Genomic DNA, 54,833 nt, shown 5'->3' on the forward strand with positions numbered 1-54,833 from the left:
ACGTCGTCAGCCAGCTCGAGGTTCCCGCCCTCGCGATCTCTTCGACCGACTGCCGCTCGCGCGTAGCCCGCGGTCATCCGGTCTGGTACCTCGTGCCGGATGGCGTTGTCCAGTACATCAACAAGCATCACCTCTATCGGAGCACCGAATGAGCACACCCGATCAGCCGCTGACCCGCAAGCAGATGCGCGAGCTCGGTCGCACCGGCTCCGTGCCCGTGCAGACCGATACGAGCGATGAGCCCGAGCAGAGTGGACCCGCTCCGGCGGCACCGCTGCCGCGTGCAGCCGTGCCTGCCGTGGTCGCCCCCCTGCCCACACCCGACGCGCAGGTCGACCTGGGCGTCGCTCCGCTGACCCGCAGGCAGGCGCGGGAGCAGGAGCGCATTCGCACCGCCTCGGTTCCTGTGATCACGCCCGACGTCGCGGCCGAGCACCGGGCGGATCAGACGCCCGACGAGGATCAGACGCCCGACGAGCAGTCGCGTGACGAGGATCAGACGTCCGACGAGCAGTCGCGTGACGCGGAGGAGTCTCCTTTCCTGGAGACAGCCAGCCCCGACGCGGAGGATGCGACGGACGCGCCGGACGACATGGCTGAGGCGGCCGACGATCCTGAGCGGGGCGACCAGACCGATCGTGATGATGCCGACGCGGATGGTGCAGACGGTGCCGATGCGGTGCCGGCCCACGACGACGAACCCACGGATGCCGCAGACGATCAGCCATCCGAGGTCGATCTCACCGATGACGAATCGCCCTCCGAGCCTGCCGCAGAGGTGCTGCCCGAGCCCGTACCGGTGTCCGCGGCGACGGTGAGTCCTCAGTTCGGAGCCGAGCTGCTCAGTGGCGACGAGGTCGCCGCCACCCTGCCGCCCTCGTTCGACGAGCTCATCGCCCGGGGCGGTACCTCGACGGGAACGCTCGCGACACCGAGCGCGCTGATCCTCTCGCAGACGCCGTCCGCGCCGCCGCTGTCGGGCCCCGTCAACGCCACCGGCGAAGTCATCATCACCGGCTCCTACCACTTGCCCGAGGGGCTCGGCTCGCGCGGAAGCGTGCCGAGTTCCACCGACGGAAAGGATGTCGACGCTGTGCTCATCGACGGCGAGCTGCCGCCGGCATCCTCTCCCACGCCCATCGCGGCCAGTGCCGCGATCAGCACCGTGCGCGGCACGGGTGAGATCATCCGACCTCCCGCACCCGAGAAGGGCAGCAGACTGCTGTTCACGCTCGCCATCACGGCGGGTGTGCTGGCACTGGCGCTCGTGGGTGTGCTCATCATCGCCGTCGTGAACGGGGCTTTCTGATGACCGCAACGGACGACGCACGACGACTCGTGCAGATCGCCGCCGCCGCGGCCGACGCCAAGGGCGGTGAAGACCTCGTCGCCCTCGACGTCTCGGGTCCGCTGCCGCTCGTCGACGCCTTCCTTCTCGTGACGGGGCGCAACGAGCGCAACGTGGGCGCGATCTCCGACGAGGTCGAGGAGAAGCTTCTCGAGGCCGGCGTCAAGCGACTGCGGCGTGAGGGACGCGAGGAGGGCCGATGGGTGCTCATGGACTTCGGCGACCTCGTCGTGCACGTCTTCCACGAGCAGGAACGGGTCTACTACGGGCTCGAGCGCCTGTGGAAGGACTGCCCCGTGATCCCGGTCGAGATTCCCACGCCGGCGCGTACCGACCGGGTCTGAGTCCGGCGCGCCCGGGGTGTGCTCACGATTCGAGTGCGCCCGCGGAATGTAGTAATCTTTTCGAGTTGCCCCGAGAAATTCGCGGTGATGCAAGGGCCTGTGGCGCAGCTGGTAGCGCACCTGCATGGCATGCAGGGGGTCGCGAGTTCGAGTCTCGCCAGGTCCACATTGAAAACCCCCGCTCCGGCGGGGGTTTTCGTGTTCCCAGGGCACGCCTCCGGCAGCGTTATCCGGTCACTATCGGCCATTTGGTGACCGCATTACGTTTTCAGGTCACCGGCCTCCGGGCCTCGGCGTGCTTCGACACGCCCGGGGTGCGCCGGGAGCGACTACTCCAAAAACGGCCGGCCAGGGATCACTACTGCTCCGATGTGTCATCGCGGGATACTCACACCGCGCATGTACACCTCATGACACAGACACTCGCTCTGCTCCCGCCCACCGACGCCGCCACCCTCCCGCTGCTGCTGACCACCGCCGAAGCGGCCGCCGTCCTCCGCCTCGCGCCGAAGACGCTCCGAAACTGGCTATGCGACTGGGAAACGCTGCAGCGTGGACCCGAACCGGTCAAGCTCGGCGGCCGCCGCGTGTACCGCCGCTCCGACGTGCTCGCCTACGCCGGCATTGAGGTGGCAGCATGACCCGCGCCGGCCTCGGTCCCGGAGACATCGGCAACGTTGCGTTCATCGAGAAGCCGGACGGGTTCCTCGCCCGTGTGCGCTACCGCCGACAGGACGGCACCGAAGGCCGCATCGCCCGCAAGGGCTCGAACAAGCAAGCGGCCCGTCGCGCAGTGATGGAAGCCGCACGCGAACGCATAGCGGACTTCGAGCTGGATGCCGGCCTCGCCCTCACCCGGGACAGCACGGTCGCCGAACTCGCCGAGGCATACCTCGCCATCCAGGATGAACGCAACGGGGGCAACACGCCCCAGTACCTCAACGACGAAGCGTCGGTCGTGCGCAAGTACATCATCGAGAAGCCGTTCGGCAAGACCACCCTCCGGGGACTCCGCCCGTCCGTCATCACCGCCGAGCACCGCGCCATCCTCGTGACACACAAGAAGCCCGGGCGTGCGCGCCAGTGGGCCACGGTCATCCAGAAGCTCACCGCCTACGCGTACGAGCTGGACCTGATGAACTCGAACCCGTGCGTCGGTCTCAAGTTCAAGCGGCCGAAGGTGGTCAAGCAGCATGCGGCCACGGACGTCGAGGTCGAGGTGCTCCAGCAGGTGGCGCACGCGTACGCGACCCGGCCGAACCGTCGTGGCCCGAAGCCGACCCCGCTCCTGCTCGACGTCGCCGACATCATCGCTGGCACCGGCATGCGTATCGGTGAGGCGCTCGCACTCCGGTGGGCTGAGGATGTGGACCTGGATGGGGAAGTGCCCGTCGTCTACGTGCGGGGCACCGTCGTCGAAGGTCACAGGGTGAAGAAGCACCGCCAGCCCTACCCGAAGACGGAGGACTCCGAGCGCGGCATCCCTATCCCGGACTACGCCGTCGACATGCTCCGCCGGCGGAAGGTCGAATCCCTTGGCCAGCACGCTCACGTCTTCGAGACGGCCACCGGCCTCCCCGTCGGGCAGCACCAGGTGCGCCTCCAGATGTGGAAGGCGCGGGACTGGGCGCTCACCCAGGATGACCAGCCGAACATCGACGTGAACTTGACGATGCACGCACTGCGCCGCGGAGTCGCTACCGAAGTGAGTGCCTCGCACGACATCGTCGTGGCAGCGAAGGTGCTCGGCAACAAGCAGTCCGCCATCACCGAGAAGCACTACGCCAAAGCACAGATGATGGTGCCCGACGTGCGCGCGACGCTGCAGAAGTACGGCCGGCGGTCGGTGGTGAGGAAGAGCGAGTAGATGAAATGAGGCCCCGGGACTTCCCAATCCCGGGGCCTCTGCGACGGGCTCCCCAGCCAGTCAGCGATGCGGCCAGCCCGACCGCACTACCTACATTCGCGGTGGCTGCCTGATCGTGTGCCATGCACCGATCACCGTGATCGCTGGGCACGACAAATCGCCCCCGCCCTTGGTTCCAAGGGCGGGGGCGTTCGTTCGTTACAGGCCTGAGGCTTCGCGGTACTGGTCACGCGTCATGTCAGCCGTGACCTCGACCGCCGCGGGCGCCGGGGTGTACACCGGCTGCGAGGGGTTGCCGAGGAGCCAGCCTGCGGAGGGCCAGCGCTTCGCGAGCCAGGTGACCGTAGCCCAGTAGAGAGCGGCGGCCAGTGCGGTGCCCGCGGACGCGAGCTCGAGCTCGGTACCCGGGGGCAGCGTCACACCGAGCAGGGCGAGCTGTGTCATGAGCCAGCCGACGGCGAGGGGGACGGAGGTACGGATGAGACCGATGAGGGTGTTGGACAACATGGAATAACTTCTTCCTACTTGGTGATGGTGGGAGGGTTGGTGCGGCCGGTACCGATCCACCCCGAGGCGATCCGGTAGGGGCCGGAGCCTTCGAGGATGAGGTGGTCACCGCGGGCGACGGTGGGTCCGGTGTGACCGCGCTTCGCTGCACGTGCGGCTGCAGCGGAGGGGAAGACGAACCAGGAGGTCGCCAGGCGGACGTAGCGACGGGCCGCGGGCGCCGGCGCCGGGGCGGGTGCGGGTGCTGCGGCGGTGCCGAGGTCAGCGAGCCCGTCGGTGGACTGCGACGTGAAGCCCGCGGCGGCGAAGAAGTTGCCGTTGAACGCGCCCCGATACCACACATTCGAGGTGACGCCGTCCACGGTGACCTGCTGCCCGCGGATGAACCCGTCGAACGTGCCCGTGACGTTGCCGCTCAGCTTCTGCGCGATCTTCGAGCCGGTGTTCGGCTGCGTGCGGCCGTTCAGGTAGCCGCCGGAGCCGACGCCCTGACGCACCACACGGTCCGCGCGGCCGGTCGAGGCCGGGGCTGCGGCGGGTGCACCGAGGCCTGGGAGATCGCGGGTGAAGTACGGCGCAGGGTCCACGCGGAAGCTCTCTCCCGAGCCGCCGATCCGGAGCTCGAAGTGAAGGTGCTTGGCGCTCACCTTCCCGGTGGCGCCCATGGTCCCGAGACGCTGCCCGGTTGCGACGTGCTGCCCGACCTTGACGGCGATGGTGCCGGAGGCGAGGTGGGCGTAGCCGGTGTAGACGCCGGCGCCGTGGTCGATGAGCGCGAAGTTTCCCCAGCCGCCGTTGTACCCGCCGCCGCCATAGACGGAGACGACAGTGCCGGAGAGGGCTGCGGTCACGGCGTCCCCGGCGCCCCAGCCGTAGTCGAGGCCGAGGTGACGGGGGTTCGTGCGGGAGAAGCCGGAGTGGTGGTCTTTGGGCGCGGGACGGGTCAGACGTGGCATGCCAGTGTTCCTTCTGTAGGAGCGGGTGGGGGTTTCGGGACGCGACGAGACACCGCATACCCGAGGTGCGGGTGACGGTGCGTCGCGCGGGCTGCGAGGCTTACGCCGGCGGCGCGGTGTGCACGGGCCAGATCGGTGGGGCGAGGTCCGGCGGCCAGGTGGGTCGCTCGGGCAGGGCGTCGATGGGCCAGAGGTGGTGCAGCTCGGAGCCGTGGCGGTGCGCGAGCCCGTACTGAGCGTGGCGGGCATCGCTTTCGCTGCGGACGGCGCCGAGCTCGGCCTTGACCGTCACGACCTCAGCGCGAGCTTCCTTCGCGATCTCTAGGGCGAGCTCGCCGGAGGTGACATCACGTGTCGCGGTCTGAGCCTTGCGTGCGGTGCGTGCTGCGACGAGATGCCCCACGACGACACCGATGAGGGTGAGGAGGGCGGCAGTGACGATGCCGGCGGTGGTGATGAGCTCGCCGGGGAGCTCTGTGAGGACGATGGTGGTGAGGATGTGGGGCATGGGCAGGTCCAGGGGTGGCAAGTGATGGATGGAAAAAAGGGGAGACTGCGCGGGCATGACGATGAGCGCGAGCCGGGGTGCGGGCGCGCGTGAAACTGGTGCGCCCCGGGCCGCAGAGTGAGCGGCCCGGGGCGGGATGGGGTGTGGCTTACCGACCGGCGAGGAATGCGCTGGCGATGGTGCTGTAGCCCTGCCCGTTCGATGTACTTTGACCCGCGAGCGTCGAAAGCCCGTGGATCGCACCGCTCGGCATGATTCGAAGGCCGCTGTGAGTGACAACTTCGAAGGATGGCCGGAACCCCGCAGGGAGGGTAGCGATGGACTGATTCGTGATTCCACCGCCGCCGTTTAGCCCGCGCAGCATGACGATTCCACTCGGTGTCTTTGTATACTCGAGCGGCTCCGTTGCGTGGTGCGTGTACCCGTTGCGGAGCGTGAGTTGCTGGAACTCATATGTTGCTTCACCGACCTTCGGCCACATGGCATAGCCGCGGTAGTAGGTCCGCTGCGTGCCTGTGCCTCCAGCCCAGGAGGATGTCGGTGTCACGGTGGCTGTGAGAAGAGAACTGCTCCGCTGTCCGGCGTAGGTGTGATTGCGCGACGGCCCAAGTCCCTGCGGGAATGTCACGGTGTCTTGCCGCAGAGAGTTGCCCAGAAGGAATACGGTCCCGTCTCGGTCAACGCCACCCGTAGTGACGTTGCTGACGTTCCACAGGTCATGGGTGGCGACGGTCCACACCGCGCTGCCCATCGCCACTGTCGCCGGCATACTGGCGGGATTGGTGGCGTAGTACGGGGCGAAGCTGAGCGCGCCACTCTCCTGGTCCATCGTGAGTGGCCAGTGGGAAGTTCCGCCTGCTTCGGTGGCTGCGAGGATGTAGACCATGGGCCGGTCAGGACGGTAAGCGCCGGGGACATACGCCACGACATGTGCGTCGTCGCCCGTGTAATTGGGATCCCGTTCGAGCATGCCCGAGAGGATTACCCAGTCGCTGGCCGTCTTCGTGACGCGCAGGTCGCCGTAGCGAGCGCTGTCGAAGTTCCGCCAGCCGGGGCCGGGTTCGAGGATCTCGACGGAGCCGGTGACCTCGCCGGGTTCTGCGGTGACGCGGCCGGCGACGGTGGAGTCCACGACCATGACGCGGTCGCCGCCGGCAGGGGAGTAGGAGGCGAGGAAGTCGAAAGGACCCTCCATCGAAGAAGCGCCGAAGTCGACGTACACAGGGTTGCCGGAGCCGCGGAGGTAGGTAGGGTCCACGGTGCCGTAGCGGGCACTCGCCCCGCCTCCGCCCCCGCCACTCTTGAACTTCCCGTTGCCGCCGACGTTGCCCAGCGACTTGGCCCGCTTCGCCAACTTCGATGCCGTGTCTGCCAGCCGATCCATGAGTCCGATGTCCACGGTGAGCACCATGTCGGTCCCACGCCGCAGCTGAACGGACGCAACGCGCACCTCTTCGATGGCCCCGGATCGTCGCACGAGCACCCAGTCGCCCAGGTCGTAGTGCACGAGCGGAACTCGGTCAAGGGTCGCAGCGGTCTCGGAGACCGTGAGCTCCGTCTTCGGTGCTGCACCGGCGAGCTCTGCGGCTGCGAGGAGGTCGAGGGTGCCCTGGTGGGTGACACCGGACGCGCTGATGGAGCGTTCTAGGACGCCCAGGCCCAGCCCGGCGTTGCCGGACTTGCGGATCGACTGCCCGGAGTCGAGGCGGAGGATCACGTCGGTGGCGACGCCGGCGAGCGACGTGCGCACCGGCCGTTCGAGGGCACGCTTGCCGATGGTGAAGCCGCGCTTCACTCCGGCGCTCTCGCGTGCGTAGACGACGAGCTCGCGGCCGCGGGTGGTCCAGTCGATGAAGCCGCCGGCGACGAGGACGGCAAGCGTCTCGGTGGCCGGCTGGTCAGCGGGGAGGTCCATGGTGAGGGTGCTCGCCCAGGGCTTGCCGGTGCTGTCGTGTGTGGCGGTGAAGGTCCAGGTGACGCCTTCGGCTGCCCCGCGGGCCTGCGCCTCGTCGAGGATGCCGTCGAGCATCCACCCCGGGGTCACGTCGGTGTACGTGCGGTCCCCGCCCTGTGTGGCGAGGAGGGCGCCGGCGAGGCGGAAGGACACGTACTCGACGACGTCGGTGGCGGTGGCCCGTGTCGGGTCCAGCTCGTCGAGCGAGCGGCCGAGCACAGAGAAGCGTGCGGCTTCGGGTTCGGTCCAGCGGCTGCCGTCCCAGATCTCGAGAGCGAGCTCCTCACCGTCGTGCACCTGGCCGTTGACCGCTTCGGCCTGGGAGAGCTGCAGCCGAAGGGCGGCCGTCTCGTTGAGCGCGGCGCTGTAGTCGATGCTGTCGCACCGCAGGTGCTCGGGCCGGAAGGCGGACGTGCCAGAGAGGCGGCGGACGCGGACGTCGAGGGTCATGGCTCTCCTCAGAGGATGTAGGCGGGGCGGGCGCGCACAGTCAGCGCGGATGTGGCGGATCGGCCGGTAGAGGTGACGCGGAGCTTCGGCTGCGCCAGCGTGGGGTCTGCACCGTCGATGACGGGTGTGATGCGGAGGTAGTAGATCTCCGGGCCGGTCTCGATGTCGGCTGTCGCCTCGTAGAGCGGAGACTCATACGGGTTGGAGGCGTTGTGCACCCACGCGCGCCCGGTGGCCATGTCGTAGCGGAGAGTCGCGCCCGCCCAGAGGCCCTTCGTGTAGCGGATCCACGAGAGCCCGGCCATGTCATGCACCTCGACGCCAGGCGCGAAGGGGCCGTCGATGAGCAGGGTGCCGTCAGACACCTTGCCGTCTGAGCCGGTGAGAACGTCGATGACCTGTGTGTCCTGGTCAAGCGGCGTGGTCGCAGTGACCTCAGCGCCGCGCGTCCAGACGCCGGGGATTACGAGCTCGGCGGTCACGGTGTACTCCGGGTCGCTGCCGATGCCGATCTTCTCGGGGGTGAAGGAGCGGAGGTTCACCTCGGCCTCACCTGCGCCCTTGCCCAGCGTGAGGGTCGGCGAGCGGAGGACGTTGCGAAGCCCGGGCAGCTCGGACTCCCGCACCGACCAGACGAGCGTGACGCCCGGGACGTCTTCCACGCCGTCCATCTCGACCGCACCGTCGAAGCCGGGGATGCGGACCTCGGGGCGGGTGATGGTCGTGGAGTAGATGAAGGTCGTGTCGTAGGTGAGGATCCAGCCCAAGGATGGGCTGTGGGCCGGGAGGCCGTTGAGTGTGTACATGGTGCGGAGTCCTTGCATCGAGGCACGGGAAGAAGGTGGTGCCCGGGGACGTGCGGGTAAGGCACGCCCCCGGGGCTTGTGTCACGCGAGGGCGATGTCAGCGCCGATGTCGCGGCGGTAACGCGACAGGGACTGAGAGGACTTCTCGGCGACAGGGTTGACGATGGTGACCTGTGTGCCACGGCCGCCGGAGCCGGCGCCGTTGGCGAGATCCATCGACACGTCGTTCGGGATGATGGTGGCGCCGGGGCTGAAGTGCATCAGCTCGGGGCCTTCCTCACCGACCCAGGAGAGGCCGGATCCGGTGACCTTGCCACCGTCTTTCATGCCGGGGATCTTGCCAGCCGCCGGGATCTTGGGGGCCTTGAGGCCGCCCTTACCGCCCATGGCCTTGTTCACCTCGTTGCTCGCCCACATGGCGAGCTCGACGATGTACTGCAGCGCGTTCTGGATGCCAGTGGTGAGGCCAGTCCAGGTGTCCGCGCCCCAGGCACCGATGCTTGAGAAGACGCCGCCGAACCATCCGCCGATCTGGGAGGCGCCGTTCTGCGCTGCACCGATGAAGGTGTCGAGGCCGAACTTGGTGTTCTCGAGAGCGGGGAGGAGCGCAGCCTGGATCTGGTTCGCGCCGTTCTGGAAGCCAGCGACGACGCCATCCCAGTTCTGCACGAGCCAGACGAAGCCTGCGACAAGCAGGCCGATGACGACGAGCGCGGCGGTCACCCACAGCACGATGGGGTTGGCGAGCATGGCGATGTTGAACGCCCACTGCGCGGCTGCCATGACGGCGATGGCCGCACCGATGGCGAGCAGGATCGTCGTGACGACGGGGTTGTCACGCAGCCAGCCGAAGACACCGGTCACGATCTGGAGAAACTCGCGAAGCTGCGGGAGGATCGGCCGGAGGGTGTCTGCGATGGCCCCGGAGAGGGTACGGCTGAGACCAGCGAGCATGTCGTCGAGCGACATGGAGGCGTCGGCCATCTCCTGCGCCGTTCCGGCGAACTCTCCGAAACCCTCGGCCGCGGTGCGCGGGTTCATGGATTCGAGCGCCGCGCCGAGATCTTCGGCTTTCGTCCCGAACAGGGCGACGGCGATCTGCTCCCTGGTCGCAGCGTCTCCGACTCCGTTGATGGCGTCGAATACTTCCTGCATTCCGAGTGCTGCGTCCGGTCCACCTTCGGCGAGGCGCCGGGTCATTTCTTCGCCTGACAGCCCGAGGGCTTCGTAGGCGGCGATGGAGGCCTTCGATCCGTCCACGGACCGAATCGAGAACTCCTTGAGTGCGTCGGCGACGAAGTCCGTGTTGCGCGCGCCGGCGTCCATGGCCTGCTTGACCATGCCCATGGCGGTCTCAGCGTCGATGCCGAGCTTCTGGAATTGGCCGGAGTACTCGGTGATGGTGTCGAGGATGTCCTCGCCGCTGGACTCACCGAACGACTGGTACGCCTTGGCGATGATGTCGGCGGCTTCGGTGACGCTGCCGGCGAGACCGGTGACCGTGAGCTTGTTCGTCGCGTCTGCCAGCCGTGCCATGTCGGCGCCGGTTTGCTCCGCGATGCCCATGAGGAGCGGGGCAAGCTCTTCGAGCTCGGATCGTGAGAGGTGACCGACTTCGGAGAGCATCGACTGGACGGAGGCGCCGACCTCTTCGAGGGACTCGCCCCAGCCCTGCGCGTACAGGTCAGCGGCGACGTCGGCGTACTCGGCGGCCACCTGCGGGGTGACCCCGAGGTTGGCGGAGAGGGTGCGTTCGAGATCGAGTTGGGCGGTGGCAGTGTCCCAGCCGTCCTTGAAGAGACCGCCGACGAGGCTGCCGATGGCAGCGAAACCGCCCCAGGCGAGAAGACGCTGACCGAGGCCCTTCGTCTTCTCCTTCGAGCCTTTCGCAAGGCCTTCGCCGATCTCCTCGCCGGCCTTCTGGGCTGGTTCCGCAGCGGTCCCGAGGGCGTTGTTGATGTCCTCGGAGACGCCCTGGGTGTCGGCGTACAGCGAGATGTATGCCGCTGCGACCTCGTAGCCTTCAGTTCGAGTCTTCTTGGCCATCGTCGTTCTCGCTTTCGGTCATCCACGCGAGGACGTCCTCGAGGGGGAGTGCTTCACCACGGGTGTTGGTGTCGGGGCCTTCGCCGCGGAGGGGCTTGGGCCGGGGGAAGGGCTGAACGTGTCCGCCGCGCCACTTCGCGCCGTTGCTCTTGGCGGTGACTTCACCGAGCCAGCCGAGGCGGTCGAAGAGGTGCGCGAGCATGGACTCGGTCATGCCCCACGAGTGCCCGTGGGTGACGCGGTAGACCGCGGAGGTGGGTAGCCACGCGAGGTGGCGGAGGTAGGCGTAGGCGTCGTCGTAGGAGAGCTCAGGCCCGATGCGGTCGAAGCGGAGGCCCGCGGCCACGAGGTCAGCGCGGAGCGCATCCTCACGGTCTGGGCCATCCACTAGCCACGCAATCAGGCCTTGGATTTTCCCGACGCGGCCTCGCCCTGCCGGCGCCACAGCTTGAGCAGGCGCTGCAGCTCGACGATGCCGAGGGATTCGAGGCCCTTGCGACCCTCGGCGTCGTCGGCGAGGTCGTAGAGCAGGTGGAGGTGGTCGATGATCTCGTCGCCTTCGAGCCCGTCGAATGCGCGGAGCGCCATGAGGACGGGCAGGGGCGTGAAGCCCTGCGAGGGGATGTCGATGATCCGGCCGCGGACGGTGCGGAACGTGAAACGATCCTGGTCCTTGCTGCGTTTGTCCTGCGGGAGGCGGTCGATGGTGGTGGCGTCAGCCATGGGGTGGTACTCCTTGCCGTGAGTGATGATGGGTGCCGTGAGGTGCCTGCGGGGTGCAGGCGAGGTGGTGCGCGGAGCCCCGGCTCACGGCAAAGCCGAGGCCCCGCGGGTCAGGGGGTCAGGCCTCTTCGGGCTCGGGGGCGATGACGGTCACGCCGGGCACGCCCTGGCGGTACTCGTACGCGTAGCCGCCGTCGGCGTCGGGGCGGCACTCGATGGTGATCTCGTAGTTCGTCGGCGTGGTGACGTTGTACGCGATGTCGCTGGTCTCGACGATCTGCGCCTCGGGGAGGTAGAGGCGGATCTTCCGGCCGGCGTCCACGAAGTGCACGGCCCAGGACTGCACGGGCAGCTCGGCCTTCGCGAACTTGGTGACGATGTCGCCCTCGGGCGAAACGGTCACGTTCTCCGCGCCGCGCATGAGCTGGAAGGACTTGAGCGTCGGGGCGAGCAGCGAGAGCGTGACGCGCACGCCGTACTCGGTCGTAATGACGCGGACGATGGCGCCCGATGCGTCCTTGACCGGCTCGGTGGACTTCGTCTCCGCGAGCGTGACGCCGTCCGGGGTGATGAGGCCCGCGTTGACGTAGCCGGTGCCGAGGGCGGTCGTGGCGTCGGTCGGGGCGGTTGCGGTGATCTCGCCGACCTGGAAGTAGCCGCCGGCGACGCTGGCGTCCGTTCCGGCGACGAGGATGTCGTGTGCGTTGGACATGAGTGTTCCGTTCTGCGGTTAGAGGCCGCGGGTGGTGATGGCGTGCGACTGGGAGTAGGAAGGCGCGCCGGTGACGGGGTGAGTGCGGGGTACGGGCCGGCCGACCTCGCGCACCTGGCGGACGGCCGGGGTGTGACGGGGCATGGCAGCCATGAGCCCTCGGATGAGAGAGGCGGCGCGGGAGGCGACGGTCGAGTCGTCGTCGATGCCGTAATGGACCTCGATGACGATGAGGGACTCGTCGGTGACCGGGGACGTGGTGCTGCCGCCGGTGAGCAGGACACGGACGTACTGCGACGCCGGCTTGCCTTCGGGCGTGCGAGGGACAGCGGTGCCGACGGGGAGGGTGATGCCGTAGCCGGGGAGCACGTCTCGCAGGTAGGCGACGACGAGGGCCTCGGGGTCGTCGAAGAGAATGATGTCGGTCATCAGATGCCCTGCGCTTTCAGCGCGGCGATGGCCGCTTCGAGGAGGTGGTCGTCGTGCTGGTGGTACACGGCCGCTTTCGTGTACGTGCGGGCGGTGGTGCGGTAGGACGCTTTGCGATTGCCTTCACGTCCACGCGCGCCGTCCACCAGGAAGTGGTGCTCGGCGACGCTCGACGTTTCGATGTGCTCGTTCGCATGCTGAGCGATCCGTTCCGCCGCCTGCCACAGGAGCAACGCCACCCCTTCGGAGTGCCGTAGAGCGCGGTAGGAGCCCTTCGTCACGGCTACACCGACTGCGGCTCCGCCGGTCATCGAACCGCCTCGTCGTGTCTTCCCGGCTCGGGCTCGTTTGAGAGCCCGTGCCTTCGTCGCGGGCGCTTCACGGCGGAGCTGGGCGGCATCCTCGGCTGCTTTACTGCGAGCAAGGGATTGCGGTGACTGGTCGCTCATACGTCCCCCTCGACGAGCTGCACGACGAGGTGGGCGACGGCCCCGGAGATGCCGCGGTGTGCGACGGGGATGCCGTGCACGTCGGCGATGTGCTCGACGCCACGGACGTCGGTCCAGCGGACACGGTCACTGGCGCGGATGTCGAGAGTGACGGCGCCACGGAGCGTGTGGGTGGCTTCCGTGAGCCCGTCGAGCTCGGTGCCGGCGACGGCGGTGATGCGGAGGCCGGTGAGTGCGGATTCGGTCCAGGTGTCGCGCGCCTGCCCGTGGGCGTTGCTCACGACCTCCGGCCGGAGCCGGGTGGCGGTGTCGCGGTAGAAGCTGCGCATCAGGCCACCAGGTGGATGACGCGGATGCCGCGACGGCGGCGCTTCTGCGCGTCGATGACTCGCTCTTCACCGCGGGTGAGGCCGGAGACACCTGCCCACGCGTCGGCGCCGTAGCTGACGGTCTCGCCGCCTGCTCCTTCGGAGGTGATGCCCTGCGCGAGCGCAGACCCCTCGATACCGGCAAGCCGCTGCGCGACGCCGGCAGTCAGCTCGATGAGCCAATCCTCGGTGGACACGGCGTCGATGAAGGCATCACCGGCGTAGGAGCGGATGCGGACGGAGGCGCGGGCGAGCATGGGTGCGCTGGCCTCGTAGCCGAGGGACGCGGCCTGCTCGGGGGTGCACAGGGGCGGGTTCATGGGTGCCTCCTCGGCAGGTGGTTAGGGGATGGGGGTGAGGGGCGCCCCGGGTGTGGGGCGCCCCTCGAAGCGGGCTTACGCGCTGGGCTCGCCGTCGACCGGCTTGGTGAAGCCGATGGCGAAGACGGTTGTCGGGCGGATGACCTTGAACCCGTAGACCAGGAGCGCCGAGACGGCGTCCTTGAACGAGTTGTGCGGGCGCACGGCCTGCGTCTTGTCGATCTGGCCGACGTACGCCGCGCTCTTCTCGTGGTAGGCGATGATGCCCGCCGTGGTCGCCAGCTCCGCCGGTACCGCGGCCGAGCTGAGCAGCTCGAAGCCGTAGATGCGGCCGAGCTTGCCCTCGCGCAGCTCCTCGCCGGTGGCGGCCTGGCCCGACGGCGACTTCGCGAGGAAGCTCAGCGCGCGGGGCACGGCGCCCGGGAGGACGAAGATCTTGCGGCCGGAGACCGGGACCTTCGCGGCGTTGGCGAGCGAGACGGCCTCGAGGCAGGCGGTGTCGAACTTCGCGTCCGTGGAGAGCGCGTCGGTCGAGCCCTGCACGGCGTCGCGGGCGGCGGACAGGAGCGCGTACGCCTCCGAGTCCTCGGCGAGGGCCGGAGCCATCTCGTCGGTCCACTGCGACAGGTCGCCAGCTGCCTGCGCGGCGTCCACGTCGTCGACCCAGACGGAAGTTGCCTTCTCCTGGTCGATGAGGACGGTGACATCGGTTCCCTCGAGGTCTTCGGGCGTGACCGTGCGGCCCTGCGCCTTGTAGTCCTGGACGGTGGGGCGCGCAGCGTTGATGATCTTGACGGCGTTGCCGCTGCGGATCGTGTCGCTGCCGGCGGGCTTCGCCGTGAACGAGTTGATGAAGACGAGGTCGGCTGCGAACTCGGTCTGGACCTCGGCTGCGGTCAGCTCGGGGATGAAGTTGTCAACGGACATGTTGGGTGGATTCCTTGTCTAGGAGGGGTGGTGGTTGGGGTCGTTGCTCAGCGACCGGCGAGCAGGTCGGCGATCTGGCCGGCCTCCTTGGCCGCGATGCGCTCCGCGGGGGAGAGCGCCGCGAACTCGACGCGGGTGAGCTGCTTGACCGACCCGGCAACGGATGCGCCATTCGCTCCCGACGCGACCGCGTCGTTGGCGGGAGGTGCGGGCGGGGTCGCTGCTGCCGAGGCGGCTGCCACGGCGGCGAGGAAGGTGTCGGCGGCCGCGGTGAGCGACTCCTCGTCGGTCCCGGTGAGGATGGCCTCGGGGACGCCCTTCGTACCGGCGATCCGCGCCTTGATGGCGTCGAGCTTCGACGCGGCGAGCTCGGCACGGATCTCGGCGAGCTGCTCGTCGGTGGTGCCGGGAGTCTTCGCGGCGGCCTCGTGCTTGCGCGAGAGGCCCTTCCACTTGTCGCGGTCGGCTTCCAGAGCAGCGATCTGGGCGGCGTAGTCCGGCGTCTCGGCGACCGGCGCGGGCGGGGCTGCGGGAGCCTCGGGTGCGGCGGGCGTTTCGACGACGGGGGTGACGGAGTCGGGCATGCGTGTTTCCTTGTCAGGAGAGGCCCACCCCATGTCGGCGTAGGCGTGTTGGGTCTGCCGGGTGGCAGGTGCGCCGGAGGGCGCGGGACCGCGTCGCTCCCATGTCGGGTGCGGGCGGGAGTGTGAGGGGCGCGTCAGCGCTTGACGGGCCGGACGCCGCAGTTGCAGGCGTCGTGGATCGGCTTCACGTCCTTGCGGGTGACGATGGCGCCGGCGATTTCCTTGCACCGGTCGCAGGAGTCGCCGGAGCCGAGGTAACGCTCGAAGAGGGTCACGCCGCCGGCGGCATACGTGCGGGACGAGGCGTCGAGGCGGCGGTCGCTCAGGGAGGTGCGGACGCCTTTGTCCATGAGCTGCACGGCATACGAGAACGCGTCGCGCTGGACGTCGGCCTTGCCGTAGTCCTTCACGTTCGCGGTGGCGTAGTAGTACCGGACCGCGGCGTTCATCATCGAGTGGACGTCAAGCTCGGTGAGCGCGAGAGCAGCCAGATCGGGCGTACCGGGGGCAAGGAGACCCATGGCCACAAGCTGCCGGGTGGCGTGGGAGCGGCTCTTCGCGACCGTGTCCCCGGCCACGGGTCGGAGCAGGGTGTGCGCGCGGGCCACGAACGCTGCGCGAGCACCCCCTTCGAGGGCTTCGGGCCCGGCCTGCGCGAGCAGCTGCGCGATGAGGGACCCTGCCCGAGACCAGCTCGCGTTGAGCAGGTCATCGTAGGAGGCCTCGAGTGACGGGTCGTACATCGAGGCCTCCTACGGTCACGCGGCGGGGGTGAGTGGTGCGAGGGAGGCGATGAGCGACTCGTCCTCTCGGGCTTCCTGCATCGCCTTGGCCTGCTCGGGGGTGTGCCCGAGGTAGTCGGTGGCGAGGGTGAGGAACGGCACGCCGACCGCCTTGGCTTGCAGGGCGGCGTTCGTGCGTTCGTTCGCGGTGGACAGGGCCGGGTTCATCCAGCTGACCTCGACGTCCTGGTCGAACGTGGCGCCGAGCTCCATGCGGAGAGCCTTGAGCAGCACCCCTTCGATGACGGGACCGAAGCGCCGCTGCCGGTCCAGCGCCTTGAGGATCTGCGCCTCACGGGCGGCCAAGGCCCCCTCCGCGCTCTGGTTCGCACCGTCGGGGATGAGGGCGGACAGCGGTGTGGAGGTGATGGCGGCGAGCTCGCGGATGTCGTCCTTGACTGCTTCCAGCAGGGGGCGGAAGTCGGTGCTCGACATCTCGTGCAGCTCAGCGTCATCCCCGAGATCGAGGATGGAGCCGGGGCTCACATCGAGGAGAGCTTCGGCCTTCGCGACATCGTCGGGGTTGTCCGGGTCCAGCCCGAGGCCCTTGATGTAGCGGAGCTTGAACGCCTCGTAGGCGACGATGACCAAGCGGTTGAGGATGCCGAGCGAGATGCGGTCCAGAAGGTTCAGCACGTGACCGAACTCGCTGGCGGAACCACGGTTGACGAGCATCGTGAGGGGCACGCCGTCGGACACGATCTCGTCCGCCAGGGGCTCCCAACCGCCGCTGTTCGTGGTGCGGAGCGCCTTGCTGTTCACGCGGGTGGAGGTGCGGATGAAGTCCTGCCGGCCGGTGAGAGTCCACACGCGGGCGTAGTCGCGGCCGGTGACCTCGTCACGCCAGACCTTGACCGCCGCGCGAAGCGTCGTCGGGTCCAGCGGGTCGGCGACAGCGAATGTGCGGTCGGCATCCTCGAAGGTGACGATGGCGCGGCCGAAGCTGTCCACCGCGGCGCACAGGAACGCGCGGCCCACGATGAGGGTGTCCTCAACCGCGTCGGCCAGCACGACGTCCAGGCGGGACCGCCGCCAGATCGCGTTGGCCTTGGCGCCGGCGTCGGCCGCGTCCCCGGCGCCGATGACGACGGCGGTTGGGGTGATGCGGGACGACAGCGACTCCGCGATGAGACGGGCGTAGACGACACTCGCGAACCTCTGGAATCGGATCCACGAGGCGCGGGCCTTCTTGCTCATCTCGGGGCCGGGCTGCGTGCCGGCGGCGAACGCACGGAGCTTCGAGTTCTCGGTGACCTGAGCGTCGAGACCCTTGGTGAGATACGGGAGCCATTCGGCGGGCGTGGAGTAGCCCATGGGGGCTCCTTTCGGGGAAGACGGCGTCGAGTCGGCAACTCAGTGGGGCGCTCCCTTTCCTTGTTGAGAGGCAGGATTGCGCTGTGGGCGGTTGGCCGGACAGGATGACCGCATGGGGAAGCGTGAATCGCGCGATTGGGGAACGCCGTTAGTATCCGCGCTGGCGCTGGTAGTCAGTGCCTTGGCACTTCTTGTCTCCGTGGACTCCTCGCGCGCAGATCGTCAGGATCGTTTCGATGAGTTGAGAACCAGCTGTCTGGATGTTCTCGGTGAGATTGAGACCGACGCCTCAGAGGTCCTGTATCGCTCGCACCGAGAGGTGATTTCAAACGAAGCCCTGCGATTCCGGACCAGCGACCTTCCGATGAGGTACTGGCGTGGTTGTGTCCTTCCGGGGATCGTGCCTACTGGCAGTGCTTTTGACGCCGCGCTTGACGAGATCTCTAGCGGGCTCGAGTTCGGCCTTGCTCCCTTCGTCGTTTCCTATGAGGGCCAGACTGAGGAGGAGCGGGACGAGATCATGACTGCGTCGCTTGCCGCGTCCGTGTACTTGATGTCCGACTTGGTATGGCAGACCAGGGGGTACGTGCAGGATCTGCCCGACGAGTCCATCTACCCGTGGCAAGAGCGAGCGATTCCTGAGCCTGTTTACGACGAGGAGAGCGGTGTGCTCGAGCCCCTGGAAGGAGTCGTCGAGCCAGTGGACTAGCTGACATCCATCGGCCTTCAGACGAGGTTGCCGAAGCCGCGGCGGCGCTTGCGTTCGGCGCCGATGCCCCGGTTGAGGGCGGCGCGGGCTGCCTCCCACGCGAGGATGGTCGCGATGAGGGCGTCCATCTTGTCGGGGGAGTCTGGCGTCTTCTTGTGCAGCTGTAGGCCGTAGCGGGTAGAGAGCCGGCGGGCGTTGGTGAAGTGGCGCATGAGGTCCGGGTCGGCGGCCATGCGGAGGCCGCCGGCGAGGATGGCCTCGTAGAAGTCCTCGACCTGCTTGCCGAAGCTCGCCGCGCTCGCACCGCTCATGTAGCGGTACATCGGGCGGGCGGCCGTGACCTTCGCCTTGAGCTTCGAGTGGTAGCGGGCGGTGAACGTGTCAAGCTCCTGCGTCCACCCGGTCGGGTCAGCGAAGAGGCCGATGACGTTGTAGAGCTTGAACGCCTCGTCGATGCGGGCCTTGATCTCGGCCTTCGGCGGGTTCCACGCTTCCTTCGGCAGCTCGCCGATGGCCTCGGCTTCCCATAGGCCCACCTTGTGGATGGACATGTCGGAGAGGCGGACGGCAATGAGCGCGGTGGAGTCGGGGACTCGCTTGGCCTTGCCGCCCTTCCACCCGGGCGCGTAGTCGAATCCGAGCGTGATGGTGTCGCCCTTGGCGAGCGGGGGGACAGCGTGTGCGGTGAGCGCGGCGACCTCGGTGTGGGAGACGTAGGCCGTGGCGGCGCTGGCCTGCTGGTTGAGGAAGAATCGGCGGAAGTCGGCGGGGTCTTCGGTGGGGTCCTGCGCCATCGCGACCATGCGGTCGTAGTCGACCCAGTCGCGGTGGCCATACACGCCCTCGAGAACGGCGCGCAGGCGCTTCTCGTCAGAGAGGTCCGCGATTACGCCGCCGTGGCGGGAGTCCCACATTGTGCCGTGGTTGACGATCTTCCCGGAGGCGATTTCCTGGGCCTTGCGGTGCAGGTTCTCGAGGGTGGATCCTTCACCAGCCTGATACATCGTGGAGATGTACAGCGCCCAAGGCTGCCCAAGCTTGCGCTTCACCAGGTTGTTCTTGATGCGCGTGACCAGGGCGTGATGCTCTTTGGACGTGTACAGGTGAGGTTCGTCGAACACGACGATGTTTTCCAGGCCGCCGTCCTTGGAATCAGCACCAGAGGTAAGCGGGGTGATTCGTCCACCGTCGCCGAGGCGGGCGAAGGTATCGAAGCCGATGATCTCGCCCATTCGGGTGAGCTCGTTGCCGTTGTCCGGGTCGAAGTTGAACCCGAGGGTGGCGCGATAGAAGCTGTTGACCTGATCTTCCGACACGGCAGCCATACGGCCGTCGGTTCCCGGGATCCGGCGACCCATGGGTTCGCCGGGTTCATAGACGTACTCGAACGTGCCTTGGCGGTACACCTCGCCGCCCTCGGCCCAGCCGGCAAAGCGGGAGGGACCCACGACGTCGAAAGCGATGATGAAGCTCGCAGCTTCGGTCTTAGCGGACCCCTTGGGGAGGACGATTGCGACTTCGTCGTAGAGGCGACGGCCGTTCTCGGCGAGAGCGTAGGCGTCGACGACGAGGTCGTAGACGACATCGTCCAGTTCCACCCGCTCGCCCTGCTTGTCGCCTCGCCCGTGACGCATGAAGTGCTCGGTCCACGAGACGGCAAGATGCCCGAGGCTGCGGTCACGGTCGTGGCCTGGCATGCGGACACAGAGCCGCTCAAAGGCGGGGAGTTCGGACTCTGGGATGTCTTCGGGGGCGTCGTTCATGGCGCCCTCCTGCGGGACGGTCAGGCTCGCGCAGTGCTGCGGGCGCGGCGGTCATCCCGCTTCGAGGGCGCGGGCGTTGCCGGGATGGCTTTGGGTTTGCGGGCGGGCTTGGCGGGTACCTTGTGCGGGGCGAGCTGCGCGAGTTTCTCTGCGTCGACAAGCTTGATGCGCAGCTTCCGTCGAGCCTCAGTGGTGAGGCCCAGCGCGTCGGATCCTCGGCGCCACTCAGCGTGAGCGGCTGCCTGCCCGGTGGAGTAGACGGTGTCGGCGATGTAGGCGAGGCCGACGAGAGCGTGCCACTCATCCGCGCGCCATTCGGCGGTATGGGGGAGTGCACGGACGGTGTCCCACCACGCTTTGGTGAGCGGATGCCAGGCGATGGTCTCGCCCTCGTCCGTGGTCCCCCGCGACTCGGGGAGCTTGACGAGCGGAGCCTTTCGGTTCGGCGTGTCGAGGATGTACTCCCAGTTGCCGGTGTCGTCGGCGGGGACGGGGCCGCGTGGGGCCATGGTCCCTCCTTCTCTCAGCGCTTGCGGTAATGGGGGTGGTTTCGTTCGCCGGGGTGACGTCCAAGCGCGGCTTTTTGGGCGTAGGCGGCGCGGGCCTCGGATTGCGTCTTCGCCTTGTGACATCCCGCGCACAGCCAGCTCAGGTTGATGAGGTCGTGGACGCGGGCGCCCATCGCCCGGCCTTCGGCAGAACGGACGTTGATGACGTGGTCGCATTCGGCGCCGGGCTCACGGCATCGGGTACCGTCTTCGAGCTTGCCCTCGCAGCGCCAGCCGGCGCGGATCGCGGTGTCTCGGCGGCGGGCTTTCCAGTCACCGGGGAGAGGCTCATGGCGTCGGGTCCAAGCCATCAGGTACCTCCGGGTGTCAGGTATCGAGTGTGTTCGGGTACGCCGCGAGGATGGAGATTGCCGTCTTGAAGTCGTCCTCACCGCAGGTGCAATGGGTACCCTTCGGCGGTGCGAACGAAACCGGGTCAAGCCACACGTCGCAGTCCTCGCAGTGAAGGAAGTAGACCTGTGCGATGAGCCCGTGCGGTACGAGCGCGGCCGCGGCCTGGTGTGCGATTGGCGTGACATCGCCCTCATACCGGATCGCGATGGCCATGTCTCTGTCGGTGCGAACGTGGAGCTGCTTCATGTGCGCGGGTGTCGGCTCACGCGGAAACGACCTGGTTGCGGAGTAGTCGTAGACGGTTGTCATGAGGCCTCCGTGTGGGTTAAGCCGCGATGGATACGGGGTCGATGCGAGCGGTGATGCCGGCGCGAGCAAGCCGGTGGGTGATGAGGTCGATGTAGCCCGCGTCCATCTCGATACCGATAGATGAGAACCCCTCGGCCGCGGCCGCTTCGAGCGTGGTCCCGGACCCGGCGAACGGGTCGAGGACGGTACCGCCCGGAGGGGTGACCATCTTCACGAGGTACCGCATGAGGGTGAGAGGCTTCACGGTCGGGTGAGCGGCGCCGTTCACTATCGGGCGCTCGGACTTCGGGGCCTTGGCGACATAGAAGAACCGCGACACGTCGGCGCTCTGCTCGCCGAGTACCGCGGCGGCGGCCTCGTCGAGCACGACGTTCGCGGGCCAGCGACCCTGCATGGTGTCGTCGCGGAGCTTCCCCCCGTTCAGCCCGTCGCCGTAGGCGGTGACCGTCTCGGTGCCTTCGGAGCCGCTGACGTAGCGGCCAGCGCCTCCGGCCGTCCCAATCCGCGAGGCGTCGATGTTGAGGGCGCCCGTGCCGTGCGCCAGGACGTTCGCCGCGACCGTGCCGATGAGCGGCTTGCGGGCGACGACGATGGGTTCGTGTGCGGGCTTGAGGGCGGTGCCCCAACCCTGCCAGGTGGTTGCTTCGGGGGTGGCGGGAGCGGTGACCTCTGCCTCCTTGCAGGGGTTACCTCGTAAACCTCCCCACTCGCTTTCACCGCCCGAGGCAGTCGAGTACCCGGGCAGCCCGACCTTAGACCCGATGACTTCACGTGCCGCGCCGGCCTGCTTGTCGATGGCCTTCGACACGTCGAGCGACTTGGGGAAGCCCGTCCCATAAATCCACTGGATCTGGTCGCGGATCTCGAACCCGGCGAGCCGGATGCTGAGCCCCATGAGGTCCACGGTGCGTGAGCCGGCGAACGCCAGCAGGTGACCGCCGGGCTTGAGGACACGGAGCGCCTCGTCCCAGATGGCGGGCGGCGGAACGAACGAGTCCCAGGACTTACCCATGAACCCTTTACCGCTCGGGGCGGCATCACGCTCCCCCGAAAGCCAGCGCGTCATGACGTCGGCGATGAGGGCCGGGTTGAGGTCGGCGAGCCCGTACGGCGGGTCGGTGACGATGGAGTCCACCGAGTTGTCGGGGAGGTCAGCGAGCGCGGTGAGCGCGTCGGCGTGCAGCACGCGGGTGGTGGCAGTCATGGCGCCTCCTTGGCGTGTTGTGCAAGCGGGCGGCTCGGGGGTCAGAGTGTGACTGCCAGCCAGATGGCCCAGCCGAGAACCGCGAGCGCGGGGGTGAGCAGGATGAGCGGGGCGACGATGCCGCCGCAGGGGAGGGGACGGGCTGCGCCGTGCTGGGTGTTCATGGGGCCTCCGTGGGCGGGCTCAGATTTTCGTAACTCCGCCGGAGCCCGAGCGACAGCGCCCTCCGCAGGGGAGAGGCCCCGGGGGAGGGGGTCCCACCCCGGGGAACCCGTCAGGATTTCTTACGGGTTCCCGTCGAGTGGCTCTGGTGCAGTGCGCACGTGAGCACGAGGCGAGGGCCGGCGGACGCAGCGTTCGGCGGCTGCCTGCCGGTCGAGGAGATCGACCATCGCGGCGAGCGTGGCGTGTGCGTCTCGAAGCTGCTGCTCCTGCACCTCGTCGAAGGTGACGACGATGGTGCGGGGCATGGTCACGAGCGTGTCTCCGATGTCGATGCGCTGTCCGGTGACGCGGCTGATGGGGTGGATGGTGACAGTCATGGTGTGACCCGAGATGCAGGCCGGGCGTGATGCCCGACCCTGCGTCTCAGTCAGGCCTGTGCTGCCTCGAGGGCGGCGGTGACGTACGCGACCCACTGGGCCGGGGACTCGGTGAGGTCGTCGGCGCCGCCGGCGGTGACGGTGAGCCCGTCGGGGCCGGTGATGAGCGCGTGGTCGGTGAGCTCGACGGTGACGCCGTGCTCGGCTGCCGATGTCTGCAGGGCCGCGTTCACGGTCTCGAGGTGTGCGTCGAGGGCCGCCTCGCCGACGGCGGTGAGGTCACCGTCCGCGTCGAGGAAGCCGGGGGTGGTCTGGTCGAAGGTCGTACTGGTCATGTCGGACTCCTGGGGTTGTGGTCGTGAGGCTTCTGTCCGCCTCACGAGATACCCTGCGGCGGATGTGCCGCGCACTCAGGAAACTGCCAGGTAAGAGTTTCGCCCGGCGTGTTGCGCGTCAGAAGTAGATGCGCTCGCGCTCGATGTACGCGTGACCGGCGAACGGATCCACAACCGTACCTGCCGCCCAGACGACGGGAGCCTCAGCTTTCGCTGGCTCGGGGATCACCTCATCGGCGTACACCGGGCGTCCGAGCGCCGGCGTCCAGATGCCCTTGGGCTTAGGCGGCGGTATCAGTCGGCGCTGCCCTTCGAGGTCGGTCTCGACCAGGCGGACACCGTGAGCGTGGAGCACATCCCCGAGCGCTGCGTCACCGCCGTAACTGATGACCGCGTACGGGACATGCCGGTCGAACTCGGAGCCGGTCCGCGGGGACAGGCGGGCCTGCTGGCGGGGCGTGCGATCCGCACGCGGGTAGCAGGAGTGGTAGCGGGTGACCGGAGTGCGACCGGTGCGGCCGTGAGTCTCCACGGTCACGTGCCAGCCGTCAGGCGCCTCGACGTCAGCGGTCATGAAGCCAGCGGTCTCGGTCACGTAAAGGCCGGTGCACTCGTGCCCGGCAGGGCAGTCGGTGAAGACGGTCATGGTGGCCTCCGTGGTCGAGCCCATAGATCGAGAGAAGAGCCCGCGGCAGGCGCCGCCGGAGGCGATGAGGCCTACGCGGTGGCGGTGTAGCCGAGGGTGATGGTGACGTGGTCGGTGTCCCGGATCGGGGAGAGCGAGCGGTGATGCAGGGGCGGGTGCGTGGCGGTGACCGTGAGGCGCAGGTCCGAGGGGATGGCGGTGTCATCGTGCGGGTCGGGGAGCAGCTGTTGGAGCATCGTGGTGAGCAGCTCCGCCCCCAGCTCATGCAGTCGGCACAGGCGCAGGCGGCGGTCATCGGAGGGGAGGGTGAGCGTGATTGCGTGTGCCGGGTCGGCTGCCGGGTGGAGGATCCCGACGACGGTCTGCAGGTCGCACTGTGCCGCGTCGATGAGCATGGCGGTCAGGACGGATGAGGTGTGGCGCAGGCGAAGGCTGTACACGTGTGAGGTCTCCCAGATGGTCAGTGGTCGAAGGTGCCCGGGTGGGCGGGTCGTGCGAGTGGTCGGAGTGTCGGTGCGCATCATGAAGTGGGCGTGATGTGCGTGAAGTCGTGACATGAGCGGGTGTCTGGTTTGGGGACAGGGAGAGGCTGGGAGGCCTCCGCAGACCGCGTATGGGCGAAGAGCGGGGGCTGAGAAAAGCTGGATCGTCGATGCCGGCGCCGCTTTCGGCGCATCGTCCAGGAGGTGCTCAACCCCCGGCCGCAGCGACCACAGCGGCGACCGGGGGGAGCAGTGTGCACCGGGGTGAGCGGTGCACGGTGACCCTCGCCAGGGGTCGGGTGAGCGCGTAGGAGAGGGCGCGCTCGGCGGCTTGAGAGTGGGCGGTGGGTCACGGGTATGGGGTCCGCCGCCGAGGGTGAGTCGGCGGCGGGGAGTCTGTGCGGCGGGTGCCAGGTGCCGGTCGGCGGGCCCGGCCCTCGATGGGGTCAGCGGGCGTGGGAGTGGCGGGTGCGTGTGCAGAGACTGAGTGCCCCCGGTCACGGGTGAGGTGACCGGGGGCGGCGCGGTGCATGCATCGACAGGAGATCCGCGCAGAGGATGTGGGCCGGCGTCGCTGCCGGCGTTTCTCCCTCTACTTGTATAAGGGCTGCAGTTGCAACAGCCGGCGGATCAAGTGGCGATCCACTCCCTGGTGAGCTCGCCAGACCGCATCCACTCGGAGGCGACCCGTGCTGCGGTTGCCGCATCCATGATGCTGGCGAGGGGCTTGATGCGGGAGCCGGCCGGGGTCGGGATGAGTGCGACGGTGGGGCAGGCGTCGGCGGGGATCACGGTGCGCAGTGCGTCACCGTCCAGCACCTCGACGATCTGCTCGCCGGTGCGCACTCGGGTGACGCGGGCCAGGTGGCCCGGATCGCTCACGGTGTCATGCCAGAGGGTCAGTGTCGTGCCTGCGCGGAGCCGGGAGATCATTTCCGCCAGCGCGGCGGGCGTAGCTCCGGAGATGTCGTGCGCGGTGCCGGTGGCGGCGTTGTAGGCACGGCGGGTGGCGATGAGGCGAGGCACGCCCTACACATGCGCAGCGCCCCCGGTCGAGTGGTGACCGGGGGCGCTGAGTGTGCTGCGAGTGTCAGACGACGACGTGAGCCTGTGGGCGGGGCCGGGCGAGCTCGTGGGCCGCGTAGAAGGGCCGCAGGGCCGCGATGTCCAGCCCCTCGCGGGTGAACTCGGCGTACACGATCCCTGCGTCGGAGATGTCGCCGCCCAGGTTCGCGTACCAGCTGGATCCGTTGTCGGCGGTCATCGCCTGCAGCCACCACCCCTGCCGCCCCGAGGCGGTGCGACCCAGGGGCTCGAGGCGCATGTGGTGGAAGTGCCCGGTGATGGTGAGGGCGGCGCCGCCGAGAGCACCCCCGTTCACCGCGTGGCCAGCTGCGAGCTTCTTCACCCCGTCGGGGCGGGACGTCTGGTGCGCGTGGACGACACCGATCTTCTCCCCGAACACCTCGACCACGACGGCTTCCTCCCGGAGCTTCACATCAGGGGTGACGACAGTGACGTCCAGGCCGAGCAGCTTGGCGGTGTGCTCGACCCGACGGGCGACCATGATCCCCCAGTCATCGGTCGCGGGGTTGCCGTATGTGACCCCGCCCTTCCTGAAAGCCGCGTGGTTGCTGGGCACCGCGATGTAGGTCACTGGCGCGACGCGGTCGTGGCCTTCGACGACGAGCTCGGTGGCGATGGTGCAAGCGCCGTCCACCTGCATCATGGGGCTGAGATCGTTGCTCTCGATGCCCTTACCGCCGGCGCTTTCGACGCCCTCGACGATGTCGCCCGGATCGACGATGATGAGGCGCGTCAGGCCGCGTGTGGCGGCGTGGGCGAGCACCTGCTCTTTCATGTCGGCCATCCGGGCGATGGTCTCGGGGGACCCGCCGAGGGCGTCGACCTTGCCGAGCTGGATGTCGCCGATGACGATGATCCCGACGCGCTCTGCGACCCGGGGGACACGCGGGGTGCGGTGACGCTTGGCGGCCTGCTCCCGCACGTAGGCCATCGTCGCGGGGAGATCGATGTCGCTGCGGTCATCACGGAGAGTCATCGCCGTGGTCGTCGTGACACCTCGCGGGCCTTCACGGCGGGTGACGCGCTTGGACACGATCTCCGAGGCGGCCGGCTCGTCGGTCACGGGCCGAAGCGTCGGGTAGGCGATGTCGATCTCGCCGGCATCCATCCGCTGGCGGGTGAGGCCGATGGTGGATCGGCTGATGGGGGTGATGACACCGATGATGGTGTGGGCCTGCGAGACGGTCAGGGATCGGTCGTGGAGTGCGGTGAGGACGATGTCACGCTCGGTGGCACTGAGGAGGTCCAGGCTCTCGGTGAAGGGGATAGTCACAGTCGCTCACCCGCCTCGTCTGCCGCCTCGTGGAGGGCCTCAAGCGCGCCCTCGATGCCCAGGAGCACGATGTCCAGGACACGGTCCGAGAGGCCGCCCTGTGGCCGCATCCAGACGCTCCGGGTGATGTCACGGACCTGCGCAGGGGAGAGGCTCGGCCGACGGGTGGAGATCACGACACGGTGGTCGATGCCGCGCTCACGGGTCAGGAGCAGTGCTGCGTAGGCCTCGACGAGGTCGGTGGGGATGTAGTGCTCGATGAGCGGGTGAAGCCGGCCGGAGCCAGCCGAGTCGCCGAGGACCGTGAGCTCTACCAGGAGCTGTAGGGCTCCTGCGGGTGCCGGCAGGCGTCGGGGATCCACGGTGCCGCTGACACGCTCGTCTGAGGCGTAGCGGTCGGGGCTGCGGGTGGCGGTGTGCGCGGCTTCCAGGGCCCGGAGGTACCGGGCGGGGAGGCTGTCGATGCTGTACTGGTGCATGAACAGTTAGGGCTGCGCCGGACCCTGATTTGCAACACGAACCCCTGTATACGTGCGCACACGCTCGCGCGCGACGAAAGGAGGTGCGGATCCCCGGGTAACGAGGCTCACAGCTACCGCTGGTGGGCCAGTGGCCCAGGGTGGGCCAGGCCTTCTGGGCCAGAAATCGGCCCATTTCGGCTGCAAGATCCGCGTGATTCCGCGGTTCTTCATGCTGCTGGGCCAGTGGGCCAGCGTTTTCGTACAACACCCCTATATAGGGGCTAGAAATGTTTTGTTTTGAACCTCTCCAATAAATATTTCTCTTTCAAGTTTTCAAGTAGGTAGTAGGTAGTGGGCCAGTGGGCCAGAAGGCACCTTCCCCTACTCCCGACTGGGATCGAGGGGTGGGCCAGGGGTGGGCCAGGGGTGGGCCAGCTGGGCCAGCAGCTCGGTTGCCGTGCCATTGCGGTCGATCTGCCTGTTGCAGATCGGGGCTGCTCACAGCCCTAACTGTTCATGCACATCGACAGCACTACCCAGCCCATCATCCGCCCGGCCCTCCGCACCCCGTGGGGCCCCGACCACTACGGCCTCGAGCGCGACGTCAAGCGCGGCGCCGCCTGGAAGCTTTCCGACTCCGGAGTGGCCCCGCTCGTCGCCCAGGCCCGCGGCTACTCCGTGTCATGTCTCACGACATCGGTGACGAGTCTGCATCAGGACATCGGTGACAGTTCGGGGCTGTTTGGTGGTGACACTTCTCCTCTATTTGTGAGGGATGAGCCGTGTTGAGCCTGTCGATCCTCGTGTCCGTCTCGCGATCGCGCAGTGGCCGCCGGATGCGCCGCGTGGGGTAGTGACGACGTTCTGCGCGGAGCATTCGATCTCGCGGAAGACGTTCTACGCGATCCGCAATCGCGCCCTCGTCGAGGGGCAGGCCGCGGCGCTCGAGCCGCGGAGCCGGCGACCGAAGTCCAGCCCGACGGCCATCGCCGACGACGTCAAGGTTCAGGCAGTGGGGGTGCGGCGCGCGCTGGAGGAGTCCGGGCTGGATCACGGGCCGATCAGCGTGCACGACAAGATGATCGCCCTGGGGATGGCACCGGTGCCGTCGATCGCTGCTCTGGCGCGGATCTTCCGGGAGGCCGGTGTCGCCCGAGTCGAGCCGAGGAAGAAGCCGCGGGCCGCGTATCGCCGGTTCGTGTATCCGGCGCCCAACGCATGCTGGCAGCTCGACGCGACCGAGTACGTCCTCGCCGGCGGCCGCAAATGCGTGATCTTCCAGCTCATAGACGACCACTCCCGCTACGCCGTCGCGTCCCACGCCGCCGTCGGCGAGACCTCCAGAGACGCGATCCGGGTGGTCCGCAAGGCGATCAAACGTCACGGTGTTCCTCAGCGGCTGCTGTCGGACAACGGCATCGCACTGAACCCCTCACGCCGCGGAATCATCGGGCAGCTCGTCGAGTATGTGTCCCGGCTCGGCGTCGAACCGATCACCGGGAAGCCCTACAAGCCGACCACGCAAGGCAAGAACGAGCGGTTCCACCAGACCTTGTTCCGCTACCTCGACAAGCAGCCCATCGCCGGCAACCTCCGAGAACTGCAGGCTCAGGTCGACCGGTTCGACCACATCTACAACACCGAACGCCCGCATCAGGCGTTGCCCGGCCGGATCACACCGTTGCAGGCGTGGGAAGCGACACAGAAAGCGACCCCGCCCAGACCTCGAACCATCAAACGCAAGCCGAACGATCCGCTCCCGCCGGCACCCTCGCCGAACGGTCGGGTGCTCGACGGGATCCGCGTCGCGACAGTCCATCCGAACGGATCAATCAAGGTCCGCGGCTGCATCTTCAACATCAGCTACCCGATGCGCGGACAGGACGTGTTCGTCCTCTACGAGCCCGCCGGGATCATGGTCTTCGACGAACGCGGCACCCTCATCGTCGAACACCTCTGGCCACCACCCGGCATCCGCTACGTCGGCAACGGCAGGCCCCGCGGACCCAAACCCAAAGAACTGCCACCGATGTCCTGATACAAGAAGTGTCACCGATGTCCTGATGCAGAACCGTCACCCATGTCCTGAGACATCACACCCGCGGCTACTCCGTCGTCACCACGAAGGATGAGGCCAAGGCCACAGCCGAGCGTGAGCGCACGTCCCTCACGACACTCGTCGCCAGCCGCTTCATCGAAAAGTCCCTGCACGGTGGCCTCGACGACGTCCTGGTGATGCCGTGGCATTCCATCGCATCGGTCGCCGAGGACGGTATCGCCGCCCGCCGGGCCCTGTCGCAGCTCCGCCCCTCCACCCCGGACATCGACGAGCGCACCGGCAAGGCCCGCAAGTACCTGAGCCTCCCCGGCGCGGACTTCAAGCTCGACATCCACCCGTCCACCCCCGCCTCCTGGCTCACGGGCGGTGACGACATCCTCCTCATCGAGGGACTCCTCAAGGGTGACTCCGTGCTCTCCGCCCAGCTGCTCGAGACGTACGACGCCGACAAGCTCGCAGTCCGCGAGACCCCGGAGCAGGCACGTCAGGATCTGCACGACCTCATGGAGGGGATGCCCGCCCGCGTCCGCGTACTCGTCGTGAGCGCCGCCTCCGTCACCATGTGGGAGCGCCCGGACGAGCTGCGCGAGATCGGCATGAAGGGCCGTCGGGCGTTCGTCGCCTTCGACGGGGACCTGAGCGTCAACCCGATGGTCTGGAAGCAGGCGAACAGGGCCATGACGTTCCTGTCCCGCCGCACCGGGACCGGCACTTACGCCATCGCGCTGTGGGACACCGCAGTCGAGGTCGCCAAGATCGTCGCCGGCATCGACTCCGACGCCAAGGTCGGCATGGATGAGTACCTGACGCGCATCGGAAGCTTCTACGGCGACCTGATGGATCCCGAGCGCGGCCTCATCGCGTCGGCCCTGCCCCCGGAGCCGCAGGCGGAGCCCGACCACAAGGTCGGCGACTGGCGCGTGCGCAAGGACTGCCCCGCCATCGTCGAGGAGCTCATCGCCTCCGTCCTGCCCGACGGGTCGAAGGGCCAGCCCCGCTGGGAAGTCCGCAGCCACATCGGTCTGGAGATCCTCGAGGTCCGCTCGACTCGCCTGCCGGTGGAGGAGGAGCGCCGCACCGGCCGTGTCCTCGACACAGTGGACGCCCCGTCCATCGAAGAGATCGTGGCCCGCTTCCACGTGCTCCCGCACGACGGTGACGCGGAGTTCGACGAGGTGCAGACGTTCGACGTGCGGATGCCGGCGTCGGCGATGGCCGCGTCGCGCGACGGTGACTGGGCGTCCCTGCTGCGTGCCGGCGCCATGAAGCTCCCGGCCGCGGTTCTCACCCACGCGCACTACCCGCCGAGGGACATGAAGGCGTGGCTCGCCGCGTCGAAGGCCTCCTCGCAGGTCGACGTCACGAACGGCTGGGCGACCATGGGGTGGCTGCCCACCGGTAGCGGTGGTGCGTTCGTGGTTGGGTCCACCGTCATCGCGGCAACCGAGGCGGAGGAGAAGTCCACGGTCAGCGGCCTCACCCCGGCTGTGCTTCCCCGTGCCAGCGCATGGGGTGTCGAGGACCACTACCGCGAGATGACCCACCGGGAGTGGGAGACCGCGTTCGTCGCCGACCTCCGGAAGGCGCTGGACATCTGGTTCGGCGCGTTCGCCTCGCCCGAGGTGGCGGCCATCGCGTGGGGCATGATGCTTCGCCCGACGATGCCCGCCCGCGGCGCAGGCTCCGTTCTCTACGTCACGGGCGGCGCCGGCAAGGGCAAGTCGTACCTCGCCTCGTGCATCATGTCCGGCTACAACGCCTACGCGGGCGCGTGGACCCACCACGCTCTCCCGGGCACCGCGGCGGACACTGTGGCCTCGACCGAGGTCGCTCTGTCGCAGACGCCGATCTGGGTGATGGATGACCTCGCCCCGAACAGCGATGCCGGTCGCGGGTCCACCCGCACCTCGTCGGTCGAGGACATGATCCGTGGCGTCTTCAACGGCACGCCCCGCCGCCGCATGGGTGACGCACCTGTCCCGCCGGCGGTCGCTCACCTCATCGTGACCGCGGAGAACGCGCCGACGGTCGAGTCCATCCGCCAGCGCACCTGGGAGGTCAACGTCGGGTCCGGCCTGCTCGTCGAGGGTGGACGCGAGCGCTTCGAGGAGGCCGTCGCGGACGGCCTGTTCGCCAGGATCGTCGGGTACGCCGCCCGGTCGTGGGTGAACGGGTCGCACACCGAGGGCACCCCTACGTGGACCGACCGGGTGCGCTTCGCCGAGGACGAGTGCTACGGCGAGGCCGCCGCCTACGTCGAGGACATCGCATCCCGGCTCCTCGGGACTGCTGACCTCTCCCGCCAGGCCCGCCAGGTGGAGAAGGCCTCCGCGCTCTACGGCCCAGTGTGGGCTCTGATGACCGCGTACTCCCGTGCACTCGAGCACACCGGCGGCAACCTCTCCGGCGACGCAACGCTTAAGGTGCTCGACGACACGATCCCCGAGGCCCTCACCGCCCACGCCATGGCTGCTGCTGCGCTGCACGCGAAGAACACTCCCGGCCGACTGGCACTGCGTGCGGTCGCGAACCTGCTCGAGGCGGGCATGGCTCACCTCACCAACGCGGTGAACCCCGGGCTCCCGCCCGTCGGTGGACCCGCGGAGCGTATCGCCGCGGGATGGCAGATGGACGGCGAGACCTGGAAGCCGCGCGGTATCGCTGTCGGCGCGATGGGCGCCCACCGTGACTCCGGCCAGGTGCTCGCCGTGCTCAGCACGACGACCGCTTTCACGAAGGCGGCGAAGGAGTTCCCGGCACTCATCCCCTCCGGCTCGACCGCGGCTGCGGCGTGGGCGTCGTTGGACGGCGAGAAGGATCTCATCCCCGACTGGACCTCGGCGGTCGTGGACCGGGTGCGACTCTCCGCCTCCGAGATCGAGGACGACAAGGCGACCGACGTGGCCCGTGTCCGCGGCGTCGTCATCCTCTGGGACGGACTCCGCGACCTGCTCAGCTGACCCGTCCCACCCGTTAAGACCCCCTCCGGACTCACCGCCGGAGGGGGTCTTCGTCGTTTCTGAGGCGAGACGCATAGGGGACCCGCCGGGAGACCACCTCGGCGGGAGTTCGACCGGCTACGCGGCCCGCGACACGCCCGGGATACACACCCGAACAGGGTTTCGAGAGTGCCGCGTACATGGCGGATATGCAGGAGAAAGCATCGACCACAAGCCCCACCGTCCACCCCGACGAGGTCCTCATGGACCTCCGACTCGGAGAGGCGGTGACCGACCGCACGCTGTCCATCGCGGCCACAGCCGCTACCGGTCGCACGCGGGACCGCCTCTGGACCGAGGTGATGAAACGGCTCACCCCCGCGGTGCGCTGGGTCGGCCGCATGGATGAGGTCGAGGGAGTCTCCTACCTCTTCGAGCAGGCGGCACTGCTTCACGACGGCTCTGTCGCGAAGTCCGGGGGCATCGAAAGCTACAGCGGCTGGGTCAACGGGTACCTCGGCCGGGGGCTAAGCCTCGATCCACCGATGTAGTGAGGTGTTGAGCGGGTGCCGTGACACGGAAATGCCCCTCTGACCGGGAAGAATAGTGATTGTCTAGGCCACTGTTCGACCGATCCGAGAGGCATCTCGTAGATGCAATTCAAGCATGCCCCTGCCGCGGTGTCAGCGGTCTTCGATGACCCGAATCTCGTGTCGGCCGCCGGGCTGGTCCCGATGCTGCGACTCGCGCAGCACGCAGGGCTGATGGAACTGGCTCAAGAGCGGCTGAGCGTCCCGACTGACAAGGGCTCGAACGCCGGCGCGAAGGTCTCCGCACTGGTCGCGGGGATGCTCGCGGGGGCGGACTCGATCGACGACATGAACGTGCTCCGCCACGGTGGGATGGGCCGACTGTTCGACAGGACGTATGCGCCGTCGACGCTGGGATCGTTCCTGCGTGAGTTCCGGTTCGGCCACGTCCGGCAGCTCGACGCCGTCGCAACCCGCGTCGTCCAGAACCTCGCCGTCAACGCGCCACTTCTGCAGATCTCCGCCGGCGAGCGGGTGATGGTGGATCTGGACGACACGATCATCGAGGTCCACGGATACCAGAAGCAGGGCGCCGGGTTCGGGTACTCCGGCGTCCGCGGCCTGAATGCCCTTCTCGCCACGGCATCAACGTCGGCGTCGGCGCCGGTGATCCTCGGCCAGCGGCTGCGGCAGGGCAAGACCGGGTCCCCGAAAGGAGCTGCACGGATCGTCGGCGACGCCCTCGCCACTCTCCGCCGGATGAATCTCGGGAACGGAGCGCGGCCACTGCTGCGGGCGGACTCCGCGTTCTACGGCTATGCGACCGTCGGCACCGCGATCAAGGCCGGCGCGGACGTGTCGGTCACGGTCCGGATGGACCCCGCGGTGAAAGCGGCGATCGCGACCATAGGCGAGGACGCGTGGGAGACGATCGAGTACCCGAACGCGATCCGCGACGAGTCCACCGGCCGGTGGATCTCGAAAGCCGAGGTCGCCGAGGTGCCGTTCACCGCGTTCCGCTCCCGGAAGAAGGCCGAACGCATCGATGGTCGGCTCGTGGTCCGGCGCATCCCCGACCTCAATCCGACGCGGGTGGAGCAGCCGACGCTGTTCGATGTCTTCCGGCATCACGCGTTCTTCACCACCACAGCGAAAGAAGCGCTGGGCACGGTGGTCGCGGACAAGACCCACCGCGCTCACGCGATCATCGAGCAAGTCCACGCCGACCTCAAACAAGGGCCCCTCGCTCACCTCCCGTCCGGGGTGTTCGCCGCGAACAGCGCCTGGCTCGTGCTCGCCGTGATCGCGTTCAACCTCACCCGTGCCGCCGGAATCCTCGCCGACCGCGGCGGCCGACTCGCGAAAGCGACGACCGCGACGATCCGACGCACCCTCATCTCAGTGCCGGCACGACTGGCACGTTCCGCACGGAGGATCACGCTGCACCTGCCCGAAGCGTGGCCCTGGCAGATCGCATTCGACAGGCTCTTCACGAGCACGCACGCACCACCACCGGCAACGGCCAGCTGACCATCGCCGCGACCGCGGCATGACCGAGGACAACGTGGACGACCGGGATGCGACGCCCGGAACTCCGCCATGCCCAAGACGCGTCACCGCACACCGATCACGCCAGCCCAGCCACCCCGAGGCTCATCGGTGGATCGGGGCTAAGCCCTCGCCTCGAGAACCTCACCGCCGGACGACCCGCCCAGGCCGTCATCGGTGCTAGCGCCCGCCGATTGACCCGTGCACTCACCGAGTGCTCCGGTGACCGTGACGCCGCACGCGAGGTCCTCGCACGAGAGGGGTTCAAGGGTGCCGCCTCAGACGAGGACTTCGCCGAGGCCATCGCCATCCAGGCAATCGTCCGCCCCATCTCGCTCTCCCCTCTGGACGGTAACGATGACGATTGGACCTCACACCTCGAAGCACAGGCCGTCGCACCTCGCCGCGCCGTGCCCCTCACCTCCGCCGGCTACGACCTGCTCCGCGAGCGCCTCTCGCTGACCGACACCGAGCTCGCCGTCATGACCGCCGAGTACGGCTTCGACGGTGCCGACGCCGTGTCCGGTGCCCGCGCCATCTCGGAGGAGACCGGCCTCGACTACGACCTCACCCGCAACGCCCAGACCACCCTCAAGCGCAAGCTCCGCAAGGCGGGAGCCGACGTCGTCCGCGACGCTATGACCGCCGCCCGTGAGGCCGCCGGAACGCCGGCTCACCGCACCGTCGCCGCACAGCGCCAGGCCGAGCTCGACGTGCTCCTGGCAGCGCCTGCCGTCCCAGTGGTCGAGGTCGCTCCCGTCGTCGAAGCGGAAGCGCCGGCCGAGGTGGAGATCGTGAACGCCACTCCGGCAGCCGAGGTTCCCGCCTCCGAGACGGTCGCGGCCCCGGAACCCGCACAGAGCCTCACAGCTAATTCCCAGGTTCAGCCTCAGATGACCGCCTCATTCGCCGCAGGGTATTGGGCAGAAGCGAAGAAGGAGCCGAGCGGCGCAGGCCAGGTGCACACCGATGACCAGCCGGCCGACGACTCCCCGCCCTTCGCTCAGCACGACCGCATCATCCACATGCCGACCGGCAGGTGGCGACCACACCACCCAGGAGCAGTCATGACCAGCATCACGCACTACGCCACACCCGAAGCCCGGGAAGCACGTCTCGCGTACCTTCGCACCCCCGAGGGCAAGGCCGAGCTTGAGGGCCGCGCTCACCGCATGGTGGACCGCCTCGTCACCATGTCCCGCACCGCCTGACCACATCCACCGCCGGCGACCACATCCGGCACCCCGATAGGAGAATCGAAATGCCACGAAAGGCCACCCGCCCCGACCCCCTCGCCACACTCGTGGCTGACCCCGTGCAGCGCGCGAGCATGCACGCCCTGAACGCCGGTGCGCGCGCCGCGATGACCCTGATGGGGCAGCCGCGCGAAGGCGCGCCTCTGATGGTGGCGTGCTTGCGTGCACCGCACCTGGTCCCCGCCGAGACCGCAGCATGGATCCGAGCGCTCGACCCCGCCGAGTTCAAGATCTCCGGTGTGCAGCTGTCCGTGGTGGCAGCCTCGGTCGAGCGCACGATGACTCGCGCTATCGCGGAGGCACGGGCCCTTGCCGGGGAGCAGGTGGCGGCATGACCGTCGACCTCCGCCCTGCAGTCATCACCGATCCGCGGCTTCGTCATCGTGCAGAGTCCGTCGCCCGTGTCAGCGGCCAGCGCCTCGAGATCGTCATCGCCATCGTCGCCGCGGTGGAGAGCTGGTGCCTCACCGATCTCGACTACGGGCTCGGTGCTTTCGACGAGCAGCTGGCGTGGTGGATCGCCTCGATGAGCGCGACGAGCCGTGAGCGGCAGATCCGCCACGAGGTACCGCGGCTCCGTCCCGAGCTGACGACAGCGCAGGTGGAGAGCCTCGCGGCCGCGGTCACGGAGTACGTGAGTGGTGCGGCACGCGGGGACCGTGAGTACCTCTGGGGAACCGGGCGGTCCTAGTGTGTGGCACGGGTGGATATCTCGCTGCAGTATTCAGATGAGCCGGGGCCAGGTCGTGGCGGACACTTACACCTCAGAGTCAGGTGTGTAACTGCGCCACGAGATCAGCCCGTGGCGTGCGCCCCCGCCGCCCTTCGGGCCCGACCTTCCTCGACGTACAGGGGGGATCCCGGGATGGCCTCGAGCAGCGCCCCTCTCAGGATCGCGTTGTAGCTCGACTCGTAGTAGCCGCACCAGCTGCCGACCTCGCGGACGAGGATGTCGTCGTGATCACCGGCGGTGGCGATGATCTCTGCGACGGCTTGGCCGGGATCGGCGGTGAGCTCGTGCCGGCTGCATGCGGCGGCGATGGCCACACCGAGTCGGGTGTCGGGGCTCAGCGGGCGGCTCATGCGTGCACCGTACGACGATCCGCGGACACAGGGGTGCCAGGAGACCTCCACATCTGGAGATCATGTGGCACGCCCGACAGTCGGCCCCGTCCGGCAGACTGGCGTGATGGATCAGGTGACCCGCATCCTCCCCGGCGAGAGCGACGCCGTCCTCGACCCGGTGCGCGCCCGCATGCCCGAGGGCTTCCGGCGGATCGGCATCGGCCAAGGGTGGTGGGCGATGGTGGGGGAGCTTGACGCGAAGCTCGCGGCGCTTGACCCCGACTACTCGGTGCGTCAGGTGAAGGCCGACTTCGGGAGGCTCGACTACGTCACGACCACGACCGTCACGGGCGATGACCTCGTCGCCTTCCGCGCTGCCGTTCGTGCCGCCGAGATCGCGTCCTCTCGAATGTGCGAAGCGTGCGGTGCTCCTGGGTCATCGAGCGTCGAGGGCGGCTGGGTGGGCGTCTACTGCGAGCAGCACGGCGGCGCCGACGTCGTCACCGCTACGTGACGATGGTCTCCGCCCCCTGGCTCCCGGCGCACCACGAGCGGGCGCTCTACACCGCCGCTCACATCGACGGGTGCATCGCTCGCCTCTCAGCGATCACGCATGACTATCTCGCCGCGGACCCCCTCCAACTTGCAAGCACCTACTCCGACGGCATGGAGCACCTCGTGCTCACTGGTGTCGATCCGCTGCCGGAAGCCGTGCCCCGACTCTTCGCCGATGCACTGAACAACGCCCGCAACCTCATCGAGCACGCCCTGTACGCCGAGGTGGGTGATCGACTGAGCCGCGAGCTCACGGACCTGGAATCGAAGGCCGTCGAGATCCCGGCCACAAGCTCACCCGAGTCTTTCGAGACGTGGACGCGGCACAAGAATCGGAAGTCCACTGGTCTCTTCGTCGCCGGGGGCGAACTCGCCTCCCGGATCGAGCGCCTACAGCCGTACCATCGCCAGGACCACACGGTCCACCCACTCAAGCTGCTCGTCGAGTACACCAACGCCTCCAAGCATCGCGAGCCGGTGGTCTCGGTCGTGCGCCTGGGGCGAGTGGATGTCGATGGGCAACCCCGTGACCCGCGCGCCTCCACCCATCAGGACATCACCGAGATCGGCTCGGTCATCATCTCCGTCCCGATGGGCACCCAGGTCGGCGTGAACCTCTGGCCGCAGATCATGGTGCGCCGTCCGCACACTGGGGAGCTGCGCACGCTCATGCATGAGCTCGGTGACATCGAAGAGTGGGTGAGGGCTCAGGCTCTGCCGATCCTCATCGCCGGGCGCACCGACCTACCCGAGCTACCGCCCGCGCTCGACATCTCGGTCGGGTACGAGTCCACATCCGCCGCCTGGGGGAACGCAGGCACAGTGCCGGCGCGGACGCGAGCCACACTGCGGATGATGGGTGCGGGGCTGCGGCGGGACATGCTCGAGATGCTCGTCGACCAGAACGGGGAACACACCCGCGACCTGTTCGTGACGTGGATGGACACCTTCACCGAAGAAGAGGTGGTGGCCATGTTCGTGCCCCTCGGGTTGGCTTCGGCGACGAACGACCTGGCCACGGTCACCAGCACGCTGCAAGCCTGGGCTGATGCCGCCGGCGTCGTGCCCGAGCGGTGACCGCATTGAGTGACCGCATAGTGACCGCATTGAGCAAGGAGTGACCGCATTGGTGACCGCAACTCGAACCCCGCGTTTCCGCGGGCACGGCAGGACATCCCTGATTTTCCGGGGGTTCTCCAGGCCCAATGCGGTCACTACAGGATCACCCCAGACACTTGACCTGATGCCAGGGGGTCAGGGGTTCGAGTCCCCTCAGGTCCACCAAATCCCCGGTTCTGCCGGGGATTTTGTGTTTGTCGCCGCAGAGACCCGAGTCCCGGCGACTCGGGTCTCCCCGTCGGTCGTGGCCCCAGCATCCCGCGCCGAGCACAACGGCGGACTTGAGTGCCGACACGCCGGATGCCGGGGGCACATGCCCGGCGTGTCGCACGCGGCGTCCGCAGGTGTGCCCGCGCGCAGCGCAGGCGGGGCAAGTGCCGCCGCCGGGCCCGGCCGGGTGGCTGATAGCCTCGCCCCGACGAAGGGCACGCCATGGATCCGCTGCAGCATCGACAGGACTACGACCTCGCCGCGCTCGACGAGAACACGATGGCCGCAGACCCGCTCACCCACCTGCGCGCGTGGCTGCACGAGGCGGCCGAGGCGGACGTCGCCGAGCCCAACGCGATGGTGCTCGGCACGGTCGATCCCTCGGGCGCGCCCGCCAGTCGCACCGTGCTGCTGCGCGGAGTGGACGCGGGGCTGTGCTTCTTCACGAATCGTCGTTCGCGCAAGGGGATCGCGCTCGGATATCTGCCGCAGGCGTCCGCCCTGTTCCCCTGGTACGCACTGCAGCGGCAGATCATCGTCACGGGTCGGGTGGAGCAGCTCACCGACGAAGAGGACGACGCCTACTTCGCCGCCCGCCCCCGGGCCTCGGCGATCGCCGCCCGGGCGAGCGCCCAGTCGCGCCCCGTGGGGTCGCGGGCGGAGCTCGAGCGGGCGTTCGAAGAGGAGAGCACGCGTCACCCGGAGGGCGATGCCGTTCCCCGGCCGGCCGAGTGGGGCGGCTACCGCCTGCTGCCCCGCGAGGTGGAGTTCTGGCAGGGGCGCCGCTCGCGGCTGCATGATCGCCTGGTCTACCGGCGCGCGGCAGACGGCTCCGGCTGGCGCATCGTCCGCCTGCAGCCCTGACCCGCGGCCGCGGGGCGGCACGCTCGGCGCGTCGACGGGCGCCGTGGACGGCTTCTGAGAGGATGCGCTCGTGGGCAGGGGGCAGGCGATGCGGGTGCTCGGCATCGTGCTGCCCGTGGCGGTGGTCACCGTCGTCATCGGGGTGATCGCGACGACCGCCGGTCCGCAGATCTGGACGGCGGCCACGACGCGCGTGCTCGAGGGCGACACGACGATCGACATCGAGGGCGCTCCCGGGCAGGCGACGATCGACGTACCCGGCGGCTGGGCGGTCCGTCCCGCGCCCTTCGATCGCTCTCGGGTCGGGGTGGTCACCCCCGACGGTGGCACGGTCATCGAGGTCCAGGTGCTCGCGGGCGTGGATGCGCGCACGGCGATCGATGACGCCGCGCCCGTGCCTGTCGGGCGCACCAGCACCGAGCAGATCGGAGAGGGCCGGATGCTGCTGCACGCTCGCTCCGCGGACGGGTCGGTCATCTCCGGGGCCGTCGTGTCGGGGCAGACTCTGGTGCGCTTCACAGCTAGCCCCGTCGAGGGGTTCGAGGCGGAGCTTGCCCGTCTGCTGGATTCGATCCAGGTGCACGGGTGACCGCGAAGCGGCGGCGACGCGCGATCGCGGCGCGCGGCATCGCCCTCGCCGTCCTCGCTCTCGTCGTCCCGCTCAGCGCGTGCGCACCGGAGCGGGATGCGGCGTGGTCGCCCGCGTCCTGGGCCGAGACGGGCTGGGTCGTCGCCGATGATCCCGAGCCTCAGCCCGCGCCGGATGCGGTCGCGCTCGTGCCGCAGCGCATCCGCAACGATGCGACGGGCATCGACGCGCGGTGGAGCTACGTGCCCGGCACCCAGGCCGTGAACGACGCGGTCGAGGGCGTCGTGCGGGCGGCCATCGACGCGCAGGTGGCGGTTTCCGGGGTGGGCTACATACCTCAGGTGCACGATCGCTCCGCCGGACTCGACCGGAGGGGATGCGAGCCCGGGTCGACGTCGGCACCGGCACCGGACCTGCTGGGTGCGGGCCCGCAGACGCACACGGTGGTCGTGTGCGAGATCGTGCACGCCGCCGGCACGGTCCTCGTCCAGCGTCTGCGCACCGTGCGCGGAAGCGCCGCGGGGATAGACGCCGACGAGGTCACCACGATCTTCACCGACCTCTCGACCGGTCAGGTGGGAACCGGCGCGGCACTCGTCGCCGATGCCGACGCCGTGTGGGAGCCGCTCGTCGAGACCCTGCGCCGCACCGCGGGCGCGCTCAGCCTCGCGCCGATCGTCCCGCCCACGCCCGATCAGCTCGCGGCGCTCACGGCGGCACTCGGCGACGCATACCTGGGGGCGGACGAGGTGATACTCACCCTTCCCACAGGCTTCACCACGCCCGAGCTCGCAGGCCTCGGCGCGTGGCGTACGCCCGATGCGCAGCATCCCGTGCGCGTCGCCCTGCCGATGTCCGCGGTCGAACCGCTGTTGACCGAGCTGGGGCACGCGATCCGCTCCTCCTCGGGTGCCTTCGCCGGCCCGGTGTCGGCGGGTGCCGCTTTCGATCGCACGCCCTGCGATCTGGTGCCGTGCATGGCGCTCACGCTCGACGACGGCCCGGGCGCTCTGACACCCGGCATCCTCGACGTGCTGCGGGAGAGGGATTCGGCCGCGACGTTCTACATGCTCGGCCAGAACGCACAGCGCAATCCGAACACCGTGCGTCGCGTGGCCGCGGAAGGCCACCAGATCGGCAACCACAGCTGGAACCACCCCTACCTGGTCGACCTGACCGACGCGCAGATCAGGGCGCAGCTCGAGGACACCGGTGACGTGCTGCGGGCTCTGAGCGGCCAGTCGGTCGCCACCTTCCGTCCGCCCGGAGGCCGCATCGACGATCGTGTGCTGGCGGTGGCGGGCATGCCCGCCGTGATGTGGGGGGTCGACACGCGGGACTGGACCGGTCCCGAGGACGGCGCGCTGGCCGCTCTCGCGATCGACTCGCCCCGCATCGGCACGATCATGCTCATGCACGACATCCAGGCGGTGACGGGGCGGGTGTTCGCCGAGGTCGTCGACGGGCTGCGGGCACGCGGTTTCAGCCTGGTCACGATCGACGCGCTCTTCGGCGGTGCGGTACCCGCCGGCATCGTGCGGCACGGCCCCTGAGGATCGATCACCACGCGGCGCCGCGGAGCACTACGGTGAGGACGTGAGTTCCGCCCCCCGCTGCCCGCACTGCCGCCACTTCGTCTACCTCAGCATGCGGGAGTGCCCGAACTGCGAGGCCGAACTGGGATTCAATCTGCTCGATCGCCAGTTCTACGGAATCCGCCAGGGTCAGGTCGTCATCGACGGCGTCACCTGGTACACGTGCTCTAATCGAGGGTGGGGGTGCAACTGGCTCGTGCGCGAGGACGCGCCCGCCGGGCAGTGCTTCTCGTGCCGGCTGACGCGGCGGCGCCCGGAATCCGATGACACGATCGCGCTCGAGAAGTGGGGGAGCGTCGAAGAGGCGAAGCGCCGCCTGCTCCTGCAGCTGGGAGAGCTCGGTCTGCCGATCGTCCCGTGGGATGTGCGGCCCGGCGGGCTCGGGTTCGATCTCATCTCCAGTCTCTCGACGGGGGAGCGCGTGATCATCGGGCACGCGAACGGCATCATCACGATCGACCTGGCCGAGAGTCTCGACGATCGCCGCGAGGCGCTGCGGGTGCGTCTCGGCGAGCCCTACCGGACGATCCTCGGCCACCTGCGCCACGAGGTCGGCCACTACTACCAGAACGTGCTGCTGGGCGACGACGCCGCGTGGGCGCGATGCCGCGAGCTCTTCGGCGACGAGCGCACCAGCTACCAGGACGCGATCACCCGGCACTACGCGCAGGGCGCGCCACAGGGCTGGAGCGCGTCGCACATCTCGGAGTACGCCACGATGCATCCGTGGGAGGACTTCGCCGAGACCTTCGCGCACTACCTGCACATCACCGGAACCCTGCGCACGGCGGCCGCGATCGGCATACACATCGACGCGAGCGTGACCAACCTGCGCGACACCGACGTCGAACCGCTCCTGAGCTACGAGGACCAGCCGGTGCAGCGGCTCCTGGCGGACTGGGACTGGATGAGCCAGGCATTCAACCGCATCAACCGGTCGATGGGCTTCGGCGACCTCTACCCGTTCGAGCTCGTCGGACCCGTACGCCACAAACTCGCCTTCGTGCACGACATCGTCACGAAGGCGCCGCTCAGTCACGACGAGCAGATCGCCCTCGCCCTCGCCTCCCATCCCGACGAGGCGAGAACCTAGGCCGCGTGTCGAGCCTCCCGCATAGGCTGGTCTGATGCGAAGCCGATGGGACGCCCTCTCGCGGACTGCGGCGATCCTGACGGCGGCGCTCGTGTCGATGGCGGCGGCGCCGCAGGTCGCGGGCGCCGCGACGGACGAGGCCGCGGACGGCGCGCCGGTGCGGGTCGTCGCCGCGACGGACGATGACCTCACGGCGCGTGCGGCCGCGATCGTGGCGGCGATGAGCGTCGAGCAGAAGGCGGCGGCGATCGTGATGGTGCACACGCCGGGCACCGATCCCGGTGCGCTGGGCGGCTTTCTGCGCGAGACGGAGGCGGGTGGGTTCATCATCATGGGCGCGAACGTCCCCGCCGGCGCCGATGCCGCCGCCGTGCGCGCTGTGACCTCCGCGATGACCGCCGATCCCGCCCTTCCGCCGCTCATCGCGGTGGATCAGGAGGGTGGCGACGTGCGGCGCCTGCGCACCGACGACTTCGCTGCCTCTCTCACCCTCAAGGACGAGGCGGCGGATGCTGTCGCGGCGGCATTCCGCAGTCGCGGCGCTCTTGTGCGCGACGCGGGCATCGACGTCAACTTCGGCATCGTCGCCGATGTCACCGGCGACTCAGGGTCCTTCATCTACCGGCGTGCGCTGGGAACCGGCGCGGATGAGGCCGCGCCGCGGGTGGCGGCCGCGGTGACGGGGGAGGCGCCCTTCGTGGCCTCGACGATCAAGCACTTTCCCGGACACGGTGCGGCACCCGGCGACTCGCACAGGGTGATCCCCTCCACCGCGATGTCGCTCGAGCAGTGGCGGGTCTCCGAGGCTCCGCCCTTCGTCGCAGGCATCGAGGCGGGTGCGGATCTCGTGATGTTCGGACACCTGGCGTACACGGCGGTGGATGCGGCGCCCGCCTCCCTCTCCGCGCCCTGGCACGACATCCTGCGCGACGAGCTGGGGTTCGAGGGCGTCGCGATCACCGACGACATGGCGATGCTCGAGGCCTCCGGTGATCCCGCCTACGCCGATCCCGTCGCGAACGCCGTGGCCGCCGTGGCAGCGGGCAACGACATGGTGCTGGGAGTGTCGTACACGACCGTCGCCCGAGCGAGAGCGGTCATCGATGGCATCGCGCAGGCGGCCTCGGCGGGGACGCTCTCGCCCGATCGGCTGCACGAAGCGGCGACCCGGGTCATCGAGCTGCGCCTTGCCCGGGCCACGGGCGCGGGTGCAGCACGCTGCGACTCCTGCGCCCCGGTGGGCTGAGCGGCACGGCCGTCGCCGCGCCGTCCGAGATCAGGCGGCCGACTCGATGAGTTCGGGCCCGTTGTTGCGCACGTTGCCGACCGCACGTCCGACGACGCGGTCGTCGAGGGACTCCGCGACCCGCGGCGCGGCGTCGATGGCGGCATCGAGGACGTCGCCGACGTTCTCGGTGGTGGGATCGAGCCAGGCCTCCGCGTGCGCCTCGTCGACGAACAGCGGCATGCGGTCGTGGATGGAGCCGAGCCGGCCGACCGCGTCGCGGGTGAGGATCGTGAAGCTCAGCATCCACCGGGCAGGGTCGGTGTCGGTACGCGCCGGGTCGCGCCACCACTCGTAGAGGCCCGCCAGCAGAAGCGGCTCGTCACCCTGGGGATGGATGAAGTGGGGTGTCTTGCCCTCGGGCGTCGTCTTCCATTCGTAGTAGCCGGATGTCGGAACGATCGCACGGCGCTTCTCGAGCGCGCTGCGGAACATGGGCTTGTCTTCGACCTCTTCGGATCGGGCGTTGAAGGCGCGCGCGCCGATCGAGGGGTCTTTCGCCCATCCCGGGACCAGCCCCCATCGGGCCGCCTCGAGGCGACGGGTGGGCGGCTCGGTCTTGATCGAGTCGAGCACGATCGCCACCCGATCGGTCGGGGCGACGTTGTAGGAGGGCTCGGGCAGGTCGTCGGCCACGGTGTCGACGTCGAGGAACTCCGCAAAATCTGCCGCCGTACTGGTGGAGAGAAACGTTCGATCCTGCACTATTCGGCGCGCAGCGTCGGATACTCGGACCATGTCCCGCCGGCTCTGCCGCGTCGTAGCGACGCAGTGATCGTGTTCACCCCGATGGTGTCCGCGACTACCGATGCGGAGAGAGTCTGGGCGAGCAGGTCGAGACGTGTCGAGCGCGCGGTAAGAGCTGGGAGCCCGATCGCGCGGAAGCAGTGGAGCACGTAGGCAGGAGTGATGGGCTGACCAGGGTGCAGGCCCTCGAAGACCCACTCGGACTCGCCGTTAGCGAATCCCCGTCTGGACCGGGTGGCAAGATGCTCGATAACGAGGTTCGCGAGTTGTCGGGGAAGGACAACGGGCGTGGTTGCGAATTGGACAGCAACGGCAACCCCGTCCACGACGACATGGTCGCGGGTCAAGCTCGCGACTCGAACCACTTGCTGTGCGAAGAGCAGAACGAATAGACCGATGATGCGGATCGTGAGTTCGATGCTCGTGTCGGTGAGGAGCCGTTCGGTGAGTGCCCAGATCTCCTCCTCGTCTTGAAGACTTGGGACAGGAGGATGTGACCGTCTGTCAATGCGAACAGCGGGCGCGGTGCCGCGTGTCATGGCCCATCGGAGGAACGGATGCACGATCTCGGGAGACGAGTTCTCAACGGCGTAGTGATCGATCGTTTGCTGACCGAGTGCTTCGAGGGTTGTGCCGTGCTGTTCAAGCCAGGAGAGGAATGCGGCGATCTTCCTCAGTTCGCTGCGTCGCGCGTCGTAAGAACCGCGACTCATGGCGTTGCCGCCTGCTCGCCGTTGGACCGTGGGGAGAACATGCCAGCGGTAGTACTGGCGGATGAGCGAACCGTGTGTGGCTGGGAGCGAGGCGGCGAACTCATGGACGAATGCGCCGAGGTTGCTCAGCAAGATGTCGACGGGCGGCAGCACACCGCTCTCCACGAGTATGCGGCGCAGGTAGGTAACTCGCCGGCTGGGCGCGAGGGAAAGCAAGGCATCGTGGGAGAGTTCGATCCTTCCCTTCGACATGTCGCTGAGTGCCTGGCCGATGGGTTCCTGTCGCAGCCAGCGGACCACCGACCGAGGGTCAAGTTCCGCCGAAGTCAGAAAGATGTGCAAGGCATCGAAGGGCGGTTTGATGACCCCGTCACCGTCGGCGAGTAGGTCTTGGAGGCGCTCGTCGAGGCGGCAACGTCCGCAGTGCGAGCCGGTCAGGAGCTCCTCGCTGCCGCAGCGTTCGCACCCAAATCGTCCGGGTTGACCTGCGCATCCGGCGCAGATGGCTCGTCCGAAGTCGTCGAGGAAGGCGAGAACTCTCGTGTCATCGCAGCCGGGGCAAGTACCCGGGTGGCGACGGAGGCGAGAATAGCAAGCGTTGCAGATGTGCCCGCCGAGGAGCTGGTATCGCGCCGCGACGTGGCGGTGGCAGCGGTCGCATCGTTCGCCGTCCCGCGGCGCGATCACGTGTTGCTCGTCGGGTCCGGCCGTCGGATGCGCGCGCGGACGGGCCGTAGGTCTCCGATCTGCTGCTGCCCGCCGGGCCGCGCCTGGTTGACGGCCACTGGTGCGGTTGCGGCGGCGGTCTTCACGACGATGAGATCGCTCGGGGAGCAGTCGAAGATCCGGCAGAGTGCAGCGAACACCTCGATGTTGAGCCGCTCGGGTATGCGCGTGACGAGCCGGAACACCTGCTCGCGGGACAGCTGCACGCCCTGTGCCTTGAGCGGAGCGATCAGATCGGTCGTCTGGAACATCCCTTCTTGCGCCATCAGGGTGCGGAGCTTCCATTCGATATGCGCGCTCTGTTGTTCAGTGTTCACTCTGTTCTCCGTAGATTCTCGAGAGCGCCTGTGCCAGCACGCGGTTCTTGTAGTCATCGCCGACGGACGTGTAGATCGCGGTCGTGGATGCGTAGGCGTGGCCGACTTGGTCCTGCACGAACTTCTCGCTGTAGCCCCACTCGATGAGGTTCGTGACGTAGGTGTGGCGCAGGGCGTGCAGGGTCAGCTCCGGAGGGAGCCCGACTTGCTCGCGGAGCTCGGCGAATCGCAGATCCAGGTACCGGACGGACACTCGTGTGCGGCGCTCCGTCGGCCAGAGAGTTTCCATCTCCCAGTCTCCGAGCATGCGCGAGCGGGCGACCTCGGCCCATTGCGCGAGACCTTCGACGGCCCAGTCGAACTCCGGCACGGTGAGCACAGTCCGTCGGCGCGGACCCGAGCCGCGGGTGCCCTTGCCCCAGCGCACGTTGAGCGCACCGTACGTTCCGAAGCGGGGCGCGGATGCATTGGGCCGGAGGTCAGCGATATCGAGTCCGACGACTTCGGCGCGGCGCAGACCGTATGCGTAGATCGTCTTGAAGATCTGCGTGTCGCGGAGTGCGGCGAAGCTTCCCTTCTTCCCTGCCCGGATGATCGAGTCGACACGAGCATCCGCGGCGTCGAAGAAGCGCTCGAGCTCGTCGCTGCTCAAGGCCCGTCGTTGCGGACGCCCCTCATATTCGACGAGGTGCGCAATCGTGTTCCAGTCGCTGCAGATCTGTTGCGGAGCCGCCCCGAAACGCGCGTCGCACGTGGCAGTCCAGCCGTAGCTGGCGTCAATGAGGTACTCGCAGAACAGTCGGATCGTGATCTGGTAGCCGCGGATTGTTGCTTTCGTGTTGGCGCGAGCCCCGCTCATCGCACTAACCGTGAACTCTTCGAGATCACCGGGCCGCCACTCCCACGGATAGGTGCCGCAGAACTCCTGAAACCGCTGGAGGATGCGGACCCGCGGCCGCACGGTGTTCTCCCGCAGTCCGCGACTGAGTTGCTGATCGACCCACCCGTCGACCATGTGCTGAAACACATAGGCGGGTTCGTCGAGCGGCACGACGTTCGCACCGAGCTGGATCAGCGCACGAGGTCGCTTCGGATCGAGTGACACGAGCCAAGTGTTGCAGTTGATGACACAATGATGCAACACATCAGACGAAGCATTGTGATGTACCGATCGAAGTCGGTGCGATGATTGGCAGCATGAAGGGCAGATGGCGGAAGATGGGCGTTGCGCTCGTTGCTATCGCCACGGTCGTGTCCACGACGGCGTGCACCTCGGTGTCGAGCTCCTCCACGCAGGCCGCCTCTTGCTCGCAGCTGCTCGCGGGGGCGATCGCATACGAGCGATCCGGCACGGGCGACATCGACTCCACCATGCAAACTTTGAGCGACAGCTGCTCCGACGAGTACGAGATTGCTGTCGACTACCTCTCCAACTCCGCCGACAGCGCGTTCAGCATCGACTCCTGCGATGAGCTCATCGGCTACGGGGTGAGGGAGGAGTCGGTTGCGCTTCTCGAGCAGGATGGACGGTGCAGCTTCGGTCAGGCCGAGGCTGCGGCCGACCCGGAGTGGCCGGACGGCGGCCTCGGATGGGATCACGCACGGGAGCATGCGGGAACCGTGCAACGCGTGTGCGGCCCGCTCATGAGCGTGAGAGACACTGACGACGGCACCTTCGTCAACGTTGGACGGGACTATCCTTCCGCCGATCGGTTCACGTTCATCTTCTGGGACATTTACCTCGAACCGATCGAAACCGGCGCCACCGTTTGCGGGAGCGGCGAGATCTACCTCTACGAGGGCGTCGTCGCTCAGATGGAGATGCGGGATCCAGGTGCGCTTGAGATCTGGCCCTAGCCAGCAACGCGATCTCGCGATGCATCGGTTGACGTTGTGGATGAGCACAATCAGCACAGCTCGCGACCGGTGAAGGCTGCGGATTCTGAGGAGCCGATAGGCTCGCACCATGAGCTGCGGGGGGCTGCCAGAGAGTTGGCGGAAAGCGCTAGGAGCGCGCTTGTTCGGTAGTGCCCAGCTCGACCTGCTCTACGACGGCCTGGACCGAGTGCTCTCGCCACCGCCTCCAGGAGGGGCCTGGTCGTTCGCCGCCCCTGACCGAGGACTCGTCTTCAGAGCCCTTCACTTGACATCGCCCGACGAGGTCCGCGTGGTGATTCTCGGGCAGGATCCATACCCGCAGGCTCACCCTGATCCCAACCCGTCGCGGCGCGGAGTCGCCGACGGGCTGGCGTTCTCTTCCGCCGGTCTGTGGCCGCAGCCGTCCCTGGCTCCGTTGCTCTGGAACCTGCGGCGAAGCGGCTTGCAGACAGCGGCTCCGTGCGGCGCCGATCTTGAGGTGTGGGCAAGGCGTGGCGTGCTCCTGCTGAACGCATCGCTCGTCTACACCGATGCGCCCATCGATCTATCCCTCCAGAACTCACTTCGCGACTTCTCCCGTGCAGTGCTTGCGCATTGCGCGGCACTTGCAGTGCGGCCCGCCTTTCTTGTCCTTGGCGGCGATGCCTGGAAGGTAGCCAAGCCGGTTCTCGGCAACTTGCCTCCGGAACAGGTAGTCCGGACCAAGCATCCGAGCCGGCCACCGTGGCCCGGTCCGCGCGACCCAGCTGAGCCATTCGTTGCTATCAACACGTTCCTTGGACCGCGTCATGTGGATTGGAGTGTCAGTTGAGCACGGACTCGGTGCGACCGGCCTCGAAGCAGTGGTGGCGACGCCCGTGGGTGTGGATTGTCGCCGCGATCGGTGTGGCGATCGTGATCTCGAACGCGCTCACGTTCCCCGCCGGCAGATACGAATGCATCTGGCAGGGAGAACGACCTGAGGGTGTGCTTGGTGACGGCGAACTCGTTGTGATCGTCGGGCAGTGGCCAGGCACCTATCCGCTGGATGCTCGCGTATACACGACGACGCAGGGGATGGTCCACATCGACTCGGAGTGGACTCACGCTCATTCAACTTATGCGCGTGAGTTCGAGGCCATGTTCCCCTCGCAGGGTGGCCGCTATCAGGCGCACTGCGAGCTTCCGTAGCCCGCGCGAGGGACCAGCGGGCGCACTGCTTGGCACTGGTTCCGCTCATGAGAAGCCGCATCATCGTTCGCTCGGGCACTCTCCAATGAACCCCAGGTAGCAGACAGCTTCGTGAGACCGCTCTGGGACGTCAACGACCCGCTCACTCTTCGTGTTCTCGCGAATCGAGAGGCGCCCCGATTGCACGAGCCCGCTGACTTCGCTGATTCCGTCGCGAGCGGCGTCACTCTTCATCTCCTGGATTACGTCGTAGTACTGTTCGCAGAGCTCCCTCGACGACGCATCGTGGGTGCGTTGGGCGCAGGCGAAGTTCCACTGATCCGTGTACTCATCGATGCAGTCCCAGTAGTTCTGCCCGACGTAACAGACGTCTTTGTCGTCGAGGGTGACGTGCCACGTCCCGTCCGGTACCTGAACAGTGCGCGCGACTTCCTCTTGGTCGGTCTTCGTCCAGTGCTGCGCGGTCGCGATAGCGAACACAAGAGCGCCAACGACGATCGCAACCGCGGAGAGCGCGATGGTCACCGGAATCCACCATCTAGCGGTCCGTCGCCGCTCGTCCACCGGAGATGCTTCCGGTAGTGATGCAGATGCGCGCGGCTCGGCTGTTGCTCCCCCCTCCGCGGCGAAACGCCATGCGTTCACGTCGGAGTCTTCGAGTCCGTTCTCTGCCAACCACCGCGTATAGGCGACTGCCGCCGTTGCATCCCGCAATAGGGAGGGGCGTTCCGAATCAGTCACAACCGTCAGAGTATCGGCTCATTGCCGACTGATCGTCGTCGCGATGCGGAGTCAAGGCCTATCGGTCACGGCGACCGCTGCGAGATCTTTCGTGACGGAACCGGACGACACCATCGCGGCGTCGAGTAGCTCATATGGTGGTGCAACGCTCTGCAACCAATCGACGGCCAAGTCGGGCGGGATCAGCACTGGCATCCGGTCATGAAACTCCGAAAGAGACGCCACCGCGGGCTGCATGAGAATCGAGTAGCAAGTGAACGATGCGCCGTCGCTTGTACGTCCACGCTGCGTGACGGCCGCGAGGCCGAGGAGCTCATGACTATCGAGGCCGAAGCTGTACCAAGTACGACTCGGCTTCTGCATCTCGAACCAACGAGTGGCGGGCACGATGGCACGCCCAGTCAGCGCCGTGGGGCGCTGAAGCACGCGCTCGGATCTCGTGTTGATCGACGGGAACTTGGCCGGCTCGCCGTCGACGAGATAGCCCCACCACCCGAGCTCGAGCGCAGGAGCACCATCCCGCGCCACGAAGATGGGATTCAGGTTCCGCAGATTCTTGCCAGTCGGGCGCAACGTCTCGTTCGCGTTCCGCTCCGCCCAAGCCCGGAGACTCCGTAGCAGTTCACCATCGAGCACTTCGACGAAGTCGTCATCCTCGAATCGGGGGTCCAGCCCGTAGCTCGCGCACATGCGCCCCAGCGTAGACGCCGCTGCGGACACAGCGAGTTGCCGACGGCTGGACTATACTTCGTATGTACGCGGTTCACACCGGAGGTGGTTCATGGGACTCGACGCAGTGTTCACGCTCAAGCTCGATGAGGGGCTGCGCGACGACTTCATGGCCGAGGCCGCCGCGGCGCACCGCCCCGCATCCCAGGTCGCGCGCGAGTTGATGCGGGAGTACGTCGAGAGCCAGCGCCGCGCCCGCGAGTACGAGGCGTTCCTCGCGGAGAAGGTGTCTGCGGCGCGAGCGTCGCTGCGGGCCGGTGAGGGTATCGACAACGCCGAGGTCGACGCCAAGTACGCCGCCCGTCGCGCCTCCGCGGCATGAGGGTCGTCTGGTCACCGCAGGCGCTCGACGACCGCGACGCGATCTGGGCGTACATCGCCGCAGACAACCCGTCGGCCGCGATCCGCGTCGACGCCGATCTCGCCGACGCCATCGGCGGGCTGGGCGACTACCCCGAGCTGGGGAGGCCCGGCCTGATCCCCGGCACGCGCGAGCTCTTCCCGATCCACAGCTACCGGATCGTCTACGAACTCAGCGACGACAAGGTGCAGATCCTGGCGATCGTCCACACCTCGCGGCTCTGGCCGCGGTAGGCGGCACAGGTTGCATCAAGCCCGAACAATTCGCGCTTCCCGGGCCACGACGAATCGTCCGCACATGCTGCCCAGCGTACGCGGGGCCGCCGACATCGCGGCAGCGGGGTCAGGCGAGGCCCACCTCTTCGAGTCGGCGCAGCAGCCCCGCCCCGTCGGAGGCCGTCACCCAGGGGGCGCTCGATCCGCTGTGGTCATCGACCGCCGTGCGTCCGCCGGCGAGCACTGCCTCGGCCGCGGAGAGTCGACGGATGGCCACGCCCGCGACCTGATCGGGGTACTCCCGGGCGAACTCGGTGTAGATGGCGTCGTCGTGCTGGCCGTCGTCGCCGATGAGAAGCCACCTGACCTGCGGGAACTCGCGCGCCAGCCGCCGCAGATTCGCCTCCTTGTGCGCGCGGCCGCTGCGGAACCAGCGATCGTGCGTCGGCCCCCAGTCTGTGAGAAGCATCGCTCCCGTGGGGAAGAGGTGGCGGGAGAGGAAGCGGGTCAGGGTCGGCGCGATGTTCCACGCCCCCGTGGAGAGGTAGATCATGGGCGACGCGGGATGATCGCGCACCAGCCGCTCGAGCAGCACCGCCATGCCGGGAACGGGCAGACGCGCATGCTCGTCGACGACGAACGAGTTCCATGCCGCGATCAGGGGTCGGGGCAGGGTGGTGACCATGACGGTGTCGTCGATGTCGGACACCACGCCGAAGCGGACGTCGGAGGCGACGATGAACACGCGGGTCTCGACGGCAGGCCCGCCCTCGACGGAGAGGTGCACGCTCTGCCATCCGGGTTCGAGGTCGGCCTCGATGACGGTGTCGACCACGCCGCCACGGTCGGCGACGACGTCGACCGTGCGGTCGCCGACGGTCACCGAGACCTGCGCGAAGCCGACGGGGATGCCCACGAAGCTGCGCCATCCGCGCACGCTCTCGAACTCGCCCGACGCGGTGCGCTGGGGAGGCCGCACGATCAGGACCCGTCCGGCGACCCGGACCCAGCTCTCGCCGCCGTACCCCGGAAACGGTGTTACCGAGGCGGTCATCCCGCGCCTGCGCGCACGGCGCTCGCGCCAGGCATGGAAGCGCCGCTCGAGGCGCGCGAACCAGAGGATCTTCGCGGGGGTCTCGGGAGCCTGTGCTGACGTGGGCATCGCCCTCAGTCTTCCACGTCCACCCGGGGCTCGTCGTCGTGCAGGTGGCGCCGCTCGATCCGCTCGATGAACTTCTTGCCCGCGAACGCCAGCAGAAGGAAGAGGACGATGATGCCGACGAAGATGTATCCCGCGAAGTGCACGGTGTCGGCGAGCTCGCGATACGTGCCCGCCGCGGCGGCCGCGACCGAGACGTACAACGTCGCCCACAGGACGCAGGCCGGGGCCGTCCAGGCGAGGAATCTCCCGTAGCGGAACCCGCTCATCCCCACCGTCAGCGGCACGAGCGAGTGCAGCACCGGCAGGAAGCGGGAGAGGAAGATGGCGGGTCCGCCTCGACGGCGCAGGTACCGCTCGGAGCGCGCCCAGTTCGCCTCGCCCAGGCGCCGGCCCAGGCGCGAGACCCGGATCTTGGGACCGAGCCAGCGCCCCAGCCAGAAGCCGATGCTCTCGCCCACGAGCGCGCCGATGACGACGGCGATGCCCAGCAGCACGCCCTCGAGAGGACTGCCCACCGCGGTCGCCGCGACGATGACGATCGTGTCGCCGGGAACGATGAGTCCGACCAGGATGCTCGTCTCGAGCATGACCGCGACACCTGCGAGCAGCGTGCGGGCGACGGCGTCGACCTCCTGCACTCCGTCGAGCAGCCACGTGAGGAACTCGTTCACTCTTCGAGCCTAGGGTGCTGCCCTCGTCAGTAGCCTGGGAACGTGTCCCACGTCCTCGTCGCCGAGCCGATAGACCGCGCCCCCGACGCGGTGCGCCTGTTCGCGGCGATCGAGCGACAGCATCCCGATGTGTTCTGGCTCGAGGGGGCTGCCCCCGGCGGCACCGGGTGGAGCGTGATCGGAATCGGCGCCCGGCGGGCCGCGATCGACGATCTGCGGGCGGTGCCGCTCGCCCAGGCGCCCGTTCCCGGCGCGGCGACTGTGAGCGACCCCTGGCCGGCGGGACCCTTCCGAGGGGGCTGGGTGGGCTGGTTCGCCTACGAGGACGGCGCCGCCCGCACCGGTGCCCCCGTGCACACCGAGAGCGCCGCAGGGGCGAGCGCGTTCGTCGAGGCGGGATGCTGGGTGTCGATCCGGCACGCCGACGGTGCCGCGTGGGCGGTCGCAGCCCCCGACACGGTCGGGGAGTGGGCAGACGAGGTGGCACGGATGCTCGCCGCCGAACCAGCGCGCCCGCCCGCGCCCGCCGCGCCCCGCGCCGCGGTGTCGCGGCATGCGCCCGACGAGTACGCCGCACTGATCGGACGGTGCCGCGACGCCATCCGCCGCGGTGACGCGTATCAGCTGTGCCTGACGACACGATTCGAGGTCGAGACCGGGGAGCGTCCCACCGACGTGTATCGCCGCCTGCGCGGGGGGAGCCCCGCACCCCACGGCGGATTCGTGCGGATCGGGGACGTGAGTCTGCTCAGCGCGAGTCCCGAGGAGTTCGTGACGGTGCGGTCGGGCATCGTCCGCACACGCCCTATCAAGGGCACCCGCCCGCGGGCGGCCGACCCCGCCGCCGACGCCGCCCTGGCGGAAGAACTCCTGGCGAGCGAGAAGGAACGTGCGGAGAACGTCATGATCGTCGACCTCATGCGCAACGACCTCGCGCGCCTGTGCGAGATCGGCACCGTGCGCGTGGATGCGCTGCTCGCGATCGAGTCGTACCCGCATGTGCACCAGCTGGTCAGCACGGTGTCGGGGCATCTGCGCCGCGGGGCTGTGCTCGGCGACCTCGTCGACAGGGCGTTCCCGGCCGGATCGATGACGGGAGCGCCCAAGCTCTCGGCGATGGGCATCCTGCACGCACTCGAGGGCGCTCCGCGCGGGGTCTACGCCGGATGCTTCGGCTGGGTGGGTGCGGACGGGACGGTCGAGCTGGCGATGGTGATCCGCACGATCGTCATGAGCGCGGGCCGCGCCGTCGTCGGCGCCGGGGGAGGGATCACGTGGTCCTCCGTCGCCGCCGAAGAGGTGCGAGAGGTGGGGGTGAAGGCGCGAGCCCCGCTTGCGGTGCTGGGGGCGACGCTTCCCCCCGGCTGGTGAGATCGGCCGTCCGGTAACCTGGAAAGAGCGCCTTCGCGCACCACCACCCCCCGCACGATTGGTTCTCCGTGTCTCAAATGGCTTCCACTGACACCGCGTACGCCGACGGCCGGCCGTACGACCCCGCCGCGATCCAGGCGAAGTGGCAGGCGGCGTGGGCCAGCGAAGATCCGTTCCGCGCCGGCGGCGACGCCGACACGCGGCCCCGCAAGTACGTGC

At 68.3% G+C, this 54,833-nt stretch carries 65 protein-coding genes, 1 tRNA gene and 1 pseudogene (2 of these 67 running past the window's edge); 28 read left to right on the top strand and 39 right to left on the bottom strand.

Annotated features, from left to right (window positions below; translation table 11 throughout):
* The 6 genes from nadD to AB2L57_RS10615 all read left to right on the top strand — a co-directional run.
* Positions 1-152: the 3' portion of a nicotinate-nucleotide adenylyltransferase gene (nadD, locus tag AB2L57_RS10590; RefSeq protein WP_292815290.1), read on the top strand. 448 nt of this gene lie to the left of the window's left edge; the window shows 152 of its 600 coding nt (coding positions 449-600); its start codon lies beyond the left edge, outside the window; it ends in the stop codon at positions 150-152.
* A complete protein-coding gene (locus tag AB2L57_RS10595) occupies positions 149-1,309 on the top strand; it encodes a hypothetical protein (RefSeq protein WP_292815287.1) in 1,161 nt (386 codons plus the stop codon). Before nadD ends, AB2L57_RS10595 begins: the two co-directional genes overlap by 4 nt.
* Positions 1,309-1,692, top strand: coding sequence for a ribosome silencing factor (gene rsfS / locus AB2L57_RS10600; RefSeq protein ID WP_409047038.1), 384 nt, complete (start codon positions 1,309-1,311; stop codon positions 1,690-1,692). The genes AB2L57_RS10595 and rsfS overlap by 1 nt, the downstream gene beginning before the upstream one ends.
* A 93-nt stretch (positions 1,693-1,785) precedes the next feature.
* A tRNA-Ala gene (locus AB2L57_RS10605) sits at positions 1,786-1,858 on the top strand.
* A 244-nt stretch (positions 1,859-2,102) separates the two neighbouring features.
* Positions 2,103-2,333: a helix-turn-helix transcriptional regulator gene (locus AB2L57_RS10610; RefSeq protein WP_409047039.1), complete on the top strand. Its 231-nt coding sequence runs from the start codon at positions 2,103-2,105 to the stop codon at positions 2,331-2,333.
* Positions 2,330-3,559 carry a tyrosine-type recombinase/integrase gene (locus AB2L57_RS10615; RefSeq protein WP_409047040.1) on the top strand — a complete coding sequence of 410 codons (1,230 nt, stop codon included), beginning with the start codon at positions 2,330-2,332 and terminating at the stop codon, positions 3,557-3,559. The genes AB2L57_RS10610 and AB2L57_RS10615 overlap by 4 nt, the downstream gene beginning before the upstream one ends.
* Positions 3,560-3,757: 198 nt before the next feature.
* On the opposite strand, the gene AB2L57_RS10620 is transcribed toward AB2L57_RS10615, so the two are convergent.
* The 17 genes from AB2L57_RS10620 to AB2L57_RS10700 form a co-directional block, all read right to left on the bottom strand.
* Positions 3,758-4,066 carry a hypothetical protein gene (locus AB2L57_RS10620; protein WP_409047041.1) on the bottom strand — a complete coding sequence of 103 codons (309 nt, stop codon included), beginning with the start codon at positions 4,064-4,066 and terminating at the stop codon, positions 3,758-3,760.
* Positions 4,067-4,080: 14 nt separating this feature from the next.
* A complete protein-coding gene (locus AB2L57_RS10625; RefSeq protein ID WP_409047042.1) occupies positions 4,081-5,022 on the bottom strand; it encodes a M23 family metallopeptidase in 942 nt (313 codons plus the stop codon).
* Positions 5,023-5,122: 100 nt separating this feature from the next.
* The gene (locus tag AB2L57_RS10630) at positions 5,123-5,551 is read right to left on the bottom strand and encodes a hypothetical protein (protein WP_409047043.1); all 429 of its coding nucleotides are present in this window, start codon (positions 5,549-5,551) and stop codon (positions 5,123-5,125) included.
* A 127-nt stretch (positions 5,552-5,678) separates the two neighbouring features.
* Complete coding sequence (locus AB2L57_RS10635; RefSeq protein WP_409047044.1) at positions 5,679-7,934, bottom strand: hypothetical protein; 2,256 nt, start codon at positions 7,932-7,934, stop codon at positions 5,679-5,681.
* An 8-nt stretch (positions 7,935-7,942) separates the two neighbouring features.
* Complete coding sequence (locus AB2L57_RS10640) at positions 7,943-8,740, bottom strand: hypothetical protein (RefSeq protein WP_409047045.1); 798 nt, start codon at positions 8,738-8,740, stop codon at positions 7,943-7,945.
* Positions 8,741-8,821: 81 nt separating this feature from the next.
* The gene (locus AB2L57_RS10645; RefSeq protein WP_409047046.1) at positions 8,822-10,786 is read right to left on the bottom strand and encodes a phage tail tape measure protein; all 1,965 of its coding nucleotides are present in this window, start codon (positions 10,784-10,786) and stop codon (positions 8,822-8,824) included.
* Positions 10,764-11,132: a hypothetical protein gene (locus tag AB2L57_RS10650; RefSeq protein ID WP_409047047.1), complete on the bottom strand. Its 369-nt coding sequence runs from the start codon at positions 11,130-11,132 to the stop codon at positions 10,764-10,766. The genes AB2L57_RS10645 and AB2L57_RS10650 overlap by 23 nt, the downstream gene beginning before the upstream one ends.
* Positions 11,133-11,185: 53 nt before the next feature.
* Complete coding sequence (locus AB2L57_RS10655) at positions 11,186-11,509, bottom strand: hypothetical protein (RefSeq protein WP_409047048.1); 324 nt, start codon at positions 11,507-11,509, stop codon at positions 11,186-11,188.
* 118 nt (positions 11,510-11,627) lie between these two features.
* Positions 11,628-12,221: a hypothetical protein gene (locus tag AB2L57_RS10660; protein WP_409047049.1), complete on the bottom strand. Its 594-nt coding sequence runs from the start codon at positions 12,219-12,221 to the stop codon at positions 11,628-11,630.
* An 18-nt stretch (positions 12,222-12,239) separates the two neighbouring features.
* Positions 12,240-12,650 carry a hypothetical protein gene (locus AB2L57_RS10665; protein ID WP_409047050.1) on the bottom strand — a complete coding sequence of 137 codons (411 nt, stop codon included), beginning with the start codon at positions 12,648-12,650 and terminating at the stop codon, positions 12,240-12,242.
* Positions 12,650-12,961 carry a hypothetical protein gene (locus AB2L57_RS10670; protein ID WP_409047051.1) on the bottom strand — a complete coding sequence of 104 codons (312 nt, stop codon included), beginning with the start codon at positions 12,959-12,961 and terminating at the stop codon, positions 12,650-12,652. Before AB2L57_RS10670 ends, AB2L57_RS10665 begins: the two co-directional genes overlap by 1 nt.
* Positions 12,962-13,095: 134 nt before the next feature.
* Positions 13,096-13,428 (bottom strand): hypothetical protein, encoded by a 333-nt coding sequence (locus tag AB2L57_RS10675; protein ID WP_409047052.1) that lies wholly within the window; start codon positions 13,426-13,428, stop codon positions 13,096-13,098.
* Positions 13,428-13,787: a hypothetical protein gene (locus AB2L57_RS10680; RefSeq protein WP_409047053.1), complete on the bottom strand. Its 360-nt coding sequence runs from the start codon at positions 13,785-13,787 to the stop codon at positions 13,428-13,430. Before AB2L57_RS10680 ends, AB2L57_RS10675 begins: the two co-directional genes overlap by 1 nt.
* A 75-nt stretch (positions 13,788-13,862) precedes the next feature.
* Positions 13,863-14,714, bottom strand: a complete 852-nt coding sequence (locus AB2L57_RS10685) for a hypothetical protein (RefSeq protein WP_409047054.1) — start codon at positions 14,712-14,714, stop codon at positions 13,863-13,865.
* 47 nt (positions 14,715-14,761) lie between these two features.
* A complete protein-coding gene (locus tag AB2L57_RS10690; RefSeq protein WP_409047055.1) occupies positions 14,762-15,298 on the bottom strand; it encodes a hypothetical protein in 537 nt (178 codons plus the stop codon).
* A gap of 134 nt (positions 15,299-15,432) precedes the next feature.
* Positions 15,433-16,041 carry a hypothetical protein gene (locus AB2L57_RS10695; protein ID WP_409047056.1) on the bottom strand — a complete coding sequence of 203 codons (609 nt, stop codon included), beginning with the start codon at positions 16,039-16,041 and terminating at the stop codon, positions 15,433-15,435.
* Positions 16,042-16,056: 15 nt separating this feature from the next.
* A complete protein-coding gene (locus AB2L57_RS10700) occupies positions 16,057-17,394 on the bottom strand; it encodes a phage portal protein (protein WP_409047057.1) in 1,338 nt (445 codons plus the stop codon).
* A gap of 112 nt (positions 17,395-17,506) precedes the next feature.
* Between AB2L57_RS10700 and AB2L57_RS10705 the strand changes: the two genes are divergently transcribed.
* Entirely contained in the window at positions 17,507-18,103 is a 597-nt protein-coding gene (locus AB2L57_RS10705; RefSeq protein WP_409047058.1) for a hypothetical protein, read from the top strand.
* 17 nt (positions 18,104-18,120) lie between these two features.
* Here AB2L57_RS10705 and AB2L57_RS10710 read toward each other — a convergent pair whose 3' ends face one another.
* From AB2L57_RS10710 to AB2L57_RS10770, 13 genes are all read right to left on the bottom strand, one after another.
* The gene (locus tag AB2L57_RS10710; protein WP_409047059.1) at positions 18,121-19,866 is read right to left on the bottom strand and encodes a hypothetical protein; all 1,746 of its coding nucleotides are present in this window, start codon (positions 19,864-19,866) and stop codon (positions 18,121-18,123) included.
* 20 nt (positions 19,867-19,886) lie between these two features.
* On the bottom strand, positions 19,887-20,375 hold the full coding sequence (locus tag AB2L57_RS10715; RefSeq protein WP_409047060.1) for a hypothetical protein: 489 nt from the start codon (positions 20,373-20,375) through the stop codon (positions 19,887-19,889).
* Between the two features lie 14 nt (positions 20,376-20,389).
* Complete coding sequence (locus AB2L57_RS10720) at positions 20,390-20,725, bottom strand: hypothetical protein (protein ID WP_409047061.1); 336 nt, start codon at positions 20,723-20,725, stop codon at positions 20,390-20,392.
* A 16-nt stretch (positions 20,726-20,741) separates the two neighbouring features.
* A complete protein-coding gene (locus tag AB2L57_RS10725; protein WP_409047062.1) occupies positions 20,742-21,077 on the bottom strand; it encodes a hypothetical protein in 336 nt (111 codons plus the stop codon).
* A 16-nt stretch (positions 21,078-21,093) separates the two neighbouring features.
* Positions 21,094-22,281: a DNA-methyltransferase gene (locus AB2L57_RS10730; RefSeq protein ID WP_409047063.1), complete on the bottom strand. Its 1,188-nt coding sequence runs from the start codon at positions 22,279-22,281 to the stop codon at positions 21,094-21,096.
* Between the two features lie 41 nt (positions 22,282-22,322).
* On the bottom strand, positions 22,323-22,445 hold the full coding sequence (locus AB2L57_RS10735) for a hypothetical protein (protein ID WP_409047064.1): 123 nt from the start codon (positions 22,443-22,445) through the stop codon (positions 22,323-22,325).
* Positions 22,446-22,565: 120 nt separating this feature from the next.
* Positions 22,566-22,823: a hypothetical protein gene (locus AB2L57_RS10740; RefSeq protein ID WP_409047065.1), complete on the bottom strand. Its 258-nt coding sequence runs from the start codon at positions 22,821-22,823 to the stop codon at positions 22,566-22,568.
* A gap of 50 nt (positions 22,824-22,873) precedes the next feature.
* Positions 22,874-23,158, bottom strand: a complete 285-nt coding sequence (locus AB2L57_RS10745) for a hypothetical protein (protein ID WP_409047066.1) — start codon at positions 23,156-23,158, stop codon at positions 22,874-22,876.
* Positions 23,159-23,276: 118 nt separating this feature from the next.
* A complete protein-coding gene (locus tag AB2L57_RS10750) occupies positions 23,277-23,804 on the bottom strand; it encodes a hypothetical protein (RefSeq protein ID WP_409047067.1) in 528 nt (175 codons plus the stop codon).
* Positions 23,805-23,875: 71 nt separating this feature from the next.
* Entirely contained in the window at positions 23,876-24,244 is a 369-nt protein-coding gene (locus AB2L57_RS10755) for a hypothetical protein (protein WP_409047068.1), read from the bottom strand.
* Between the two features lie 672 nt (positions 24,245-24,916).
* Entirely contained in the window at positions 24,917-25,312 is a 396-nt protein-coding gene (locus tag AB2L57_RS10760; protein WP_409047069.1) for a hypothetical protein, read from the bottom strand.
* Between the two features lie 64 nt (positions 25,313-25,376).
* Positions 25,377-26,645: a hypothetical protein gene (locus AB2L57_RS10765; protein ID WP_409047070.1), complete on the bottom strand. Its 1,269-nt coding sequence runs from the start codon at positions 26,643-26,645 to the stop codon at positions 25,377-25,379.
* Entirely contained in the window at positions 26,642-27,124 is a 483-nt protein-coding gene (locus tag AB2L57_RS10770) for a hypothetical protein (protein ID WP_409047071.1), read from the bottom strand. The genes AB2L57_RS10765 and AB2L57_RS10770 overlap by 4 nt, the downstream gene beginning before the upstream one ends.
* A gap of 835 nt (positions 27,125-27,959) precedes the next feature.
* Here AB2L57_RS10770 and AB2L57_RS10775 point away from each other — a divergent pair.
* The 7 genes and pseudogenes from AB2L57_RS10775 to AB2L57_RS10805 all read left to right on the top strand — a co-directional run bounded on the left by AB2L57_RS10775 (position 27,960) and on the right by AB2L57_RS10805 (position 36,129).
* Positions 27,960-29,170, top strand: a pseudogene (locus AB2L57_RS10775) (integrase core domain-containing protein).
* Between the two features lie 171 nt (positions 29,171-29,341).
* Entirely contained in the window at positions 29,342-32,125 is a 2,784-nt protein-coding gene (locus tag AB2L57_RS10780) for a hypothetical protein (RefSeq protein WP_409047072.1), read from the top strand.
* 179 nt (positions 32,126-32,304) lie between these two features.
* Entirely contained in the window at positions 32,305-32,655 is a 351-nt protein-coding gene (locus AB2L57_RS10785) for a hypothetical protein (RefSeq protein ID WP_409047073.1), read from the top strand.
* A 102-nt stretch (positions 32,656-32,757) separates the two neighbouring features.
* Positions 32,758-34,164: an IS1380 family transposase gene (locus AB2L57_RS10790; protein ID WP_409047074.1), complete on the top strand. Its 1,407-nt coding sequence runs from the start codon at positions 32,758-32,760 to the stop codon at positions 34,162-34,164.
* A gap of 212 nt (positions 34,165-34,376) precedes the next feature.
* On the top strand, positions 34,377-35,393 hold the full coding sequence (locus AB2L57_RS10795) for a hypothetical protein (RefSeq protein WP_409047075.1): 1,017 nt from the start codon (positions 34,377-34,379) through the stop codon (positions 35,391-35,393).
* Positions 35,394-35,443: 50 nt separating this feature from the next.
* Positions 35,444-35,773: a hypothetical protein gene (locus tag AB2L57_RS10800; RefSeq protein WP_409047076.1), complete on the top strand. Its 330-nt coding sequence runs from the start codon at positions 35,444-35,446 to the stop codon at positions 35,771-35,773.
* Positions 35,770-36,129 (top strand): hypothetical protein, encoded by a 360-nt coding sequence (locus tag AB2L57_RS10805; protein ID WP_409047077.1) that lies wholly within the window; start codon positions 35,770-35,772, stop codon positions 36,127-36,129. Before AB2L57_RS10800 ends, AB2L57_RS10805 begins: the two co-directional genes overlap by 4 nt.
* A 104-nt stretch (positions 36,130-36,233) precedes the next feature.
* Here AB2L57_RS10805 and AB2L57_RS10810 read toward each other — a convergent pair whose 3' ends face one another.
* A complete protein-coding gene (locus AB2L57_RS10810; protein ID WP_409047078.1) occupies positions 36,234-36,521 on the bottom strand; it encodes a hypothetical protein in 288 nt (95 codons plus the stop codon).
* Positions 36,522-36,627: 106 nt separating this feature from the next.
* On the opposite strand from AB2L57_RS10810, the gene AB2L57_RS10815 reads away from it, so the two are divergent.
* The 7 genes from AB2L57_RS10815 to AB2L57_RS10845 all read left to right on the top strand — a co-directional run bounded on the left by AB2L57_RS10815 (position 36,628) and on the right by AB2L57_RS10845 (position 43,774).
* A complete protein-coding gene (locus AB2L57_RS10815; RefSeq protein ID WP_409047079.1) occupies positions 36,628-37,017 on the top strand; it encodes a hypothetical protein in 390 nt (129 codons plus the stop codon).
* On the top strand, positions 37,014-38,135 hold the full coding sequence (locus AB2L57_RS10820) for a hypothetical protein (protein ID WP_409047080.1): 1,122 nt from the start codon (positions 37,014-37,016) through the stop codon (positions 38,133-38,135). The genes AB2L57_RS10815 and AB2L57_RS10820 overlap by 4 nt, the downstream gene beginning before the upstream one ends.
* 474 nt (positions 38,136-38,609) lie before the next feature.
* On the top strand, positions 38,610-39,251 hold the full coding sequence (gene pdxH, locus AB2L57_RS10825) for a pyridoxamine 5'-phosphate oxidase (RefSeq protein WP_292812201.1): 642 nt from the start codon (positions 38,610-38,612) through the stop codon (positions 39,249-39,251).
* Between the two features lie 70 nt (positions 39,252-39,321).
* A complete protein-coding gene (locus tag AB2L57_RS10830) occupies positions 39,322-39,840 on the top strand; it encodes a hypothetical protein (RefSeq protein WP_292812199.1) in 519 nt (172 codons plus the stop codon).
* Entirely contained in the window at positions 39,837-41,393 is a 1,557-nt protein-coding gene (locus AB2L57_RS10835; RefSeq protein ID WP_292812197.1) for a polysaccharide deacetylase family protein, read from the top strand. Before AB2L57_RS10830 ends, AB2L57_RS10835 begins: the two co-directional genes overlap by 4 nt.
* Positions 41,394-41,436: 43 nt before the next feature.
* Complete coding sequence (locus tag AB2L57_RS10840; RefSeq protein WP_409047081.1) at positions 41,437-42,528, top strand: putative zinc-binding metallopeptidase; 1,092 nt, start codon at positions 41,437-41,439, stop codon at positions 42,526-42,528.
* A 34-nt stretch (positions 42,529-42,562) separates the two neighbouring features.
* Positions 42,563-43,774: a glycoside hydrolase family 3 N-terminal domain-containing protein gene (locus AB2L57_RS10845; protein WP_292812193.1), complete on the top strand. Its 1,212-nt coding sequence runs from the start codon at positions 42,563-42,565 to the stop codon at positions 43,772-43,774.
* A gap of 30 nt (positions 43,775-43,804) precedes the next feature.
* Here the strand turns inward: AB2L57_RS10845 and AB2L57_RS10850 are convergent, their stop codons facing one another.
* From AB2L57_RS10850 to AB2L57_RS10865, 4 genes are all read right to left on the bottom strand, one after another.
* On the bottom strand, positions 43,805-44,518 hold the full coding sequence (locus AB2L57_RS10850; protein ID WP_409047082.1) for an SOS response-associated peptidase: 714 nt from the start codon (positions 44,516-44,518) through the stop codon (positions 43,805-43,807).
* Complete coding sequence (locus AB2L57_RS10855; protein WP_409047083.1) at positions 44,518-45,573, bottom strand: hypothetical protein; 1,056 nt, start codon at positions 45,571-45,573, stop codon at positions 44,518-44,520. The genes AB2L57_RS10850 and AB2L57_RS10855 overlap by 1 nt, the downstream gene beginning before the upstream one ends.
* Positions 45,574-45,956: 383 nt before the next feature.
* Positions 45,957-46,316 carry a helix-turn-helix domain-containing protein gene (locus tag AB2L57_RS10860; RefSeq protein WP_409047084.1) on the bottom strand — a complete coding sequence of 120 codons (360 nt, stop codon included), beginning with the start codon at positions 46,314-46,316 and terminating at the stop codon, positions 45,957-45,959.
* Positions 46,306-47,421, bottom strand: coding sequence for a tyrosine-type recombinase/integrase (locus AB2L57_RS10865; RefSeq protein ID WP_409047085.1), 1,116 nt, complete (start codon positions 47,419-47,421; stop codon positions 46,306-46,308). Before AB2L57_RS10865 ends, AB2L57_RS10860 begins: the two co-directional genes overlap by 11 nt.
* Positions 47,422-47,513: 92 nt before the next feature.
* On the opposite strand from AB2L57_RS10865, the gene AB2L57_RS10870 reads away from it, so the two are divergent.
* From AB2L57_RS10870 to AB2L57_RS10880, 3 genes are all read left to right on the top strand, one after another.
* Positions 47,514-48,173 (top strand): hypothetical protein, encoded by a 660-nt coding sequence (locus AB2L57_RS10870; RefSeq protein ID WP_409047086.1) that lies wholly within the window; start codon positions 47,514-47,516, stop codon positions 48,171-48,173.
* A gap of 286 nt (positions 48,174-48,459) precedes the next feature.
* A complete protein-coding gene (locus AB2L57_RS10875; protein ID WP_409047087.1) occupies positions 48,460-49,005 on the top strand; it encodes a uracil-DNA glycosylase family protein in 546 nt (181 codons plus the stop codon).
* Positions 49,002-49,364: a hypothetical protein gene (locus AB2L57_RS10880; protein WP_409047088.1), complete on the top strand. Its 363-nt coding sequence runs from the start codon at positions 49,002-49,004 to the stop codon at positions 49,362-49,364. The genes AB2L57_RS10875 and AB2L57_RS10880 overlap by 4 nt, the downstream gene beginning before the upstream one ends.
* Positions 49,365-49,424: 60 nt before the next feature.
* On the opposite strand, the gene AB2L57_RS10885 is transcribed toward AB2L57_RS10880, so the two are convergent.
* Both AB2L57_RS10885 and AB2L57_RS10890 read right to left on the bottom strand, forming a co-directional pair.
* On the bottom strand, positions 49,425-49,889 hold the full coding sequence (locus tag AB2L57_RS10885; RefSeq protein WP_409047089.1) for a hypothetical protein: 465 nt from the start codon (positions 49,887-49,889) through the stop codon (positions 49,425-49,427).
* Between the two features lie 267 nt (positions 49,890-50,156).
* Positions 50,157-50,795 carry an SOS response-associated peptidase family protein gene (locus AB2L57_RS10890; RefSeq protein WP_409047090.1) on the bottom strand — a complete coding sequence of 213 codons (639 nt, stop codon included), beginning with the start codon at positions 50,793-50,795 and terminating at the stop codon, positions 50,157-50,159.
* Positions 50,796-50,886: 91 nt separating this feature from the next.
* Here AB2L57_RS10890 and AB2L57_RS10895 point away from each other — a divergent pair, with 91 nt between their 5' ends.
* Positions 50,887-51,156 carry an antitoxin of toxin-antitoxin stability system gene (locus AB2L57_RS10895; protein ID WP_409047091.1) on the top strand — a complete coding sequence of 90 codons (270 nt, stop codon included), beginning with the start codon at positions 50,887-50,889 and terminating at the stop codon, positions 51,154-51,156.
* On the top strand, positions 51,153-51,428 hold the full coding sequence (locus AB2L57_RS10900; RefSeq protein ID WP_409047092.1) for a type II toxin-antitoxin system RelE/ParE family toxin: 276 nt from the start codon (positions 51,153-51,155) through the stop codon (positions 51,426-51,428). The genes AB2L57_RS10895 and AB2L57_RS10900 overlap by 4 nt, the downstream gene beginning before the upstream one ends.
* Positions 51,429-51,537: 109 nt before the next feature.
* Here AB2L57_RS10900 and AB2L57_RS10905 read toward each other — a convergent pair whose 3' ends face one another.
* Complete coding sequence (locus AB2L57_RS10905) at positions 51,538-52,572, bottom strand: App1 family protein (protein WP_292812189.1); 1,035 nt, start codon at positions 52,570-52,572, stop codon at positions 51,538-51,540.
* Positions 52,573-52,577: 5 nt separating this feature from the next.
* Complete coding sequence (locus AB2L57_RS10910) at positions 52,578-53,243, bottom strand: DedA family protein (protein WP_292812187.1); 666 nt, start codon at positions 53,241-53,243, stop codon at positions 52,578-52,580.
* A gap of 42 nt (positions 53,244-53,285) precedes the next feature.
* Here AB2L57_RS10910 and pabB point away from each other — a divergent pair, with 42 nt between their 5' ends.
* Positions 53,286-54,614 (top strand): aminodeoxychorismate synthase component I, encoded by a 1,329-nt coding sequence (gene pabB / locus AB2L57_RS10915; RefSeq protein WP_292812185.1) that lies wholly within the window; start codon positions 53,286-53,288, stop codon positions 54,612-54,614.
* 77 nt (positions 54,615-54,691) lie between these two features.
* A protein-coding gene (gene leuS / locus AB2L57_RS10920; protein ID WP_292812183.1) for a leucine--tRNA ligase crosses the window boundary here: on the top strand, positions 54,692-54,833 show its beginning. 2,444 nt of this gene lie beyond the right edge of the window; 142 of the gene's 2,586 nt are visible here — the first part of the coding sequence; its start codon is at positions 54,692-54,694; its stop codon lies off the right edge, out of view.

The sequence above is a fragment of the Microbacterium sp. HA-8 genome (genome assembly GCF_046111165.1).
In the GTDB taxonomy this organism is placed as follows: domain Bacteria; phylum Actinomycetota; class Actinomycetes; order Actinomycetales; family Microbacteriaceae; genus Microbacterium.

Coding starts and splice junctions, on each gene's coding strand:
- AB2L57_RS10785 (WP_409047073.1), top strand. CDS start 32,305: ATGGCGGATATGCAGGAGAAAGCATCGACCACAAGCCCCACCGTCCAC.
- AB2L57_RS10620 (WP_409047041.1), bottom strand. CDS start 4,066: ATGTTGTCCAACACCCTCATCGGTCTCATCCGTACCTCCGTCCCCCTC.
- AB2L57_RS10670 (WP_409047051.1), bottom strand. CDS start 12,961: ATGACCGGCGGAGCCGCAGTCGGTGTAGCCGTGACGAAGGGCTCCTAC.
- AB2L57_RS10815 (WP_409047079.1), top strand. CDS start 36,628: ATGGATCAGGTGACCCGCATCCTCCCCGGCGAGAGCGACGCCGTCCTC.
- AB2L57_RS10810 (WP_409047078.1), bottom strand. CDS start 36,521: ATGAGCCGCCCGCTGAGCCCCGACACCCGACTCGGTGTGGCCATCGCC.
- AB2L57_RS10895 (WP_409047091.1), top strand. CDS start 50,887: ATGGGACTCGACGCAGTGTTCACGCTCAAGCTCGATGAGGGGCTGCGC.
- AB2L57_RS10610 (WP_409047039.1), top strand. CDS start 2,103: ATGACACAGACACTCGCTCTGCTCCCGCCCACCGACGCCGCCACCCTC.
- AB2L57_RS10800 (WP_409047076.1), top strand. CDS start 35,444: ATGCCACGAAAGGCCACCCGCCCCGACCCCCTCGCCACACTCGTGGCT.
- AB2L57_RS10655 (WP_409047048.1), bottom strand. CDS start 11,509: ATGGCTGACGCCACCACCATCGACCGCCTCCCGCAGGACAAACGCAGC.
- AB2L57_RS10730 (WP_409047063.1), bottom strand. CDS start 22,281: ATGACTGCCACCACCCGCGTGCTGCACGCCGACGCGCTCACCGCGCTC.
- AB2L57_RS10725 (WP_409047062.1), bottom strand. CDS start 21,077: ATGACAACCGTCTACGACTACTCCGCAACCAGGTCGTTTCCGCGTGAG.
- AB2L57_RS10690 (WP_409047055.1), bottom strand. CDS start 15,298: ATGCCCGACTCCGTCACCCCCGTCGTCGAAACGCCCGCCGCACCCGAG.
- AB2L57_RS10625 (WP_409047042.1), bottom strand. CDS start 5,022: ATGCCACGTCTGACCCGTCCCGCGCCCAAAGACCACCACTCCGGCTTC.
- AB2L57_RS10805 (WP_409047077.1), top strand. CDS start 35,770: ATGACCGTCGACCTCCGCCCTGCAGTCATCACCGATCCGCGGCTTCGT.
- AB2L57_RS10735 (WP_409047064.1), bottom strand. CDS start 22,445: ATGAACACCCAGCACGGCGCAGCCCGTCCCCTCCCCTGCGGCGGCATC.
- AB2L57_RS10660 (WP_409047049.1), bottom strand. CDS start 12,221: ATGTCCAACGCACACGACATCCTCGTCGCCGGAACGGACGCCAGCGTC.
- AB2L57_RS10615 (WP_409047040.1), top strand. CDS start 2,330: ATGACCCGCGCCGGCCTCGGTCCCGGAGACATCGGCAACGTTGCGTTC.
- AB2L57_RS10720 (WP_409047061.1), bottom strand. CDS start 20,725: ATGGCTTGGACCCGACGCCATGAGCCTCTCCCCGGTGACTGGAAAGCC.
- AB2L57_RS10645 (WP_409047046.1), bottom strand. CDS start 10,786: ATGGCCAAGAAGACTCGAACTGAAGGCTACGAGGTCGCAGCGGCATAC.
- AB2L57_RS10710 (WP_409047059.1), bottom strand. CDS start 19,866: ATGAACGACGCCCCCGAAGACATCCCAGAGTCCGAACTCCCCGCCTTT.
- AB2L57_RS10745 (WP_409047066.1), bottom strand. CDS start 23,158: ATGACCAGTACGACCTTCGACCAGACCACCCCCGGCTTCCTCGACGCG.
- AB2L57_RS10740 (WP_409047065.1), bottom strand. CDS start 22,823: ATGACTGTCACCATCCACCCCATCAGCCGCGTCACCGGACAGCGCATC.
- AB2L57_RS10845 (WP_292812193.1), top strand. CDS start 42,563: ATGCGAAGCCGATGGGACGCCCTCTCGCGGACTGCGGCGATCCTGACG.
- rsfS (WP_409047038.1), top strand. CDS start 1,309: ATGACCGCAACGGACGACGCACGACGACTCGTGCAGATCGCCGCCGCC.
- AB2L57_RS10695 (WP_409047056.1), bottom strand. CDS start 16,041: ATGTACGACCCGTCACTCGAGGCCTCCTACGATGACCTGCTCAACGCG.
- AB2L57_RS10715 (WP_409047060.1), bottom strand. CDS start 20,375: ATGGCCCCACGCGGCCCCGTCCCCGCCGACGACACCGGCAACTGGGAG.
- AB2L57_RS10890 (WP_409047090.1), bottom strand. CDS start 50,795: ATGTGCGCGAGCTACGGGCTGGACCCCCGATTCGAGGATGACGACTTC.
- pdxH (WP_292812201.1), top strand. CDS start 38,610: ATGGATCCGCTGCAGCATCGACAGGACTACGACCTCGCCGCGCTCGAC.
- AB2L57_RS10790 (WP_409047074.1), top strand. CDS start 32,758: ATGCAATTCAAGCATGCCCCTGCCGCGGTGTCAGCGGTCTTCGATGAC.
- AB2L57_RS10750 (WP_409047067.1), bottom strand. CDS start 23,804: ATGACCGTCTTCACCGACTGCCCTGCCGGGCACGAGTGCACCGGCCTT.
- AB2L57_RS10780 (WP_409047072.1), top strand. CDS start 29,342: ATGCCGTGGCATTCCATCGCATCGGTCGCCGAGGACGGTATCGCCGCC.
- AB2L57_RS10685 (WP_409047054.1), bottom strand. CDS start 14,714: ATGTCCGTTGACAACTTCATCCCCGAGCTGACCGCAGCCGAGGTCCAG.
- AB2L57_RS10680 (WP_409047053.1), bottom strand. CDS start 13,787: ATGAACCCGCCCCTGTGCACCCCCGAGCAGGCCGCGTCCCTCGGCTAC.
- AB2L57_RS10870 (WP_409047086.1), top strand. CDS start 47,514: ATGAAGGGCAGATGGCGGAAGATGGGCGTTGCGCTCGTTGCTATCGCC.
- AB2L57_RS10595 (WP_292815287.1), top strand. CDS start 149: ATGAGCACACCCGATCAGCCGCTGACCCGCAAGCAGATGCGCGAGCTC.
- AB2L57_RS10665 (WP_409047050.1), bottom strand. CDS start 12,650: ATGACCGACATCATTCTCTTCGACGACCCCGAGGCCCTCGTCGTCGCC.
- AB2L57_RS10770 (WP_409047071.1), bottom strand. CDS start 27,124: ATGCACCAGTACAGCATCGACAGCCTCCCCGCCCGGTACCTCCGGGCC.
- AB2L57_RS10640 (WP_409047045.1), bottom strand. CDS start 8,740: ATGTACACACTCAACGGCCTCCCGGCCCACAGCCCATCCTTGGGCTGG.
- AB2L57_RS10900 (WP_409047092.1), top strand. CDS start 51,153: ATGAGGGTCGTCTGGTCACCGCAGGCGCTCGACGACCGCGACGCGATC.
- AB2L57_RS10700 (WP_409047057.1), bottom strand. CDS start 17,394: ATGGGCTACTCCACGCCCGCCGAATGGCTCCCGTATCTCACCAAGGGT.
- AB2L57_RS10635 (WP_409047044.1), bottom strand. CDS start 7,934: ATGACCCTCGACGTCCGCGTCCGCCGCCTCTCTGGCACGTCCGCCTTC.
- AB2L57_RS10675 (WP_409047052.1), bottom strand. CDS start 13,428: ATGCGCAGCTTCTACCGCGACACCGCCACCCGGCTCCGGCCGGAGGTC.
- AB2L57_RS10705 (WP_409047058.1), top strand. CDS start 17,507: ATGGGGAAGCGTGAATCGCGCGATTGGGGAACGCCGTTAGTATCCGCG.
- AB2L57_RS10905 (WP_292812189.1), bottom strand. CDS start 52,572: ATGCCCACGTCAGCACAGGCTCCCGAGACCCCCGCGAAGATCCTCTGG.